The 46,941-nt window shown below is 43.4% G+C and carries 40 protein-coding genes, 2 pseudogenes and 1 riboswitch; of the genes and pseudogenes, 14 read left to right on the top strand and 28 right to left on the bottom strand.

The window, feature by feature from the left end; all coding sequences use genetic code 11:
- Positions 1-357 precede the first annotated feature (357 nt).
- Positions 358-2,994: a type I DNA topoisomerase gene (topA, locus tag ACOCD9_RS06605; RefSeq protein ID WP_419546824.1), complete on the bottom strand. Its 2,637-nt coding sequence runs from the start codon at positions 2,992-2,994 to the stop codon at positions 358-360.
- Between the two features lie 334 nt (positions 2,995-3,328).
- Between topA and ACOCD9_RS06600 the strand changes: the two genes are divergently transcribed.
- Positions 3,329-3,943 carry a DUF938 domain-containing protein gene (locus tag ACOCD9_RS06600; protein WP_419546823.1) on the top strand — a complete coding sequence of 205 codons (615 nt, stop codon included), beginning with the start codon at positions 3,329-3,331 and terminating at the stop codon, positions 3,941-3,943.
- Between the two features lie 148 nt (positions 3,944-4,091).
- Here ACOCD9_RS06600 and ACOCD9_RS06595 read toward each other — a convergent pair whose 3' ends face one another.
- The 3 genes and pseudogenes from ACOCD9_RS06595 to dnaK form a co-directional block, all read right to left on the bottom strand.
- On the bottom strand, positions 4,092-5,147 hold the full coding sequence (locus tag ACOCD9_RS06595; RefSeq protein WP_287700078.1) for a Fe(3+) ABC transporter substrate-binding protein: 1,056 nt from the start codon (positions 5,145-5,147) through the stop codon (positions 4,092-4,094).
- 299 nt (positions 5,148-5,446) lie between these two features.
- A pseudogene (locus ACOCD9_RS06590) lies at positions 5,447-5,662 on the bottom strand (ISKra4 family transposase); the annotation flags it as partial.
- Between the two features lie 323 nt (positions 5,663-5,985).
- A complete protein-coding gene (gene dnaK, locus ACOCD9_RS06585) occupies positions 5,986-7,890 on the bottom strand; it encodes a molecular chaperone DnaK (RefSeq protein WP_104396035.1) in 1,905 nt (634 codons plus the stop codon).
- A 360-nt stretch (positions 7,891-8,250) separates the two neighbouring features.
- Between dnaK and ACOCD9_RS06580 the strand changes: the two genes are divergently transcribed.
- Complete coding sequence (locus ACOCD9_RS06580; RefSeq protein WP_419546821.1) at positions 8,251-9,432, top strand: RtcB family protein; 1,182 nt, start codon at positions 8,251-8,253, stop codon at positions 9,430-9,432.
- A gap of 114 nt (positions 9,433-9,546) precedes the next feature.
- Here ACOCD9_RS06580 and ACOCD9_RS06575 read toward each other — a convergent pair whose 3' ends face one another.
- Positions 9,547-10,311, bottom strand: a complete 765-nt coding sequence (locus ACOCD9_RS06575; protein ID WP_419546819.1) for a YebC/PmpR family DNA-binding transcriptional regulator — start codon at positions 10,309-10,311, stop codon at positions 9,547-9,549.
- A gap of 390 nt (positions 10,312-10,701) precedes the next feature.
- Between ACOCD9_RS06575 and ACOCD9_RS06570 the strand changes: the two genes are divergently transcribed.
- The 7 genes and pseudogenes from ACOCD9_RS06570 to ACOCD9_RS06540 form a co-directional block, all read left to right on the top strand.
- On the top strand, positions 10,702-11,187 hold the full coding sequence (locus ACOCD9_RS06570; RefSeq protein WP_419546818.1) for a pentapeptide repeat-containing protein: 486 nt from the start codon (positions 10,702-10,704) through the stop codon (positions 11,185-11,187).
- A 152-nt stretch (positions 11,188-11,339) separates the two neighbouring features.
- Entirely contained in the window at positions 11,340-13,271 is a 1,932-nt protein-coding gene (locus ACOCD9_RS06565) for a transglycosylase domain-containing protein (RefSeq protein WP_287700074.1), read from the top strand.
- 115 nt (positions 13,272-13,386) lie between these two features.
- Positions 13,387-13,632: a toxin-antitoxin system HicB family antitoxin gene (locus tag ACOCD9_RS06560; RefSeq protein ID WP_287700073.1), complete on the top strand. Its 246-nt coding sequence runs from the start codon at positions 13,387-13,389 to the stop codon at positions 13,630-13,632.
- Between the two features lie 101 nt (positions 13,633-13,733).
- Positions 13,734-14,270 (top strand): hypothetical protein, encoded by a 537-nt coding sequence (locus ACOCD9_RS06555; RefSeq protein ID WP_419546817.1) that lies wholly within the window; start codon positions 13,734-13,736, stop codon positions 14,268-14,270.
- Positions 14,271-14,325: 55 nt separating this feature from the next.
- A complete protein-coding gene (locus tag ACOCD9_RS06550) occupies positions 14,326-14,865 on the top strand; it encodes a hypothetical protein (RefSeq protein WP_419546816.1) in 540 nt (179 codons plus the stop codon).
- Positions 14,866-14,873: 8 nt separating this feature from the next.
- Positions 14,874-15,683, top strand: a complete 810-nt coding sequence (locus tag ACOCD9_RS06545) for a DNA adenine methylase (protein WP_287700071.1) — start codon at positions 14,874-14,876, stop codon at positions 15,681-15,683.
- Positions 15,684-15,886: 203 nt separating this feature from the next.
- A pseudogene (locus ACOCD9_RS06540) lies at positions 15,887-16,015 on the top strand (ISAs1 family transposase); the annotation flags it as partial.
- An 823-nt stretch (positions 16,016-16,838) separates the two neighbouring features.
- Here the strand turns inward: ACOCD9_RS06540 and ACOCD9_RS06535 are convergent.
- The 9 genes from ACOCD9_RS06535 to ACOCD9_RS06495 form a co-directional block, all read right to left on the bottom strand.
- The gene (locus ACOCD9_RS06535) at positions 16,839-21,209 is read right to left on the bottom strand and encodes an ELWxxDGT repeat protein (protein ID WP_419546814.1); all 4,371 of its coding nucleotides are present in this window, start codon (positions 21,207-21,209) and stop codon (positions 16,839-16,841) included.
- Between the two features lie 195 nt (positions 21,210-21,404).
- Complete coding sequence (locus ACOCD9_RS06530) at positions 21,405-21,671, bottom strand: DUF4347 domain-containing protein (protein WP_419546813.1); 267 nt, start codon at positions 21,669-21,671, stop codon at positions 21,405-21,407.
- A 132-nt stretch (positions 21,672-21,803) separates the two neighbouring features.
- Positions 21,804-22,772 (bottom strand): hypothetical protein, encoded by a 969-nt coding sequence (locus tag ACOCD9_RS06525; protein ID WP_419546812.1) that lies wholly within the window; start codon positions 22,770-22,772, stop codon positions 21,804-21,806.
- Entirely contained in the window at positions 22,769-23,116 is a 348-nt protein-coding gene (locus ACOCD9_RS06520; protein ID WP_419546810.1) for a DUF4347 domain-containing protein, read from the bottom strand. Before ACOCD9_RS06520 ends, ACOCD9_RS06525 begins: the two co-directional genes overlap by 4 nt.
- Positions 23,117-23,493: 377 nt before the next feature.
- The gene (locus ACOCD9_RS06515) at positions 23,494-23,850 is read right to left on the bottom strand and encodes a type II toxin-antitoxin system VapC family toxin (RefSeq protein ID WP_103111244.1); all 357 of its coding nucleotides are present in this window, start codon (positions 23,848-23,850) and stop codon (positions 23,494-23,496) included.
- A gap of 5 nt (positions 23,851-23,855) precedes the next feature.
- Entirely contained in the window at positions 23,856-24,116 is a 261-nt protein-coding gene (locus tag ACOCD9_RS06510) for a hypothetical protein (protein WP_002733873.1), read from the bottom strand.
- 432 nt (positions 24,117-24,548) lie between these two features.
- The gene (locus tag ACOCD9_RS06505) at positions 24,549-25,664 is read right to left on the bottom strand and encodes a TIGR03032 family protein (RefSeq protein WP_419546808.1); all 1,116 of its coding nucleotides are present in this window, start codon (positions 25,662-25,664) and stop codon (positions 24,549-24,551) included.
- 371 nt (positions 25,665-26,035) lie between these two features.
- Positions 26,036-26,374 carry a XisI protein gene (locus ACOCD9_RS06500; protein ID WP_002732736.1) on the bottom strand — a complete coding sequence of 113 codons (339 nt, stop codon included), beginning with the start codon at positions 26,372-26,374 and terminating at the stop codon, positions 26,036-26,038.
- Positions 26,359-26,778: an element excision factor XisH family protein gene (locus ACOCD9_RS06495; RefSeq protein WP_002764234.1), complete on the bottom strand. Its 420-nt coding sequence runs from the start codon at positions 26,776-26,778 to the stop codon at positions 26,359-26,361. The genes ACOCD9_RS06500 and ACOCD9_RS06495 overlap by 16 nt, the downstream gene beginning before the upstream one ends.
- 507 nt (positions 26,779-27,285) lie before the next feature.
- Here ACOCD9_RS06495 and chrA point away from each other — a divergent pair.
- The gene (gene chrA, locus ACOCD9_RS06490; protein WP_287700621.1) at positions 27,286-28,443 is read left to right on the top strand and encodes a chromate efflux transporter; all 1,158 of its coding nucleotides are present in this window, start codon (positions 27,286-27,288) and stop codon (positions 28,441-28,443) included.
- A gap of 115 nt (positions 28,444-28,558) precedes the next feature.
- On the opposite strand, the gene hisG is transcribed toward chrA, so the two are convergent.
- The 3 genes from hisG to deoC all read right to left on the bottom strand — a co-directional run bounded on the left by hisG (position 28,559) and on the right by deoC (position 31,124).
- Complete coding sequence (hisG, locus tag ACOCD9_RS06485) at positions 28,559-29,209, bottom strand: ATP phosphoribosyltransferase (protein WP_287700619.1); 651 nt, start codon at positions 29,207-29,209, stop codon at positions 28,559-28,561.
- A 220-nt stretch (positions 29,210-29,429) separates the two neighbouring features.
- Positions 29,430-30,173, bottom strand: coding sequence for an HAD family hydrolase (locus ACOCD9_RS06480; protein ID WP_419546806.1), 744 nt, complete (start codon positions 30,171-30,173; stop codon positions 29,430-29,432).
- Positions 30,174-30,446: 273 nt separating this feature from the next.
- Complete coding sequence (deoC, locus tag ACOCD9_RS06475) at positions 30,447-31,124, bottom strand: deoxyribose-phosphate aldolase (protein WP_419546804.1); 678 nt, start codon at positions 31,122-31,124, stop codon at positions 30,447-30,449.
- A gap of 159 nt (positions 31,125-31,283) precedes the next feature.
- Here deoC and acnB point away from each other — a divergent pair, with 159 nt between their 5' ends.
- The 4 genes from acnB (at position 31,284) to ACOCD9_RS06455 (ending at position 37,100) form a co-directional block, all read left to right on the top strand.
- Complete coding sequence (acnB, locus tag ACOCD9_RS06470; RefSeq protein WP_419546803.1) at positions 31,284-33,893, top strand: bifunctional aconitate hydratase 2/2-methylisocitrate dehydratase; 2,610 nt, start codon at positions 31,284-31,286, stop codon at positions 33,891-33,893.
- Positions 33,894-33,963: 70 nt separating this feature from the next.
- Positions 33,964-35,157: an AAA family ATPase gene (locus ACOCD9_RS06465; protein ID WP_419546802.1), complete on the top strand. Its 1,194-nt coding sequence runs from the start codon at positions 33,964-33,966 to the stop codon at positions 35,155-35,157.
- Positions 35,157-35,870, top strand: a complete 714-nt coding sequence (locus tag ACOCD9_RS06460) for a TOPRIM nucleotidyl transferase/hydrolase domain-containing protein (RefSeq protein ID WP_004158799.1) — start codon at positions 35,157-35,159, stop codon at positions 35,868-35,870. The genes ACOCD9_RS06465 and ACOCD9_RS06460 overlap by 1 nt, the downstream gene beginning before the upstream one ends.
- A gap of 333 nt (positions 35,871-36,203) precedes the next feature.
- Complete coding sequence (locus ACOCD9_RS06455; protein ID WP_149107115.1) at positions 36,204-37,100, top strand: polyphosphate kinase 2 family protein; 897 nt, start codon at positions 36,204-36,206, stop codon at positions 37,098-37,100.
- A gap of 100 nt (positions 37,101-37,200) precedes the next feature.
- On the opposite strand, the gene ACOCD9_RS06450 is transcribed toward ACOCD9_RS06455, so the two are convergent.
- The 11 genes from ACOCD9_RS06450 to ACOCD9_RS06400 form a co-directional block, all read right to left on the bottom strand.
- Positions 37,201-38,115: a DNA adenine methylase gene (locus tag ACOCD9_RS06450; protein ID WP_419546801.1), complete on the bottom strand. Its 915-nt coding sequence runs from the start codon at positions 38,113-38,115 to the stop codon at positions 37,201-37,203.
- A 73-nt stretch (positions 38,116-38,188) separates the two neighbouring features.
- Positions 38,189-38,704, bottom strand: coding sequence for an alpha/beta hydrolase (locus ACOCD9_RS06445; RefSeq protein WP_419546800.1), 516 nt, complete (start codon positions 38,702-38,704; stop codon positions 38,189-38,191).
- Positions 38,705-38,871: 167 nt separating this feature from the next.
- Positions 38,872-39,261, bottom strand: coding sequence for a hypothetical protein (locus ACOCD9_RS06440; protein ID WP_419546799.1), 390 nt, complete (start codon positions 39,259-39,261; stop codon positions 38,872-38,874).
- Positions 39,262-39,427: 166 nt separating this feature from the next.
- Positions 39,428-40,390, bottom strand: coding sequence for an orange carotenoid-binding protein (locus ACOCD9_RS06435; RefSeq protein ID WP_002777584.1), 963 nt, complete (start codon positions 40,388-40,390; stop codon positions 39,428-39,430).
- Between the two features lie 511 nt (positions 40,391-40,901).
- Positions 40,902-41,660 carry an ABC transporter ATP-binding protein gene (locus tag ACOCD9_RS06430; RefSeq protein ID WP_419546798.1) on the bottom strand — a complete coding sequence of 253 codons (759 nt, stop codon included), beginning with the start codon at positions 41,658-41,660 and terminating at the stop codon, positions 40,902-40,904.
- A 70-nt stretch (positions 41,661-41,730) separates the two neighbouring features.
- Complete coding sequence (locus ACOCD9_RS06425) at positions 41,731-42,546, bottom strand: ABC transporter permease (protein ID WP_419546797.1); 816 nt, start codon at positions 42,544-42,546, stop codon at positions 41,731-41,733.
- A gap of 115 nt (positions 42,547-42,661) precedes the next feature.
- Positions 42,662-43,702 carry an ABC transporter substrate-binding protein gene (locus tag ACOCD9_RS06420; RefSeq protein WP_419546796.1) on the bottom strand — a complete coding sequence of 347 codons (1,041 nt, stop codon included), beginning with the start codon at positions 43,700-43,702 and terminating at the stop codon, positions 42,662-42,664.
- A gap of 63 nt (positions 43,703-43,765) precedes the next feature.
- Complete coding sequence (hypB, locus tag ACOCD9_RS06415) at positions 43,766-44,455, bottom strand: hydrogenase nickel incorporation protein HypB (RefSeq protein ID WP_419546795.1); 690 nt, start codon at positions 44,453-44,455, stop codon at positions 43,766-43,768.
- A 58-nt stretch (positions 44,456-44,513) separates the two neighbouring features.
- Positions 44,514-44,870, bottom strand: a complete 357-nt coding sequence (hypA, locus tag ACOCD9_RS06410) for a hydrogenase maturation nickel metallochaperone HypA (RefSeq protein WP_002731704.1) — start codon at positions 44,868-44,870, stop codon at positions 44,514-44,516.
- Between the two features lie 15 nt (positions 44,871-44,885).
- A complete protein-coding gene (locus tag ACOCD9_RS06405) occupies positions 44,886-45,242 on the bottom strand; it encodes a hypothetical protein (protein WP_002791437.1) in 357 nt (118 codons plus the stop codon).
- Positions 45,243-45,293: 51 nt separating this feature from the next.
- A complete protein-coding gene (locus ACOCD9_RS06400; RefSeq protein WP_002791436.1) occupies positions 45,294-46,472 on the bottom strand; it encodes an agmatinase family protein in 1,179 nt (392 codons plus the stop codon).
- Positions 46,473-46,540: 68 nt separating this feature from the next.
- Positions 46,541-46,675: riboswitch (guanidine-I (ykkC/yxkD leader) on the bottom strand.
- Positions 46,676-46,941: the final 266 nt, after the last annotated feature.

The raw sequence follows: 46,941 nt of genomic DNA, 5'->3' as shown, positions 1-46,941 counted from the left end.
TCCCCAAGAAGCGATGGCGATTGCTTTACAGTAGGGGAATTTGGGGTATAAGTAGCTGGTTGTAATTAAATTAAAAATGGATTTTAGGTTTGATCCCCCCTGCCCCCCTTGATAAGGGGGGGTTGATCCCCCCTGCCCCCCTTGATAAGGGGGGTTTGATGCCCCCTGCCCCCCTTGATAAGGGGGGTTTGATGCCCCCTGCCCTCCTTGATAAGGGGGGTGTCTGATAATTTTTAACGCCTACCTACTTAGGATCAGCCTAGTCAAAGTGGTGCCAAGGACAAAAAAGCCAGCCAGATTTGTCCTCGCATCAGGGTGAGGAATTGACCGGGTAGAAAATTGCCTCACCACTAACCGCTAAACCGTCTTACTTTTGCCGGTTTTACTACCTGGGGAAGTAGTTTTTTTGGTGGTGCTAGAAGTAGTTTTCTTGGTGGTGGTTTTCTTGGCAGTGGTTGTCTTGGCTGCTAGGGCGACTAAAGCTTGTTCTAGAGTCAGGGTTTCGGCGGTTTCTCCTTCAGGAATCTTGGCGTTAGTTTTGCCGTGTTTGATATAAACTCCGTAGGGACCCTCGTACAATCCCACCAATTCCCCGTCGTCGGGATGTTTACCCAATTCTTTTAGGGGTGGTTTGGTGGAACCGCGAGTGCCGCGAGTTTTTTTGGGTTCGGCTAATAAAGCCAAAGCTCGATCGAGGGTTATGGTTAAGACATCATCGCCGGCTTTCAGGGAACGATATTCTTTTTCCTTACCCTCTTCCTGAACTACATAGGGACCAAAACGCCCTAAACTGGCTTTAATTTTGCCTCCGGTGAGGGGATGGGTTCCCAGTAGTCGTGGCAGTGCCAATAAACCCACTGCTTGTTCGAGGGTGACATCCTCTGGTTTGACTCCTTTGGGTAGGGAGGCGCGTTTCGGTTTGGGGTTGTCATCGCTGATATCTCCTAACTGGACGTAGGGACCGTAACTACCCACGAGCAGATAAATCGGCTCTCCGGTGTCGGGATGAAGACCGATTTTGTCCGGACCTTCGGTTTTTTGTCGCAGCAGGGTTTCTACCTGTTCGGGGTTCAGATCCGCCGGGGTTAAATCGGCGGGGATGGAAGCGGTGAGGATTTCATCCCCCCGGGAGACTTCTAGATAGGGACCGTATTTGCCGATCTTGATGGTTGCCTGTAAATCCTCTAAAATCACCGATTTAGCGGTGCTAGAGTTAATTTGACTCTCGCGCTCTTTGACTTGGCTTTCTAGCCCCTTTTCGCCGCGATAGAAGCGATCGAGATAGGGCAACCACTGAGCGGAACCGGTGGCGATATCGTCGAGGGTTTCCTCCATTTTCGAGGTGAATTTGGGATCTACGAGGTCGGGGAAATGATTTTCTAATAGACCGACGACGGCGAAGGCGGTGAAGGTGGGAATGAGGGTTTTATTCCGCATTTGGGCATAACCGCGATCGATAATGGTGCCGAGAATGGTGGCGTAGGTGCTGGGTCGCCCGATTCCTTCACTTTCGAGGGTTTTTACGAGAGAGGCTTCGCTATAACGGGCGGGGGGTTGGGTATCGTGGCTAATGGCTTCTAGTTGGCGACAATTGGGGGTATCACCGACGCTGAGGGCGGGTAAGATTATTTCTTGGTCGTCGATGGCGGCTTCGGGATCGTCGGAACCTTCCACATAGGCGCGGAAAAAGCCGGGGAAGTCGATTCTTTTGCCGGAGGAGCGAAATCCGGCATTTTCCACCTGAATATTAACGGCGATCTGGGTAATACGGGCATCGGCCATCTGTGAGGCGACGGTGCGTTTCCAGATTAGGTCGTAGAGGGCGAATTCTAGTCCGCTCAGGCCGGTTTCCCGGGGCAGGCGAAAGCTACTGCCGGCGGGTCGGATGGCTTCGTGGGCCTCCTGTGCGCCTTTGCTTTTGGTGGTGTATTGCCGGGGTTGGGGACTGAGATAGTTTTTTCCGTACATTTGTTCTACACAATGACGGGCGGCGGTAATGGCCTGATCGGAAAGATGGACGGAATCGGTCCGCATATAGGTGATGTAGCCCTGTTCGTAGAGATTTTGGGCGATTCGCATGGTGTCCCTGGCGGATATGCCCAGTTTCCGGTTAGCTTCTTGCTGTAGGGTGGAGGTGGTGAAGGGGGGGGATGGTTTGCGAGTGGTGGGTTTTTCTTCGGTGTGGCTAACGCGCCAGATTTTGTCTTGGATCTGTTCTTTTAAGGCGGTGGCGGTGGCTTGATCTAAGAGTGTCACCTGGCGACCGGGGAGCAGTCTGCCGGTGTCGGCATCGAAATCGCTCCCATTTGCCACTTTTTGACCGTTTAAGGTGACTAATTTCGAGTCGAATTGATTTTTGTCCTTTTCTAAAGTCGCCTTCAGATCCCAATAATTGGCGGTTTTAAAAGCCCGTCGTTCCCGTTCCCGTTGTACGAGCAGACGCACGGCGACGGATTGCACCCGGCCGGCGGATAAACCTTTGGAGATTTTTTTCCAGAGTAGGGGGGAGAGGGTATAACCGTAGAGGCGATCGAGTATGCGGCGGGTTTCTTGGGCGTGAACTAAATTTTCGTCGATGGAGCGACAATTTTTCAGGGCGGTTTGGATCGCTTCTTTGGTGATTTCGTGAAATACCATCCTTTTGGTGGGTATTTTCGGGTTGAGTACCTGTAAGAGATGCCAACTGATGCTTTCTCCTTCCCGATCTTCGTCGGTGGCGAGGATCAGTTCGCTCGCGCCTTTGAGGGCTTCTTTTAATTCTTTGACGACTTTACTTTTGCTTTTGGGGACGACGTAGAGGGGGTCGAAATCGTTCTCCACATCTACGCCTAAATTGGCCCAGGATTTGTCTTTGTGGGCGGGGGGAATTTCTTCGGCAGAGGCGGGCAGATCGCGGATGTGGCCCATGGAGGCTTGGACTCGATAGCCGCTAGGCAGATAATTACTGATCGTCCGAGCTTTGGTGGGGGATTCGACAATAACCAGGGTTGACATAGGAATTGATCATGAGGGCATCGCCACAGCGACTGTTTTAGTTAGACTGACAATCGTTGTTTGATGATGGGCAAAAGTTACTATTTATCTTGACCGGCTTGATTCGGGTCAAAAGCCACTTACTACGATAATAGAGATTAAAGCTGGTCTTTTGTCACTAACTTCTTAATAAAACTTAATATTTTTCTGGAGCGGCGATCGGACTCAAGGCACTGCCAAGGGTAATATAATCTGTTTGAGGATTGGTAATTATGAATTATGAATTGAGGAGAAGGGAGATGGTCCTCGATACTAAATTAGGTTACGCTTCATCTTTATAAGAAACGCTGCAGTTATGTCTGATTTACGTCAATACGCCCCGGCAACGGAACGCAATCGTCAGCCGATTTTGGAAGTTCTCCGCCAATTTTTACCGAAGACTGGCAATATCTTAGAAATATCTAGCGGCACGGGTGAACACGCTGTTTTTTTTGCCCCTCGTCTTGCTCCTCGTCGTTGGATTCCCTCGGATTGTAACCCTCTGGCTCTAGATAGTATTCGCAGTTGGTGTGATTATTATCCTAGTTCTAATCTCGATCGCCCCCTATTTATCGATGTTCATCAGTCAGTTTGGGCGGTAGAGAAGGAAAATATCGTTATTAATGCCATTGTTAATATTAATATGATTCATATCGCCCCCTGGTCCGCTTGTTTAGCTTTAATGGCAGGAGCGAGTCGCATTCTCAGTTCGGGGGAAATTCTCTATCTTTATGGTCCCTATAAACGACAGGGAAAACATACTTCTCCTAGTAATGAAAGCTTTGATTTTTCTCTCCGTTCTCAAAATTCTGCTTGGGGAGTTAGGAATTTAGAAGATGTGGTGCAAGCAGCGAGCGATCGAGGTTTACAATTGTTAGAAGTAATTCCTATGCCCGCTAATAATCTCTCGGTTTTATTTGCCTTAACATAAGTGGTTAGGTGTTAAAAACTGTCAGATGCCCCCCTTATTAAGGGGGGATTAAGGGGGGATCGAAACCAAAATATATCTTCAATTTTCCTAACTTCATAATTCATAATTCATAATTTTCACTGATAACTGATAACTGATAACTGATAACTTATTTCCAACCAGCGCGATTCATTACCTGTACTGCTTTGGCTAAATTAGGACCATAATTAGCCACACTAACTGTATCTTCCTTCCCGCGTCCGAGTTTTGCCAGAACAGGGTCTAAAGCAACGCCTCGAACGACGGGATATTCTTGATTACCCTTAGCAAAAAAGTTCTGTGCTTCATTGCTAGAAAGATACTCTAAAAATTTAATGGCCGATTCTCGATTGGGGGCGGTTTTAATTAAACCACCACCGCTAATATTAACGTGAGCGCCGCGCCCTGTTTGGTCGGGGAAAATTACGCCTACTTGGTCATAAATTGCCCGTTTAGCGGGGTCTTTTTCTTCGGCATACCCAGCTAAGTAATAGGTGTTAGCTAGAGCTAAATCGGCAATTCCTGCGGCGACAGCTTCGATTTGTGCCTTATCATTGCCCTGGGGTGAACGGGCAAAATTAGCCACTAATCCTCGACACCATTTTTCTGCGGCTGCTTCTCCTTGGATGTCGATTAACCAAGCGGTAAAAGATTGACTATAGATGTTACTAGACGACCGAGTGACGACTTTTCCTTTCCATTTCGGATTGGTTAAATCCCCATAGGAATCGATTTCTCTGGGGTTAACTCTGTCTTTGTTATACATGATTACCCGCAAGCGTTTACTAAACCCAAACCAGTGACCTTTGGGGTGACGCAAATTAGCGGGAATTCTTTGGGTGAGAATGCGGGAATTGACGGGGGCAAAAATTCCCTGTTGGTCGGCCCGCCATAATCTCCCGGCATCTACCGTCAGGAGTATATCAGCAGGACTATTGCGGCCTTCGCTTTTGATCCGTTCGATTAATGGGTCTGCTTCCCCTTCGACAAGGTTAATTTTTATTCCCGTTTGTCGGGTGAAGTTGTCATACAATCGTCGGTCGGTGTTGTAGTGACGGGAGGAATAGAGGTTTAATTGTTTAGTTTGGGCGGAAACCTCGTTTATTTTCCCTAATTGCCCCACCGTTAGGGCTAAGGTGGCTGTTCCTGCGCCTAGAAAGACTCTCCGAGTTATTTTATCGTTCATTGCTCGATTCTTGGTAAAGTTGTCTTTTCCTATTGTACAGCTATTGAGAATAATTCTTATCTGTGCGAAAAATTATTTGTCGGGCTAGGGCGGTAGATGGGGGAAAATACTGGTAAAATAAGGGTTTTTTGTTTTAATGAGGCTAATAAACCCTCGAATCTATCGCTAGTTAAGTTCAATAAGCCCAAAATGTTACCCTAAGCTCGATCGAGGGTATTGTGGAATGAGAGCAGCGAGAGTCAAAGGGAGCATCTCACCTTTGCAATAAGTATAAATGCTTAATGAGATCAATAAGAAAGTTAAAAAAGGCAACCATTTAGATAAGCACAGCGATGACGAAGGACTTGCGGTACATTACCAGATTCCCAACTTGCACCAGTAATTTTAAGACGATGAGCAATTTGTTTAATTTTTGATTCAAGGTCGCCAGAGCCAATGGAAATGCCCTCTGCCTGCAAATAATCATAATTGACAATTCGATGTTTATGCTTGTTTAAATAAACGATGAAATTCTGGTTCTTCCGAACTTACCATGTAAAATCAACTAGCAAAATGCCAATTTAATAAACATCTAATACCATTTCTCTAAATGAAAACTACACATCGAATTTAAGTCCCCCTTTTTAAGGGCGATTTAGGGGGATTAAACTTCTGTAGTCAGACTTTGGAGAATTGGTATTAGAAAGGTGTTTCAAGCCCTTAAGCTCCTGATAAACCGCCGAGAAGCATACCAAACTCAGAAGAGCCATTTTCGGTGATAGCCTTATCTTTAAGAAAGCTGCAACAAAAAAAGGACACAAGTTAACTTGTGTCCTTCCCGAAGCTAAGAACTTAATTTTTATTTAGCGTCGGAGAATTCCGCGTCGATGACATCATCGCCACCACCAGCACCACCAGAGGGGCCATTATCATCATTGCCACCGGTGGGATTGCTAGGGGCTCCTTGCTGATACATACTGCTACCGATCGCGTAGAGGGCTTGTTGTAATTCCGGTAGGATGGTTTTGATCTTACCATCATCGTCTTGAGCGATCGCTTCTTCCAGGTCTTTAATCAACCCTTGGGCTTTATTTTTCTCAGATGGAGGAACCTTATCGCCTAACTCTTCCAACTGCTTCTCAGCTTGATAAACCAGGGAATCAGCTTGATTTTTGCGTTCAATGCGTTCGCGACGTTCCTTATCGACCGAGGCGTTCGATTCTGCCTCATTTACCATGCGTTCCACTTCATTTTGGGGCAAGGTAGAAGCGCCAGTGATGCTGATCGATTGTTCTTTTCCTGTACCTTTATCCTTAGCGGTGACATTGAGAATACCGTTAGCATCGATGTCGAAAACCACTTCGATTTGAGGCACACCACGAGGAGCGGGAGGGATGCCATCGAGTCGGAAAGTTCCCAAACTCTTGTTATCTTTGGCCATTTCCCGTTCCCCTTGCAGGACGTGGATTTCCACGTTAGTTTGTCCATCCACTGCTGTGGAGAAAACTTCCGATTTTTTGGTGGGAATAGTGGTGTTGCGGGTAATAATCCGCGTCATCACACCGCCGAGGGTTTCCACACCCAAAGACAGGGGCGAAACATCAAGCAGAAGAATATCTTTGACTTCACCGGCGAGAACACCACCTTGAATGGCAGCACCGACGGCTACCACTTCATCGGGGTTAACGCTTTGGTTGGGATCCTTGCCCAGAACTTTTTTAACTAATTCCTGGACGGCGGGAATCCGGGTTGAACCACCGACGAGAACCACTTCATCGAGGGCAGATTTATCGATTTTGGCATCACGGATGGCGTTTTCGACGGGAATGCGACAGCGATCGATTAAATCGGCGCAAATTTCCTCAAATTTAGCTCTGGTTAACGTGGTATCTAGGTGTTTTGGTCCTTCGGCGGTAGCGGTGATGAAGGGCAGGTTAATTTCCGCTTGGGTAACGCTAGAAAGCTCAATTTTGGCTTTTTCTGCCGCTTCTGTGAGACGTTGCAGGGCCTGTTTATCTTGACGGAGATCTATTCCTTCAACTTTTTTGAATTCTCCGGCTAGATAATCAACGATTTTTTTATCGAAGTCATCACCACCGAGATGAGTATCTCCAGAGGTAGCGAGAACTTCAAAGACACCATCACCCACTTCTAGAACCGATACGTCAAAGGTTCCCCCACCCAAGTCAAAAACGAGAATGGTTTCGTTAGCTTTTTTGTCTAATCCGTAGGCAAGAGAGGCGGCGGTGGGTTCGTTGATAATGCGGAGAACTTCAACCCCAGCAATTCTCCCAGCATCTTTGGTGGCTTGACGTTGGGAGTCATTAAAATAAGCGGGTACGGTGATGACTGCTTGGGTAACGGTTTCGCCGAGGTATTTACTGGCATCTTCCACCAGTTTCCGCAGTACCTGGGCGGAAATTTCTTCGGGGGCGAATTGTTTGCCCTGGGCGGGACAGTCTAATTTAACGTTGCCGTTGCCGTCCTGGAGAGTTTTGTAGGATACTTCTGTGGCTTCGTTGGTAACTTCGTTGAATTTCCTGCCGATGAAGCGTTTGACGGAATAAAAAGTATTTTGCGGGTTCATTACCGCTTGACGTTTGGCGATTTGTCCTACTAGGCGATCGCCACTTTTGGCGTAGGCGACGACTGAGGGCGTGGTTCTAAATCCTTCGGCGTTGGCGATAACGGTGGGTTTACCCCCTTCCATAACCGCGACGCAGGAGTTAGTCGTCCCTAAGTCAATTCCAACTACTTTTCCCATAATCTTTGTGCTGCTCCGATACAAATTATAGTGACTTCTAGAATCGGAACTGTACTCGGTTTTTAGGCGATACCCACCCCTATCAGTTCCTTCGTTATCTCTATAGTGCAAAATAACCCCGCTTTCTCGATAGTGTAGGTATCCGAACCTTTTTGGTAGTATTACAGTAGTCAGTAAACCTCCGGTGAAAGTTAACAATTGTCGTGGGGGCAGTCTGAACGAGTAATTTAGATAGTCAACAGCTTATCCTCTGGCGCTAAAACACGATCGCCGATCACAATTTATCTAATTATCGCAGAATCTCAATTGCCTTATTGTCTTGGTTGTATCCGCTTTTTATCTGATTATTTCATAAAAAATATGACTTACGAAACTCTGGAACTTTCCACACCGACACCGATTTTATCTTGGGCGGGCCATGAATTGGGACCCCAAGAAACCCAAATGGCTAAAAATGTCGCTTCCCTACCTTTTGTTTATAAACACATTTCTTTAATGCCCGATGTTCACTTGGGTAAAGGCGCTTTAGTCGGTTCGGTGATTGCCACCAAAGATGCCGTAATTCCTGCCGCCGTCGGAGTCGATATTGGTTGCGGCATGGCTGCCCTAAAAATGCCTTTTACTGGCGAACAATTGCAGGGAAAACTCAAAAAAATTCGCCTCGATGTGGAGGCGAATATTCCCGTCGGTTTTGCTGAAAATAAAGAAGTGGATCGGGAAGTGACTAAATGGCCAAAATGGGCGGAATTTAAACAGATTCATCGAGGGGTACAAAACCTAGAGAAAAAAGCCCTTAAACAAATGGGTTCCCTGGGAGGTGGCAATCACTTTATCGAAATTTGTTTAGATACAGATAATCAAGTTTGGTTAATGCTCCATTCCGGTTCTAGAGGTATTGGTAATCAACTGGCCCAATGTCATATTGATACTGCCAAAGAGTTAGCCAAACTAGCAGAAGGTAAATTACCCGACCTCGATCTGGCCTACTTTGTCGCCGGTACAGAAGAATTTACCGCCTACTGGCACGATCTACAATGGGCCCAGGAATATGCCCGTTATAATCGGGAAATTATGATGGCTAGATTTAAACGGATTGTTGAAAAACATCTAGGGGGAGGCAAACCAACTAAACCCCTCTTAGTGGTTAATTGTCATCACAATTATGCCGAAAAAGAAATTCATTTTGGGGAGGAGGTTTATGTCACCCGCAAAGGAGCCGTCCGCGCTAGAGAAACCGATTATGGTATTATCCCCGGTTCCATGGGAGCGCAATCTTATATTGTTAAAGGCAAAGGAGAACATAATAGCTTCTGTTCCTGTTCCCACGGGGCTGGGCGCTTGATGTCGAGAAATCTGGCTAAAAAAACCTTTACTCTTGATGATTTAATCGCCCAAACTCAAGGGGTTGAATGCCGCAAGGATGAGGGCGTTATTGATGAGATTCCGGGAGCTTATAAACCGATCCAACAGGTGATGAATCAACAGGCTGATCTAGTGGAAATTGTCGCCACTCTCAAGCAGGTGATGTGTGTCAAAGGTTAACAAATCATGGCCAGAGCGATCGATTTTTACGGAGCCCGAATTTTTACGGGATTTTGGGGACAGCTTATTTCTTGATTGGGCCTAGAATCAGTGAGCGGGTCCGGGAATTTAGGATCACAGATCCAGTAACATCAATTCCTCGACTAAATCAAAATTAGCTGTCACCGATTGCACATCATCGAGGGATTCTAGGGTGTCGATTAACTTCAATAAAAAACGGGCCTGGTCTCGATCGCTCACTTCTAGGGTATTAGTGGGAATCCAGCGTAATTCTGCTTCTTTGACCTTAAATCCCGCTGCTTGCAGAACCTTATTCAATCTCTCCAGGTTAGACACCTCAGTAAAAACTTCTGCTCCTTGACCTTCCTCCTCACTGTCAAAAAACTCGTAGGATTGGGCCTGGCCCTCTAGGGAAGCTTCTAAAAGCTTATCCTCATCAATAGTTCCCTCAAGACGAATTACTCCCTTATGGTCAAACATCCAGCCTACACAGCCCGTTTCACCTAAATTACCGCCATTTTTGCTAAAAGCCGCCCGCAGATCCGCAGCCGTGCGATTGCGATTATCGGTCAGTGCTTCGATCAGGATCGCCACACCCCCGGGACCATAACCCTCGTAGCGAATTTCCTCAAAAGCTGAGTCATTTTCCCAAGTTCCCGCCCCTTTAGCGATCGCTCTTTCGATATTGTCATTAGGAATACCGGCCGCCTTGGCTTTTTCGATCGCCGTGCGTAGCTGAAAATTGCCCGCCGGATCGGGAACACCGTTACGCGTAGCCACGATAATGGCCCGGGATAACTGGGTGAAAGTTTGCCCTTTTTTGGCATCAACTCGGGCTTTTTGTCGTTTAATATTTGCCCATTTACTATGACCAGCCATATCTATCTAAGATATCCAACATCAAAAATCTAGCAGATCGATCGCCCTTGGTAAATCCGGGGATAATTGTCAACGAGTGCCGGGTAATAGACCTCTTGTGAAAACTAAAAATTGTTGTTAGGGTTAGGAGTCAGTAGCCGGTCGTCAGGAGAATTAAGAATGAATAATAATTAACTAAATGGTCTATTTACAGATTTTAGGCTGTTTAATTCTTATTTTTGCCGTTTTTGAACCATCAAAAATTAATTATCCAAGAGGTCTAATGATCATAAATCCTGTTTGGAAGCTATAGGGGGGCGGCTAGTTCGAGCATTTGTACTAAAATTCCCGATATGCGGTTTAAATCCAGTACAGCTTATTATAGAAAAGGTTGATTGATCAGGTGGCAATATGGCGCAATTTTCTCGCAAAACTCTACTAACCTTGGTTGCTAGTATATTAGTATTATTATTCTCTGTGGCTCCGGCCCAAGCGCTAAGTTATAATAACCGCAATTTGACCGATAACGACTTTGCGGGGCAGGATTTGCGCGATTCCACCTTCGATCACTCTAATCTGCGCGGTAGTAACTTCAGTCGTGCCAACCTGGAAGGAGTACGCTTTTTTTCTGCCAACTTGGAGGGGGCCAACTTTAGCGATGCCAATATGAGAAATGTGGATTTAGAATCGGCCCGTTTAACCAGAGCCAACTTTACCAATGCCGTTCTCGAAGGAGCTTTTGCCACTAACATTTTAATCAAAGGTGCAATTATCGACGGGGCCGATTTTACCGATGCAATTATTCGCTCCGATGTGGAAAAATATCTTTGTGAGATAGCCACGGGAACTAACCCAGTAACTGGCAGAAATACTCGCGATACCCTGTTTTGTCCCTAATCGCGCTGTCATGACCGATCGAACTAGAGCCAGATCGGCCATAATTGCTGTAAGCTAGTATTCGATTTTTTAACACAACCTTTAGAATAGACTTTCAAGCCAGTCAGTTCGATCGATCAGTCCCCTCTTGGAAAAAGGAAATTGTAACCATCGTGTCCACCAGTACCCTCGGCAATCAAGACAAAGAGCAGAAACCTAGTAGTGACTCGGATAGCTTTTTCCAAGGAGTCTCCAGAGTCGCGGGGGGGACTGTTCTGGGCCTGTTGATGGTATCCACGGCCGTGGTGACGGGGGCTGTGGTAGGATTGGCGATTAGTTACCGCAATCTACCAGACGTCAGGATTTTACGCGGTTACGTTCCCACGGAAACCAGTTATATCTACGATGTTAAAGGCAGACCCCTGACCAGCTTACACGGGGAAGCGCATCGGGAAGTGGTGGAACTCGATCAAATCTCTCCCAATCTAAAACGCGCAGTGATGGCGATCGAAGATAGCCATTTTTATCACCATCGTGGTATTAATCCTAATAGTATCGGTCGGGCAGTAGTGGCTAACTGGAAAAGTGGCGGTGTGGTAGAAGGTGCATCTACCCTCACCATGCAGTTAGTCAAAAATATCTTTCTTTCCCATCAGCGCACCGTTAGCCGTAAATTAGCCGAGGCGGTCCTGGCAGTACGAGTGGAACAGGTTTTTAGCAAAAATGACATTCTGGAAATGTACCTCAATAATATCTATTGGGGTCATAATAATTACGGAGTGCAAACCGCCGCTAAAAGCTATTTTAATAAACCCGCCTCCGAGTTAAATTTAGCAGAATCGGCGATGATGGCGGGAATAATCCAAGCGCCAGAAGTTTATAGTCCTTTTAATAATTATAAAACCGCCAAGGAAAGACAGGCACTGGTTCTCAGTCGGATGCGTACTTTGGGTTGGATTACCCCCGCACAGGAAGAGGCCGCTTTAAAGGAACCTCTGAAAGTGGGTAAACCCACCGCTTGGCAAGAAAGTAAATTACCCTACGTTACCGATGCAGTGGTGGCAGAATTGCGGCAAAAATTTGGCAAGGAAACCCTAACTAAAGGGGGAATGCGGATTCAAACTACGATCGATCTCGACTTTCAAAACATGGCCGAGTCCACCATTCAAAAGGCCTATAATAGCTTGCGTCGTCGCGGTATTCGCACCAAAGACCTACAAATTTCTCTAGTCGCGGTGGATCCCCGCACCCATTTCGTCAAGGCGCTCGTCGGTGGCGTTGATTACAATAAAAGTCAGTTAAACCGGGCCATTCAATCCCGTCGTCAACCAGGGTCAGCTTTTAAACCCTTCGTCTATTATACTGCCTTCGCTAGTGGTCGTTTTACCCCTGAAACGGTGGTTAATGATGCTCCTGTCCGTTTTCGCGAGGCCGGTGGCTTCTATAGCCCAAAAAACTATGGTGGCGGCTTTTCTGGTCCGGTTTCCCTGCGTAGCGCTCTGATGCAGTCTCTGAATATTCCCGCAGTTATTCTCGGTCGTCGCGTCGGGATCAATAAAGTCATTGAAGTCTGTCGTCTGCTGGGTTTCGAGAGTCCTTTAATTGCCGTCACTTCTTTACCTTTGGGATCCGTGGATGTGACTCCTCTGGAAATGGCGGGGGCCTACGCTACTTTTGCCAGTAATGGCTGGCATTCCGAGCCTACCTTTATCATGCGTGTTACTGATAGTCGGGGTAACGTCATGCTCGATAATACACCCAAACCGAAGCTAGTTTTAGACCCCTGGGCTACCGCTTCCCTCAATTCTGTCCTACAGGGAGTTATTCAAGGGGGAACAGCAACCTCGGCTCAAATCGGTCGTCCGGCAGCGGGAAAAACCGGTACTACCGATAACGAGAAAAATGTCTGGTTTGTCGGTTATGTTCCCCAATTAGCCACCGCAGTGTGGATTGGAGATGACCAAAATCGCACTTTAGGTAAAGGTATCACCGGTGGCGGTTTTGCCGCTCCCATTTGGCGCGATTTCATGGCACAAGCACTCAAAAATGAACGAGTAGAATATTTTCCTTCTCCCTCCAAATTCCGCAAACCAACAGTTAAGTAGATGGTTAATCTAATTGGTTTGATCGTAATTTATCGATCAAGTAAAGGTGGCTATGTTAAAAATGAAACCCACGCTTTGAGCCTTTAGGTTTCCTACGATTAATAGGTAAGTTACCATGAGTACCATCCAAGTTCAAATTCCCGACTCATTACAGAAAAGTTTAGATGATCTAGCGGCTCGTGATGGAATTTCGATCGATCAATTTATCTCTACTGCAATCGCTGAGAAACTTTCAGCGTTGATGACAGAAAATTACCTAATAGAAAAGTCCAAAAAGGGAAGTCGAGAAAAGTATGAGGTAATCTTAACAAAAGTTCCCGATGTCGAGCCAGAAGCCTATGACCGGCTGCCGACTGTCTGACATATCACTGCACCAGACTTTGTGCTAGACTTTGACAAGGCGGGTGAGTTCAACCGTTAGGCTGTCTTTTAATCCAATTAGTTTGATCGTAATTTCATAATATGAGCGAAGTCTTGAATTTGACTGGATTTATTAGAGATGTAAAATATACAGCCTGTCTAACAGAATCTTTAGACAGAGTATGTTTGGAACAATTTGATGTTAATGAATCCAGAGCTTATGGAATTATAGAGGCACAAAATACAGAAGTCGCTTATTCCAAGTGGGTTTCCCCTAAGCGAATCAGAAGTTATCCATTTGCCAGAATTTATAACACATATAATGCATCAAAAATATTGACAATAATACCGATTATTAAAGATGAGGGAAGAGATGGAGACTTAGATAAGCTTCAATATTCTACAGTTTCATGGATGAATTTACTCAATATATATATAGTTCTTGGATACTATGAAAATGCGGAGAAAAGTCAAAAAACGAAACAGGAAAATAAACACAAACTTACCAAACAAAAGTTTAATAATGAATTTATTAAGAATCAAATAAAAGAAATTTTAAATTACAAGCAAAGTGCTTTACATTGGAATAAAAGTTTATTAAAAGATAAAGTTTACTTCGACTTTTCAACAGGCTCTTAATTCTTATAAAAATATCTCTGACAATACTGGTGTTTTTACTCATTCTCAAGCTAGTATGGGACAATATCTAAAAGCAGTTATGCTTGATTTTGAAGAATTCAAAAATATATCTCTAAAAGGCTCTAAAATGGCAAGTGAAAAGGAATCAGTTACAGTACATAAACATGAATATTTAGTCGATGGAAGGAAAGCAAACTTCTGTATTGAAAACTATTTGGGAGGAACTTATTATCTAGCACCAGACGAAATTTTATATACAAAAGATCAATATTACATTCAGGAGTCTAAAAATTCTACAAGGAAGGGGCTGCCAGATTTAACTGATATACAAGATGGTCTTTTTAAATTAATTCTGTATTCCAATATAGACTCCATTAACTTAAACAATCAATCCATAAATTTTGTGTCAAAGTTAAAACTTACAGGTAAAGGTATTAAAGACAAAATTACTTTACCTTGTCAATTGGAAAATCTCGAAAAATTTCTTGTGTTAAACTCGGATAATCTGAAGGAGAGAGAGCAGGAAATAATTAGAAAGCTTTTAGTTGAAGTTCAAACCAATAAAAAGCTCGAAATCGAGATAGGAGCTAATTAGTAAATAAAATGTCAAAAATTAAAAGTCCCTTGCGTTATCCGGGTGGTAAATCCCGGGCAATTAAGCAAATTCTGCCGCAAATTCCTGTCAATATTAGGGAATATCGAGAACCTTTTTTTGGTGGTGGTTCTGTGTTTTTTGCTGTTAAGCAACTCTTTGAACAACAGATAAAAACCTATTGGATTAATGACTTAAATTATGATTTATATTGTTTCTGGCAATGCGCTCAAGAAAATATTGATTTATTGGTAGCAAAAATAACAGAAATTAAACAGAAATATGATAGCGGACGAGAATTATTTCAAGATTTGACAAGGGAAGATTTAAAGTTAACCGACTTTGAGAAAGCGGTGCGTTTTTTTATCTTAAATCGGATTACTTTTTCGGGAACAGTCGATTCTGGTGGCTATTCCCAAGCAGCTTTTACCAGTAGATTTACTGATTCATCGATAGCCAGATTAACTCAAATTGCGCCGTTATTAGCATCGGTAAAAATTACTAACCAAGACTACGAAGAATTATTATTTGCTGAGGGAAAAGAAGTTTTTATCTTTCTCGATCCCCCCTACTATAGTGCCACAAAATCCCGTTTGTACGGTGTAAGAGGGAATTTACATACCAGCTTCGATCATCAACGTTTTGCCGATAATATGCGTCAATGTCAGGCTAAATGGTTAATTACCTACGATGATTGTCCAGAGATACGAAAACTCTTTGATTTTGCCCATATTATCGAGTGGAATCTTCAGTATGGCATGAATAATTATAAACAAGGATCGGCGGCATCCGGCAGAGAATTAATGATCAAAAATTATTAGTGCCAGATTGTAGTTGAGTATTTATCTACCATAATTTAGCCAGCATTATTGATGAAGATTTGGAAAAATCCTCATCGGGTACATCTTATACCATTTTTCAAAAAGTATGTCATACTTGGTAAAGGTATAACTTATGTAGTAAAAAGGCAATGAGTGGAGTCCCTAATATTAATGTTGCTGAGTCAGTAGAAGAATTAAAATCCTTAAGCAATTGGTCAATTCTCACAACCATAGGATTGAATCTTTTCAGAGGTTTGGGTTTTCTCTCAATAACAGAGGGACAGAGGTGGTTAGCTGAACGTTGGGGAAACCTGATAGTTTTATCGACGTAAGAAGCAGAAAAATTAGCTAAATTAACAGGATATAATCTCAGATAATTTCAAGAGAGATAGGCTTTAGTGGCTTGGGAAGAAGCTTTATCAATTTATTCATAATAAATATTGGCAGAGGATTAAATATTAGTTATTGTGACTAACTCTTTTGATTAGAAAAAGATAAACTTGAGAATCTTCGATCAAATTTATTGACTCAAAATCAGCTATACTTAATTTAAATGAATCAACACTAGGGGGCAGGGGGGATCGAACCTAAAATCCATTTTTAATTTAATTATACCAATTCTCCAAAGTCTGACTACAGAATTTTAATCCCCCTAAATCCCCCTTAAAAAGGGTGACTTAAATTCGATGTGTAGTTTTCATTTAGAGAAATGGTATTATAACCAGCTACTTAGTCATTTCAATTAAGATTGAGAATATCAATCCCAGAGTTCATAAGGATTTTGTCGGTTTAGACTGTATCAGACTTATCTGAAATGACTATAGTCTTGAGATAATATTAGGTCGAGGTCTATTGGTCATAAATTAAACGTTACTGATTGCACTAATCCCCCTTGAGTTTACGCCATAGTGACCGCCCCCCACTGCGATCGCCATCTCCTTTCCTGTGATCAACTTTGACGCTTACGTTTGAAACTCGCACCAATGGCGATCGCCTGTCAGAGCCGATGAGTTGATGGCTGGTGAATGGGGGAACTCGATTTAAGAATCCCCCCCATCAATTTATACCAAATCCGTTGAGCATAGGCTACATATCAGGAGAGGCAAAAGGCAAAAGGGAGAATACATAATCAGTTTTTAATAACTGGATTTAGTATTAGACAAAGAAACTATTGACCGCAATAGTGCCGAGCGCCGGTAAAGTACCCGTTAACCCAGTCAGATTAATCACCAAATCATTAGCACTTTGGAAGCCTGCTGTACCGTTGTTGACAATTAGGTAAGTAGAAGAACTATTGTCCCGCACTAAAGCAGCCCGGTTAGTTCCGAGAGCTTGATTTCCGGCTGTTGCCCCATTAGCATCGGTAAAGACGTTAGTAACAATGGTGTTAATGTTGGTCGTGGTGCTATTTGCCGCCCGGGTAAAAGCGACCGGGGCATTAATGGCCCCACCAGCTTGACTAAGCAGGTCAATCTTATCAGTACCAATAGCAAAATCCGTAACTCGGTCTAGGGCTGCCGAGGTGGACTGACTAAACTGGAAGATGAAGATGTCTGTCCCCACCCCACCGGTTAAAGTATCGATTCCAGCAGCACCATTGAGGCTATTATTGCCACTATTCCCTGTAATCTGGTTATTTAAGCCATTACCCGTGCCATTAAGATTACCAGTGCCAGTGAGAAGGAGATTTTCCACGTTGTTAGGAAGGGTATAGGAAATGGCAGCTTGCACGGTATCGGTTCCCTGGTTGAGAGCTTCAATCACCAAATCCCCAGCGTTATTCACCGTATAAGTATCGTTTCCGGCTAACCCAGTCATGGCATCTGCTCCAGAGGTTCCCACAAGGGTGTCTGGACCAGAAGTACCGATAAAGTCATCATTTTGGATAGTGCCAATAGCCGTAGCGGTGGTAATAATAGCGCCGTTGGTGGCATTGGAGAGGGTGACGGTAAAGTTTTCGTTCAGTTCTACTGTTGTATCCCCCTGAACGTTAACAGTAATCACTTTTGAGGTTTCCCCCGTCGCAAAACTTACTACCCCACTGGGTAACACTCCCCCAGCAAAATCCGTGGCATTGGCAGGATTGCTGCCGGTGCCGGTAACTACCCAGTTAACGTTATTGCTTCCCGTGGTATTAACCGCACGAGTGACGGTGAAGGTAAAGGCTTTACTGCCACTGTTGCCCTCGGTTTGATTGGCACTGGTGGCGGCAATGGCGAGGATGGGGATTGCGGGGGTACTCACGGCCCACAACTCCTCACCGTTAACGCCGTTATCGGCAGTGAAGAACAGGGTGCTGCCCACTACTCTCAGATTACGGGGGTTGGAGCCATTGGAACCGGGGCGGATGTCCCCCACCAGAATCGTGCCGGCCGCCGTGCCGTCGCTTTTCCACAATTCAGTACCGTTCACGTCGTCATCGGCAGTGAAGAACAGGGTGTTACCCACTGCCGTTAGATTTTGGGAGTTGGAGCCAGAGTAACCGGAACCGGGGTTGATGTCAGCCACCAGAATCGTACCGGCCTCCGTGCCGTCGCTCTTCCACAATTCCCGACCGTTCACGTTGTCACCGGCAATGAAGTACAGGGTATTGCCTACTGCTGTTAGATATCGGGGGTAGGAGCGATCGGAACCGGGGCGGATATCTTTGACCAGAACTGTACCAGCCGCCGTGCCGTCGCTCTTCCATAATTCCCGACCGTTAACGTCGTTATCGGCAGTGAAGAACAGGGTATTGCCCACTGCCGTCAGATTGCGGGGGAGGGAGGTATAGGAACCGAGTCCGATATCTTTGACCAGAACCGTACCGGCCGCCGTGCCGTCGCTTTTCCATAATTCCCGACCGTTCGCGCCGTTATCGGCAGTGAAAAAGAGGGTATTGCCCACTGCTGTTAGATAGCGGGGGTCGGAGCTAGAGGAACCGGGGCGGATATTCTTGACCAGAACCGTACCGGCCGCCGTGCCGTCGCTTTTCCATAATTCAGTACCGCTAACGCCTCTGGCACTGAAAAAGAGGGTATTGCCTACTGCCGTTAGATTGCGGGGGTCGGGGTCGGGGCCGATGTTCTTGACCAAAACCGTACCGGCTGCCGTGCCGTCGCTTTTCCACAATTCCTCTGTACGGCCGATATCGACAGTGAAGAACAGGGTATTGCCCAGTGCCGTCAGATTGTAGAAGTAGGAGCTAGAGTCACCGGGGTTGATATCTTTGACCAGAACCGTGCCGGCCGCCGTGCCGTCGCTTTTCCATAATTCAGTACCGTTCACGCTGTCATAGGCCTGGAAGAACAGGGTACTGCCCACCACCGTCAGATTGCTGGGGTAGGAGCCATAGTCACCGGGGCTGATGTCGGCGACCCGAACTGTACCGGCCGCTGTGCCGTCGCTCCTCCACAATTCCTCACCGTTAACGCTGTCATAGGCAGTGAAGAACAGAGTATTGCCCCGGGCTGTCAGATTGCCGGGGTAGGGACCAAAGGAACCGGGGTTGATATCCTTAACTAAAAAAGGAACGGAGTCCTCGTCAACAATGGTCGCGGTTGCCGTAGATGGAGTGCCGAGAGTAGCTCCGTTGGTGGGATTGGAGAGGGTGACGGTAAAGTTTTCGTTCGGTTCTATCGTTGTATCTCCCCGGACGTTAACAGTAATCACCTTACTGCTTTCTCCCGGGGCAAAACTCACTACCCCACTGGGTAACACTCCTCCGACAAAATCGGCAGCGTTAGCGGGAAAAGTGCCAGTGCCGGTAACTGCCCAGTTGACGTTATTGCTTCCGGTGGTGTTATCCGCACGAGTGACGGTGAAGGTAAAGGCCTTGCTGCCACTGTTGCCCTCGGTTTGATTGGCATTGGTGGCGGCAATGGTGAGGATGGGGATTGCTACATCATCATTATTGATGGTTCCCGTGGCAGTAGCGGTGGTAATGTTAGCGCCGTTGGTGGGATTGGAGAGGATGACGGTAAAGTTTTCGTTCGGTTCAAATGTGGTATCTCCCAGAACGTTAACGGTAATCACTTTACTGGTTTCTCCCGGGGCAAAACTCACGGTTCCTGACGGTAAGACTCCTCCGACAAAATCAGTGGCATTGGCAGGATTGCTGCCGCTGCTGATAACTGCCCAGTTAACGTTATTGCTTCCCGTGGTGATAACCGAACGAGTGACGGTGAAGGTGAAAGCTTTACTGCCACTGTTGCCCTCGGTTTGATTGGCATTGGTGGCGGCAATAGCGAGGGTGGGAATTGCGGGCGTACTCACAGCCCACAATTCAGCACCGTTAACGCCGTTATCGGCGCTGAAGAACAGGGTACTGCCCACTGCCCTTAGATTGCTGGGGTCGGAGCTAGAGGCACCGGGGCGGGTGTCGGCCACCAAAACTGTACCGGCCGCCGTGCCGTCGCTCCTCCATAATTCCTCACCGTTTACGCCGTCAAAAGCAGTGAAAAAGAGGGTATTACCCACTGCCGTCAGATTGCCGGGGTTGGAGCTAGAGGAACCAGCGCGGATATCTTTGACCAGAACCGTACCGGCCGCCGTGCCGTCGCTTTTCCATAATTCCTTACCGTTCACGCCGTCATCGACAGTGAAGAACAGGGTGCTGCCCACTGCCGTCAGATTTTCCAGGCTGGAGCCAGAGGAACCGGCGCGGATATCTCTGACCAGAATCGTACCAGCGGCCGTGCCGTCGCTTTTCCATAATTCAGTACCGTTCACGCCGTCATCGGCAGTGAAGTACAGGGTAAGGGTGTTGCCCACCACCGTTAGATTGAAGGGGTTGGAGCTAGTATAGGAACCGGGGCGGATATCTTTGACCAAAACCGTACCGGCCGCCGTGCCGTCGCTTTTCCACAATTCAGTACCGTTCACATCAAAAGCAGTGAAGAACAGGGTATTGCCCAGCGCCGTTAGATTTTGCAGGCTGGAGCTAAAGGAACCGGGGCGGATATCTTTGACCAGAACCGTACCGGCCGCCGTGCCGTCGCTTTTCCATAATTCCTCACCGTTCACGCTGTCAAAGGCCCGGAAGAACAGGGTACTGCCCACTGCCGTTAGATTGCTGGTGGGGCTGATATCCTTGACCAGAACCGTACCGGCCGCCGTGCCGTCGCTCTTCCATAACTTTTGACCGTCATTGTTGTCATCGGCAGTGAAGAAGAGGGTGTTACCCACCGCCGTTAGATTGCGGGGGTAGGGACCAGATGAGCCGGGAAAAATATCTTTGACCAGAACCGTGCCGGCCGCCGTGCCGTCGCTTTTCCATAATTCAGTACCGTTCACGCGGTCATCAGCAGTGAAGAACAGGGTACTGCCCACTGCTGTTAGATTGCGGAGGAAGGAACCAGAGAAACTGGGAACAATATCTCTGACCAAAACCGTACCGGCCGCCGTGCCGTCGCTTTTCCACAATTCATCACCGTTCACGCCGTCAAAGGCCCGGAAGTACAGGGTATTGCCCACCGCCGTCAGATAGCGGGGGTCAGAACCAGATAAACCGGGGAAGATATCTTTAACTAAAAAAGGAATTGACATGATTTTTTCCTGAATAAAGGGTGAAAATTAAACAATTAAGTAGTGGTGCAAAATAAATTTCCTAGTGAAGAAAGGCACTCATGCAAGGGGCAAGGGGGGGTTAGATTTGTGTAATTAATTTTGCTTAGGTACTTAAGCGGGCAAAGAAGGGTATATCTGGCTGAAAAACCCCAGATGTCTGCAACTCCGACAAATCTAAGGTTTCAACAGTGGTAAAAAAGCGGATATTTGTTCGATTCCGTCTTCGTTGGGAGAGAGAATAACGGTGGCGACTTCTGGAATTACCCCAGCTTGGAGACTTTGATAATCGGTAACACCAGCATCGAGGAAAACTACGGTAGCGGTTAAACGCTGATTTCTCACACTATTCACCTGATTAGCTTGACTCAAGCCATCAGATTGAGCAAAATTGAACAAAACATCGTCAACAGCAGAAAGGCTCGGCAAAAGGGTAGAAGTCATGACATTGACCGCAAAAGATTAATGCGACTATTTTGTGCAAACAATCCCGAATTTTTCAAGGGGGATATAACAAAAATTTACAGAAAACGGGTTTCTCCTTTAAGAAACCCGTTTTCTAGATATTGGATAAGATTATTGGATTTTTGCCAAAGACTGCTTAAATTCTGCGAGAGAATTAGCGGTAGCTGCTAATTTTAGTAGCTCTTCTAAGATAGTAGGGTTAGTCATTTTGCCGATTATCTCTTCAATTTCTGAAGAAATCGCTCCAAACCGCACAGTTAAAACTGTTTTTATTGCATCGCGGCTTTTTTGTAACGCTCCAATTTCCTTACCTATTTCTTTACCGCGTTCCATTCCTCGTAACTCCATATTACTTACTAAAGGCATGGTTCTTTCCTCCTCAAATTGTTTGATTTTACTTTCTAAACTTGACTGCAATTCAGTGGATAAAGTCATCATATTGTCGATGATTTCAAACAGTTTAATTATCTGTTCTCTCTCGAACTCCTTTTCATACAATCCCCTGATTAACCTCCACTTCCACTGTTCCCGTTCTGGCAGCTTCCCAGTAGTCGCTTTTGTTTTCAGGTGTGCCATGACTATTATAGCAAAAGGATTGCTACTTGTTTCTAGTTCTGTCCATCTTTCCTCATAGTCCAGTAATTTAACCGTTGGGAATTTGAGGCTGACTTCACAACCAGCGATAGTATAATTATAGGAATCTGGTCGCCAATTTACTCGTTCATCCCCTAAAATTGCCAGACTGATAACTGGTTTCTGATACAAATCAAAGGCCCGATAGTTATAAACATACATCCTCTGAGGGAAATTTTCTTCGTATTGGCTTTGAATTTCAATATGAATCAAAATCCAGACTTCTTCACCCCTGAGTAACCAAACTTTATAGAGTTTGTCAGCGAAACGTTTTTTTGTCTTTGCTGAAGCGGTAATCCGTTTGAGTTCTTTTTCCAGGGATTCGGGAATTTTTGTCCAATCAATCAATTGGTGAACTTCGGGAAAAAAGAAATGTAAAAACGCTTCAAAATACTCGGTTAATGCTTCTTTCCAGGGTTCATCATAATTGGCGGTTGTTGGGTTCATTTGAGTTGTTTGCTTACTCGTAGGCTGTGAAGCGCGATAGCGTAACGCACTGATTTAATAATAGAGGTGGTGGTGGTAATCTGGGGATTTTGTTGTAAAAAAGTGGATATTTGTTCGATTCCGTCTTGATTGGGAGAGAGAATAACGGTGGCGACTTCTGGAATTACCCCAGCTTGGAGACTTTGATAATCGCTAACACCAGCATCGAGGAAAACTACGGTAGCGGTTAAACGCTGATTTCTCACACTATCCACCCGATTAGCTTGACTCAAGCCATCAGATTGAGCAAAATTGAACAAAACATCGTCAATAGCAGGAAAGCTCGGCAACAGGGTAGAAGTCATGACATTGACCGCAAAGGTTTATTGCTAACAGTTTTAGCCCAACAATCCCCAATTTTTCAAGACTTCCATAACATAAATTAACATTATACAGAAAACGGGTTTCTCAAAGAAACCCGTTTTCTTCTTGAAAAAAACCATTTTCTCAGTTTCGTGGGTTGTTGCAAGATATGCAATCTGAACGACGTTCATAAATTGTATTTTTATTAGTTTATGGGACACAAACAATTCCTAATCCTGCCATTTGACGAATATGATCATCAAAAGCGAATAAGTAGCTGGTTATAATTAAATTAAAAATGGATTTTAGGTTCGATCCCCCCTGCCCCCCTTGATAAGGGGGGTGCCGATAGGCGGGGGGATCTGACAACTTTTAACGCCTACCTACTTACCTTAAATATTTGTAAACGATGAGCCATAACTAAAATAGAACAATCTGTGTAACTCCATTTTTTATCATTGTACTTACAGAAAGCTTCCCATATTGCCAGATCATCGCTATCTGACACATTGATATAACGATGATCTTCTCTTAGTATTTGACCCACTTGGATTGAGGATCGACTAGATACCTTGCTCCGAATCCAAGTAACAGTTTCATCGAATACCGATTCGAGAATAATCCAATTATTATGAGGATTTTCTAAGTAATATTTTTGAGCGCTTTCGTGATGAGTTTCAGATTTGACAAAAAAGGCAATTAAAGCAGACGTATCAACAATAATTTCTTTGTCCACAATTTTTAATAAATAATTTCATCGATGTTTTCAGCGTAGTTAGTTACAACTTGACCCCGATTATCTTGTCCGATAATATATTTAGGCTCAGGTTGGACAATTTCTAAACTTCCACAAAGTTCCCAAGTACGAGTCTTGGTAATATCTGGTAATTCAGCTTGAACATAATTTTCCAAAGCTTTGATAACAATCTCTTGAACCGAGGATTTTTGTTCTTGCAAACGAGATATTAATTCGTCGGGAATTTCGATCAATATTTGAGTCATTGATAAACCTTAGAGATTAACGTTGTTTTACTAACATTATAGCCTGTTTGTGAATTATAACCAAGAGACGCAAATGCAATTACCTGAATCAGTTACCAAAAGGCTAACAACTGTTCACTGATTCAGGTGATTCGCCATAAGTCCAGAAAACGGGTTTCTGAAGATTGTCTCTCAATTACTCCCTCACAATGACAATTGTAGCGGGTCATGGCGAGAAGGCGATGGCCACAAGTCCAGAAAACGGGTTTCTTGAAGAAACCCGTTTTCTAGATATTAGGATAAGATTATTGGATTTTTGCCAAAGACTGCTTAAATTCTGCGAGAGAATTAGCAGTAGCTGCTAATTTTAGTAGCTCTTCTAAGATAGTAGGGTTAGTCATTTTAAGAAGTTGACATGATTTTTTCCTGAATAATAGGGTGAAAAGTAAACAATTAAGTCCCTAAAGAAGGCACCATCCAGACGGATTGAGTGCCGTCGAGGTCGTTATCTGGTCCAATCAGTGCCGGGTTGCGGTAGCCCGGGAGGACGGAGACAGCGAAAACCTCCTCCACGCCGCTATTGAACCAAAAAGTTGCCACCAGTTGACCGGTAGCCAGGTTGACAATAGCCAACCCGCACCGCAATTGATTACGTCGCTCATCCAGGGGTAAACCGCCAAAAATCGCAGTTTCCCGGATTTGGGACAACCCGACAAAGGCGTGACCTTCCCAACAGTCTAAACCCCGGGTAAAACCGGGCAATTCCGCCACGATTTCCGTGCTGCCAGTTTGGGGATGCCAACGGTTCAAGGTTCCATAACCGGAATTGAGAAAATAGAGATTACCCTGGTAAAGACGGGGAGAATGGGGCATAGCTAAACCCCGCAGAATCACCTCTCCCCTCGGCACATCAATTAAGCATCCCCCTTGAGCTTTATTCTCTCGCCAGAGGCTTTCCTCGTTGGTTTCCCCCAATGCCGTTACATAGGCGGGAGTGCCGCTATTTTCAGCCATAGCCAAGCCATTGAGGTGGCAGCGGTCTCCGGGGACTAACTCGGTGATAAAGGACGGTTTCCACTGGGGGAGAAAACTCCAATTTCCTTCGATGGTTGCCAGACAGTTAAATAGGGTATTGACCACCCAAAGGCGATTACTGCCAAAGGCCAAATCATGACCCATAATCGGGCCGGTGAGGTGAGAGGAGCGAGCTAAAAAGGCGATATCCTGTTCCCCTTCCGGTTTAATCTGGGGGGCAATCTCTCGATTAGCGGGTAAATGCCAAATTGCCTGACGAGCGCCCACAGCAATTCCGGTAGCGGTTCGGGTTAAACCCATTGCTTGGTCAAAATGGGCGAAACTCACCCGCATTTGTCCTTGATAAGTGCCAATGCTGGCCACTCGTCCCGCTTGGTAGGTGGAAATCAACACCGACAAGTCAAGCTGGTTGAGTAATTCCGGCAGATTGAGGCTGTACTCATAATTGACCGGCACTGCTTGGCGCTGAGATGGACTCGCTGCTGGCTCTTGAGTATCTGAAAACTGGTTAGTCTTGGGCGGCAAGCTGTCCATAGAGTTTTTTGGGCATAGATTAGAGTCGATTGTGATAATTGATTATTGTTTATGGTTTGTTGACTAAGGGGTTCTAATTAATCCCCCCTTGCCCCCCTTAATAAGGTTTGATCCCCCCTTGCCCCCCTTAATAAGGTTTGATCCCCCCTTGCCCCCCTTAATAAGGGGGGTGGTGATGGGTTTCAGTTGGTATTAATGGGGTTCATTATAGACAAATTAATCAATATTATTTATAAAGTTTTCTTAACTTTTTTTGTATCAAATTTACTTGAACGGTAGTATTAAATACTTATGATTAAGTTTGTATAAAACACTTTTGCAATTTCAGCTTGTGTATAAAGTTTTATGCACAGATTCAACATTTCTGGTCACTAAGCCACAGCAAATCCCGTATATTTGCGTATTTTAGGATAACGAAAACCCAGGACTATATCTTCTTTGGGAATACCTGCCTCCATCAAATCAGTAGCTATGCCTTCCTCCGTTTCATCACATTGAATCCAGACTTTATCGACAACCAAGCTAAGGTGAATTGGTGTTGCATGGAGATACTTATTACCACTCCAACCGAAATCTAAAACTAGATAATGTCCTCGTTCATCATCAAATATAACCTGAGAAGTGTAGCCATCAGGTAAAGTAGCACGATAGTTAGCATGATTCTGGAGAACAGTCTTAATAATACCTTGATATTTTAATCGGGTATCCATTGCACGATTACCTCACTTTCATCATCAAAGACAATTAATTTCACAATCTGATTCTTTAGCAATACCTGCCCTAATTCTATACTAAAAACACTGTTAAAAGTTGGCTGAGATATGGCCAGATAAAGAACTCGCTCAACTTTCATCTCGTTAAGGATTTGACGATACAAGACGTACTGCCCCAAAGCTTGCTGTAAATCCTTTACGTCAGACTGTCCTACAAAGCTTTTCACTTCAACGACAATTTTCCGCAATTCTTTCTCCGCACTGATTAAGCGTTCTGCTCCCAAATCAGCGGATAAACGCTTCTTGCCAATTTGAAGTGGAAAAGGATCGTGAGTGATTGCCCACCCGTCCTTCTCTAAAGCAAGTTTTACAGTGTCGTGGTAAATATCTCTTGCAGACACAAAAATTCAGAGGATAAATACTCTAACCAGCAGTATAGCAAATTTTTCTGTTCTCAAGACCTCTTGTAAAAATCAAAAGACGAGTGCCTACAGCAATTCCGGTAGCAGTTCAGGATAATTGACCGGCACCGCTTGGCGCGGAGTTGGACTCGCTGCTGGCTCTTGAGTATCTGAAAACTGGTTAGTGTTAGGCGGCAAGCTGTCCATAGAGTTTTTTTTGCATGGATTAGAATCGATTGTGATAATTGATTATTGTCTATGGTTTATTATGGTTTCAGTTGGTATTAATGGGGTTCATTATAAATAAACTAATCAATATTATTTATAAAGTTTTCTTAACTTTTTTTGTATCAAATTTACTTGAACGGGAGCATTAAATATTTATGATTGAGTTTGTGTAAAACACTTTTGCAATTATGGAATTGACCAGATCTAGCCAAGAATTTAGCTTAAGCTTATTCTTTTGGATATAAACTTGATTCTAGAAAAACTATTGGTAATTAGAAAATGCTGACTTCATCGCCTCCCAATCTCTCGCAACTTGCCCTTTTATTTCTCAAAATCGGCATTATCGGTTTTGGTGGTCCGGCTGCCCATATCGCTTTAATGGAGGAAGAAGTGGTTAAGCGTCGCGGTTGGATGACTAAGGAGCGATTTCTCGATTTGGTGGGGGCCACTAATCTGATTCCTGGTCCTAATTCCACGGAAATGGCTATTCATATCGGTTATATTTTTGGTGGTTTAGCGGGTTTAATAATCACGGGGGTTTGTTTTATCACTCCTGCGGTGTTAATTACGGGTTTTCTAGCTTGGATTTATACTACCTACGGGACTTTACCCGATGTGGCTCCGATTTTTGCGGGGATTAAACCGGTAGTAATTGCGGTGATTTTTCAGGCCCTCTGGCGCTTAGGTAAAAAGGCACTGAAAACCCGTCAATTACTGTTCATCGGATTGGGAGTTATCGGATTATTAATCTTAGGTTTAAATGAAGTTATCGCTTTACTGTTAGGCGGAATTATCGGGATGTTTATCCTAAAAAAATTCGCTACTTTCCCCCTGATTGTGGCAGGAATAGGCGGTGCGACGGCGGTTGCTATTCCTAGCAACATCCCACCGACATTAACAGGATTAGGGCTATTTTTTCTCAAGGTGGGTAGTGTTTTATTTGGTAGTGGTTATGTGTTAGTTGCTTTTTTAGAAGGGGATTTAGTGCAGGGGAAAAGATGGTTAACCCAGCAACAATTATTAGATGCTATTGCTGTGGGTCAATTTACCCCCGGACCGGTGTTATCCACAGCCACTTTTATCGGTTATCAAATATTAGGAGTATCGGGGGCAATTGTGGCGACTCTAGCGATTTTCTTTCCTTCTTTTATCTTTGTTTTATTACTTAATCCCCTCATTCCTAAGCTGAGACAATCGGCTTGGGCTGGTGCTTTTTTAGACTCAATTAATGCTAGTGCTGTGGCTTTAATGGCAGCGGTAATTTTTAATTTAGCTCTAGCTACTTGGTTACAACCCTACGGGAATTTACCTTTTAATTTATTGGCTATCATTCTATCTCTTATCTCCGCTATTCTTTTACTACGGTTTCAGGTTAATTCTACTTGGTTAATTCTGGCTGGTGCGCTTATTGGTTTACTATTGAAACAATTAGGTTAGGGGGAAATAAGTAAATGGTTCTAATTAAATATTAAGATATATTTTGCCTTTGATTCCCCCTTGATCCCCCCTTAATAAGGGTTGATCCCCCCTTAATAAGGGGGGCGCTGATTCGTTAAACTTTTGCCATTGATGTAGTTGGTTTTCTGAGCTTTTCTACCCAGTTATAAATCTGATCGCGATTTAGTCGATAGCTGAGGGGATGGGCGATTAATCGAGCGCTACTAGCAAATAATTCGTCAATTTCTACTAAACCATTTTCGCGTAAAGTTCGACCGGTGGAAACTAGGTCAACTATTGCTTCTGACATCCCCGTAATCGGGCCTAATTCTACGGAACCATAGAGAGGTATAATCTCGACGGGAATATCTAAACGACGAAAATAGTCCTTAGCACAATTGACAAATTTTGAGGCAACTTTACCGTGATGGGGAATATCTAAGGGACTTTGATAGGGACTATCAGCAGGGACAGCTACCGACATCCGACAATAACCAAATTTTAGGTCAATTAAATTAGCCACATCGGGAGATTTTTCCAATAAAATATCATAACCGGCGATGCCTAATTGTGCCTGACCGTATTCTACATAAACTGGTACATCTGTGGCTCTGACTAATAACGCTTTCGCTTGGTTAGTGGGGTCGGTAATCTGTAATTGGCGATTTTTTGAGTCAAGAAAGGCACTAAAATCTAAGCCAATCTTTTGAAATATTTGGATACTTTCGTTTAGTAAAGCACCCTTCGGTAAGGCAATTGTTAGCATAGAGGGAATTATGAATTGGGAAGTGGGGGAGTGGGGTGTGGGGTGTGGGCTTCGGCCGTGAGCTCAGCGTTCGACTGAGCTCACGCCGAAGTCCGAACGGGTGTAGGGTGTGGGGTGTAGGGTGTAGGGTGTGGGGTGTGGGGAGAATAAATAAAAAATAATCTCCTGACTCCTGAATCCTGAATCCTGAATCCTGAATCCTGTCTCCTAACAGCTAAAATCATAACTGATAACTGATAACCGAGATGGCAGTAAGTTCTCTAATGACCACATCAGCTAATTGTAAATCTTGATGGTTTTCTGGTTGCCAACTAATTGCGATTGCAGCTGCTGATTTTGCCTGTTTAGCCATTTCCCAATCGGCCCTAGTATCCCCTATCATCAGGGTTTTGTCCACTGGGGTCCCCAAAGCTTGACAGGTTTCTTGCAATAATAGGGGATCGGGTTTACTTAAACCTCGATCGCATCCCCGAACAATTTTAATATAATTTAATAGGTGATTTTCCTTGACAAATTGCTCAACTCGTGCTGTGGTATCGGAGGAAAGAATCGCTAATTGTAAACCGGCCGCGTGCAGATAACGAATTACTTCTAAACATTGGGGACAGAGGGGATTGAAGCGGGGGGGAACCTTTTCATCGGCCGCTTGGAAGGCTGCTTTTGCGATCGCCATGGCCGTTAACCAATCCCGACCGGTGGAAGCAATACAACCGGCAGCGGCGATATGATTATCTCTGCGGCTGCCCACTGCCATTAAACCGGCAGGATTGAGACTATTTGCCCCAATACCGAAAGTTTTAGTTAATAAAGACTCTAAACCAGGGATTTGTGATTCAATGGCTTGTATCCGGGCTATAGCTCGATCGTACCAGAAAGCCCGCGAATCCTCTAGCGTACCGTCCTTATCAAAAACAATCCCTTGAATATCTCTAAATTCTCGATTACCACAGCGAATTATCGGCAAATAAACCCCCTTATTTTTATTGAATGTCAGTCATCATTTTAGCTCTCAGGAGGCAAAAGGCAAAAGGCAAAAGGCAAAAGGCAAAAGGCAAAAGGCAAAAGGCAGCTTTGTTCTCCCCACACCCCACACCCTACACCCGTTCGGACTTCGGCGTGAGCTCAGTCGAACGCTGAGCTCACGGCCGAAGCCCACACCCCACACCCCACACCCCACTACCCCACTACCCCACACCCCACACCCCACTTTCCTATACCTTTTAAACAGGATTTAGTATTAGTCCTCAAAAGCGGCTTTTTGCTGACGGACTAAATCGACACCGCGGGAAGTTCCCAGACGGGTGGCCCCGGCCTGGATAAGAGCGAGCGCTTGTTCTAGGGTGCGAATTCCGCCGGATGCTTTAATTCCTACCCGGCCTTTGCTAATTTCCTTGAGAAACTTGACATCGCTAACCGTTGCACCTCCAAACCAGCCGGTACTGGTTTTTAGATAACTCACTCCTGCATCCATGCAAATTTCTGCCGCTAAACGTTTCTCGGTGTCCGTCAGTTGCGAGGTTTCCAGAATCGCTTTTACCGTCTGGCCGGTTTCCTGACAAATACTAGCAATTTCTTGGAATAATTGCTCAGATTTCCCATCTTTTAGCCAACCGAGATTAATAACCACATCTAACTCCTTAGCGCCATTATCTACGGCTTCTAAAGCCTCATAACGTTTAACTGCGGAGGTAGTGGCCCCTGCGGGAAAACCAATCACGGTAGAAACTAAAGTTTTTTTGCCGTGGAGTAACTGCACAGCTTGCTTAACGGCGGCGGGATAAACGCAGACGGTGGGAAAATGATATTGATCAGCCTGTTGACAGTAAGCCTCTAATTGTTCACTGGTGGCGGTGGGGATGAGGAGAGAATGGTCGATATATTGTGCTAAATCTAGATCAGAATCGGTGATAGCCATTATCTACGCCTCAATATAGTCAATCGATCGCTATTTTCTCATTTTATGGAAGTCACACAGCAAAGTCATCTCTCGCTAACCTAGAAATTCCGAGACTAGCAAAAATCCAGTAACCTAGGAAGAAACCGTCACAAGTGAAGACTAGGAGACAATAGACCTATGTTAGAAGCGTATCATCAGCACGTTGCCGACCGAGCGAAATTAGGTATCCCTCCCCTTCCCCTCAATGCTCAACAAACGGCGGAATTATGCGAAATACTCAAAAATCCGTCCGAAGAACTCAAAGGAGAATTGCTGACCCTGCTGCGTGACCGTGTTCCCCCCGGAGTTGATGAAGCGGCCTACGTTAAAGCAGGATTTTTAACAGGAATTGCCAAAGGTGAAATAAAATCTAGCGTTATCTCCGCTCAGGGTGCGGTTAGCTTACTGGGAACCATGGTCGGCGGTTATAACGTTCATTCTCTGATTGAACTGCTGAAATCCAGAGATATTAATATCGCCGCTGCCGCTGCCAGTGCTTTAAGTAAAACCCTGCTGGTATTCGACGCATTTAACGAGGTTTTGGAATTATCCGACACCAATCCCTATGCTAAACAGGTTATCGATGCTTGGGCCAATGGCGCTTGGTTTATCGCTAAACCGAAACTTGCTAAAGAAATTACCGTCACCGTTTTCAAAGTCCCCGGAGAAACCAATACAGATGACCTATCTCCTGCCCCCCATGCCACCACCCGGCCCGATATTCCCCTTCATGCTTTGGTAATGTTAGAAACCCGTCAACCCGGGTCCTTAGAAACCATTGCCGAATTGAAAAAATTAGGCCATCCGGTCGCCTATGTGGGGGATGTGGTTGGGACTGGTTCCAGCCGAAAATCGGCGATTAACTCGGTTCTCTGGCATATCGGCGATGATATTCCCTTTGTGCCTAATAAACGTGCTGGTGGCTATATTTTAGGCAGTAAAATCGCCCCTATCTTCTTTAATACTGCCGAGGATTCCGGCGCTTTACCGATTGAATGCGATGTTAGCCAAATGAACACGGGGGATGTCATTAAAATTTATCCCTACGAAGGCAAAATCACCAACGAAGCGGGCGCAACTATTAGCACCTTTAGCCTCAAACCTGAGACAATTCTGGATGAAGTGCGGGCCGGCGGTCGTATTCCCCTATTAATCGGTCGCAGTCTCACCGATAAAACCCGTCACGCCTTGGGACTTGAGGCTAGTACCCTATTTACCCGTCCCACTATGCCTAATGACACCGGTAAAGGTTACACCCTAGCGCAAAAAATGGTCGGCAAAGCTTGCGGTTTACCCGGGGTGCGGCCGGGTACTTCCTGTGACCCAATTATGACTACGGTAGGGTCTCAGGATACCACCGGCCCGATGACCAGGGACGAGTTAAAAGAGTTAGCCTGTTTAGGTTTCAGTGCCGATTTAGTCATGCAGAGTTTCTGTCACACGGCAGCCTATCCCAAACCGGTTGATATTCAAACTCATCACCAATTACCGGACTTTTTCTCTACCCGGGGTGGGGTGGCTTTACGTCCGGGAGATGGCATTATTCACTCCTGGTTAAATCGGATGTTATTGCCGGATACGGTGGGGACTGGAGGCGATTCTCATACTCGTTTTCCCCTGGGAATTTCCTTTCCTGCGGGGTCGGGTTTAGTGGCATTTGCCGCCGCTTTGGGAGTAATGCCTTTGGATATGCCGGAATCGGTTTTAGTGCGTTTTACGGGGGAATTACAACCCGGTGTAACTCTGCGCGATATTGTTAATGCTATTCCCTACGTCGCCATGCAAGAAGGCAAATTAACCGTGGAAAAACAGAACAAAAAAAATGTTTTTAACGGTCGCATTATGGAGATGGAAGGGCTGCCGGATTTGAAATTAGAACAGGCTTTTGAGTTAACCGATGCCACGGCGGAACGTTCCTGTGCCGGTTGTACGATTAAGTTAAGTACCGAGACAGTGGCGGAATATTTACGCTCTAATGTGGCCCTGTTAAAAAATATGGCAGCCCGGGGTTATAGTGATGCCAAAACTATCCTACGTCGGGTAGCAAAAATGGAACAATGGTTAGCTAATCCCGTCCTGATGGAGGCGGATAAGGATGCCGAATATGCGGATATTATCACCGTCAATTTAAGCGAGATTAAAGAACCCATTGTCGCCGCACCCAATGACCCCGATAATATCAAGTTAATGTCGGAATGCGCCGGGGATAAAATCGATGAGGTGTTCATCGGTTCTTGTATGACTAATATCGGTCATTATCGCGCCGCCGCTAAGATATTAGAAGGAGCAGGAGTTGCTAAGGCTAAACTGTGGATTTGTCCCCCCACCCGCATGGATGAAAAACAATTGCGCGATGAGGGAATGTACGGCATTTTTGCCGCTTCTGGGGCGCGTACCGAGATGCCTGGATGTTCCCTTTGTATGGGTAATCAAGCGCGGGTTGAAGACAGAGCGACGGTATTTTCTACCTCGACTCGTAACTTCAATAATCGCATGGGAAAAGATGCGCGAGTCTATCTCGGTTCCGCCGAATTAGCAGCGGTTTGTGCGCTGCTAGGACGCATTCCCACCGTTGAGGAATACCTGGCAATTGTCACCGAGAAAATTAATCCTTTTGCTGGCGATTTATACCGCTATTTGAACTTTAATGAAATCGCTGGTTTTGAGGATGAAGGCCGGGTAATTCCCCTAGAAGATTTACCTAAGATTGAGGATATTTTAGGGATTCCTTCCGGTGTTTTGAGTTAGTATGAAGTTTAGGGTGAGCTATGAAAAGCTCACCTTACTGACGATTTTTGCGACCAAGGAGATTAAAATCATGAAATTAGACCAATTTGAATATATTTCTAATCGAGGCGAACCTAATGAATGGCGAATTGATGGATGTCAGTTAGGCAATATTAATTTAATCGTTGGTAAAAATGCCAGTGGAAAATCAAGAATTGTCAAAAGTATATATAAGCTATCAGAACTATTATCTGGAAGTGAAAAATTTGATCCATCTTTTAGAAAGGATACATGGCATTTATTTTTTGATTGCACCACAAATTGTAAAACAGAATATTTTCTAGAATCAGAAAATGGAGAAGTTCTCCAAGAAAAGCTAATTATTGGTAGCAAGCAACTTTTAGAAAGAAATGAGTCGGCAGAATGTAGAATTTTTGCCCAAGAACTTAATCAGTATATGCGCTTTCAAACACCTAAAACAGAATTAGCAGTAGTTAAGCGTCGAGATACTATCCAACACCCTTTCTTGGAAGATATTTATAAATGGTCTAGCTCTCTAAGATTCTATGAATTTGGAACACAACTGGGAAAATATACCCTAGCTAAATTGCCGCCAACAACAGAATTATTAAAAGCTAAAACAGATACTAAAGATTCTGATTATGTTGTTGAAATATTTGTGCTGGGAAAACGAGAACATAGTGAATTCACTCAAAGAATTATTGACGATATGAATAGAATCGGTTATCAAATTACAAAGATAGAAACTAAAGTACCGAGTTTTTTCAAGTCTAATATTTCGCCTCTTGAAAATTCAGACGAGGATTCAGACAATTTACCAAAGTTTTTGTATGTGCAAGAAGATGGGTTAAAGTCTGTCACGGAACAATCGGAAATATCTCAAGGAATGTTCAGAGCTTTATCATTATTTATTCAGATTAATTACGCTATTTTGTCAGATCAGCCTAGTTGTATTATTATTGATGATATCGGGGAGGGTTTGGATTTTCAACGATCTTCAGCTATAATTAAACTTTTAATTGAGAAGGCGAAAACAGGCTTAGTGCAACTTATCATGACCACTAACGATGAGAATATCATGAATGGTGTTCCTCTTGAATATTGGTCTGTTATCGAACGACAACCCGGAGTCGCTAAATTACATAATTACTCTAATTCTCCCGAACAATTTGAACAGTTTAAACATATTGGACTGAATAACTTTGATTTTTTTGCTAGTGAATTTTACTTGCAGGAACCTAATTCAGAGGAAGTGATAGATTGATGTCAAAGAAAAAACTAGCGATTTTTGTGGAAGGACAGACCGAAAGAATATTGATAACCAGGTTACTTCAAGAAATTGCAGGATACAAAAAAGTTTCTGTGGAAGTTTATCAAGTGCGCGGGGATAAAGCTAATCGCAAAATTGAACCGCTAAAATCAAATTCTATCGAAGTTGCTCCTTTCTTTATTCTTTTGTACGATTGCGGATGTGATTTTCATGTACTTTCCGATATAAAAAAACAACATGATAGTTTAACTAATAATGGTTATGAAAAAATTTTAGGTTTACGAGATTTATATCCCGAAACTCTAGAAAATAGAACTAAGGTAGAAAATGGCATTAAAGGATTTTTAAAACCTTTACTTCAGAACAAGGGAATTCCCATTTCGATGATTTTAGTGATTATGGAAATCGAAGCTTGGTTTTTAGGTGAATACAGTTTTCTGACTAAAATAGATAGTTGTTTAACATCTAAGTTTATTCTAGACAATTTAGGTTTCGATCTAAATGCCCTAGATGTAGAACAAATACCACATCCTAGTCAAGTGCTGGACAGTATTTATCAATTAATACAACGAAGCTATGATAAAAGCGAAACGACTGTGGAAGAAATAGCTAGTCTCCTAAATTATGAGTTTATATATTTGCATCTAGTTGAAAAGATTAAACAACTCAAGCAGCTTATTGATGCAATTAACCTTTTTTTACAGTAAAAATACATCTACAGCGTTTCTCATCAAGATAAAGTGTAACCTACTTTGACATCGACCACCTACTCCCCAAAACGAAAACTTCGCACCTCACCATTAAGATAACTGCTGTAATACTGCTCACTTAATATTCTATTTTCCTACCGATAACTGATAACTGATAACTGATAGACGGTTGACAGCTTAGATGTGTAATTAATTTTGCTTAGGGACTGACAGCTATTTAAATATACTTTTGCCAGTTCATCCCTGGCTTGCTGGTTCAAGGGTTAGATATTTTCCGAGCAAAAGTGCTACAATGTAATCTTAAGGGTCAAAACAATCAAGGAGAAGAGCATGGTCAGCAAAATTGATCGCCAAGCATTTTTACAATCCTTAATCGTGCCACCGGGTAAAGAAATTTCTCTGCACAAAGACTACGATCCTGGGTTTAAGCCAGACTACATTACCAAAGAAGATGCCACACTGCTGCTGCAACAGGGGATCGAAAAAATGGCCGAGTTTCAAGATAAACTCTATGCCCAGGATACCTATGCCCTGTTAATTAATCTACAAGCCATGGATGCGGCGGGTAAAGATGGTACGATCAGACACGTTATGTCGGGTTTAAATCCCCAAGGCTGTCAGGTATTTAGCTTTAAAGTTCCCTCGGCCGAAGAACTAGATCACGATTATCTCTGGCGATATTATAAAGCTTTACCGGAGCGGGGTCGTATCGGTATTTTTAATCGTTCCTACTACGAAGAATTATTAGTCGTGCGCGTCCATCAAAATTTATTGGAACGGCAAAAACTCCCCCCGGAAGATAGAACCAAGAAAGTTTGGCAGCGACGTTTTGAGGAGATTAATAATTTTGAAAAATATCTGGTTAACAATGGGGTTATTGTCCTGAAATTCTTTCTCAATGTTTCTAAAGGGGAACAGAAAAAACGCTTTTTAGAAAGAATTGATCGCCCCGAAAAAAACTGGAAGTTTTCCGAAAATGATGTCAAAGAAAGAGCTTTTTGGGGTGATTACATGAAAGCCTACGAGGAGGTATTCAATCATACCAGTACCGAATGGGCCCCTTGGTATATTATCCCGGCTGATCGCAAATGGTTTACCCGTTTAGCTGTGGGGGCGGTTATTTATCACACCCTCGAATCCCTCGGTTTACGATATCCCACCGTCACCGAAGAACATCGCCAAGCTTTACTGAAAGCCAAAGAAATCCTGGAAAATGAGCAGGATTAAAAATAGAAGAAAATCCCCAAAAAGCGATAATTGCCAGAAAATCGATCTCTTGAAGAAATATTTTTGTTCATGTCGTCTTTTCTGTTAGGCTTAATTTTTGTCAATTATTGATCAGTAATTCCCAGATTTCTCCCCTATTATTGCCCTGGGAATTAATATTTCGTCGGGCTTTTACCCTTTGAATATTATAATCTTTATATAAATCATCAAAAAAATTGTTGTCAGAGTCAAAGTTTTTAACGTCGGAATTACTTAAAATAAATTTATAACCGGCGTGATCCACTTGATCGATAAATTGTTTTAATCTTATTTGCTCCTCATCGTTAAAATCTTCTTTAGTATAAGAGGTAAAAGCTGATGTTTTTTTAATCGGTTTATAGGGAGGATCAAAATAAAATAAAGTCTTGTTATTGGCATAATTTAGAGTTTGGACAAAATCTCCTTGTAGGATCGTCACTTTCTGTAAATGATGATTGACAGCTAATAAGTTTTCTTCATTGCAGATCAATGGTTTGACATATTTTCCAAAAGGGACATTAAAAAGTCCTTTGCTATTGACTCTATAAAGTCCATTAAAACAAGTTTTATTGAGAAATAATAACAAAACTGTTTTTTCTATATCTTCATCACAGCCACGAGAATTAAATTCTATTCTTTTATCTAAAAAAAACTTTTGTTGTTCCTCTAGATTTTTAAGTTCATAAAAATCCTGCTGGATTTTTTTAAGTTTGACTATTAATTCTTTGACATTATTTTTAATAACATTATAAGCCATGATTAAATCAGGATTAATGTCATTAATAATAACTTTTTGGACAGGAGAAAAATTATTTAAGACTGAGAATAAAACTGCCCCACCTCCGACAAAAGGTTCAATGTAGTTAAACTGACAATCTTGAGAAATCTGGGAATTAATCAAAGATAGAATATTAGGAACCAGTTGAGTTTTGCCTCCCGCCCACTTTAAAAAAGGTTTGGCGCTAACTGTTTTCCTTTCAGACAAAGAAGTGGTCATTATTCCTAGCAGATTATCCTAATTTATTCAATTTACAGCGCAATTCATGAAAACCTGAAAGGCGGATTTGGTATCAGAAAGGTAAACGGGGCATTTTTTTCAATACTGATTCAATTTGGTTGATTAAATCCAGCAGACGATTGCCATCCACATGAACCTCGCTGGTGGGATAATTGTCGAGGACTTCGATGATTTGAATCTCGTTATCGTTGAGGGCAGAAGTGACTAAGGAACCGCGTAAAGCTTGCCGACTAGCAGCCCGATTGGGGGTGTGGACAATTTCGGCGGCATAGTCTAGCAAACTTTCGCCAAAAAAACTATTAAGAAATTTGGAAAGAAAGATGGCATCCACCGCTACGCGACGATTAAGGATTTTGCGGAATTCTTCGGGTTTTTGGTTAGCCATCTTTAATTGTGACGCTAAAGCGGGAGCTAATTCGCCTGTTTCGCTCAATTGCTTTAATTCTGATACCGATACAGACCCTTGGAAGATGTGGTATTTGATGATAGCTGATTCGGCGGCTGACAAAGACTGACAAACACCGAGAAAGATAGATATTCCTAGGGGAAGTAAAAGATTTTTGAACATAAACCAAAGGTACAAAACAAGCGAAAAGCGATCGGGATGATTGACTCATTCTAGCGGAATTGGTTGCCGCTTAGGAAAAACTGAAGACGGTGTTGGTTATCTAGAGATGAATTTTCTAGTCACCCAACTAGAAGCAAAAAGCTGATAGCTTAATGCTAATCATTAATTTACATTCGCGAGAGAGCAGCGATTTTCGCTAGTTTATCTTTTTCCAAACCGTTGAGATCCTCTAGCTTCAACCATCCTTCCTTTAATAGTTGAGCAAAGACAAAAATTAGGGAAGTATAGCGATAGTCATATTTACCATCAATCTGATGTCGTCGGGCGCTTAGATAATCGTGCATTTGCCAGATATCATCTAAAACCGTGATCTGACCAGACTGTTCTTTAATATGTTCTATTAAAGTGCTAGTTTCTCGCTGATAGGCTTTTTGGAAAGCAGTTTGAGCAATTTCTTGTTCGGTATCTGACCAAATTATTTCACTCATAGGCATGATTTTAGTTTTGGGGGTGATAATTTTGAATTTTTGAACTACCTCGACTTTTTTCGCCCACATCTGTAAGAATAATTGTTTAGTTATTCTTACCTAGATCGGAGAAGAAACCGGTGTATTTACCAATTTTTTTAAGTCAGCCTTTTAATTGTATAAAAAAAAGAGTTCACTTGACAAGGAACTCTAATAAGTTTCATCAGAATTTTTAATGATTTCTCTCAGTAGCTATTTAGCCACGGGCAAAGTTTAATAATTCTTTCGGAGAAGCTAATAAATCGATCGCTACGAAGAAAATTTTATTATCAGGAGTTAGGAGGAAGCGCCATGCCATATTCATACCCACACCTGCACCAAACCAAGGAGTTTGTACTTTTCCCGTCACTTTAATCTGAGTAAAACCGTCATCGGCGGGTTCTACTACACCGCGTTCGGGGATTAATTTCAAATTTTGGCATTCTTCCCGGAAAAAGCGATATACTGCCTCTTTACCGACGACGGGACGTTGGAAAGGTGGTTGCAGAGCGCCGTCAGGGGTGAATAATTCAATTAATACATCAAAGTCATTCGCGTTGAGGTTGTCCATATAGTTGAGGACGGTGGCATTGGTAACGCCTTCAATGCTAACTTTAGTCCGTTCGGCAATATTTTGGGGAGGAACCACGGGTTCGGAAATACGGTTATAATCGCCCAGTTTCTTGGGATCGTAGCCCATATCCACCACACAATTCCGCAGAACGGTGATTTGTTGTCCCGACTCTAATTTTTTAATCCCGTCTAAAACGGCGCTGGCATTAGCAGATAGTTCATAACCCTTGGGAATTGGGGCAACACTGCCATCTTCCATCCATTGTCCTAATTGATACCAGAATCCCAGCTTGATATTAGCAGACCAAGTGCCGTAGGTACGACAAATCGGGGTGTCAGCATGGTTGGCTAAGTCGCACATCACCTGCGATTGTTGCAAGGGTGACATCTGCCGAATTTCATTCATGGTTTTTTCGGCAAACACCATACTAGCAGCGCCGGGGGCGGCAACGGTGATGGTTTTGCCCATTTCTAGGTAGGCAAACCAAATCAAGGCTAGTTGATCTTCGGTATTCAGCTGATTGAAACGCGCAATCGTGGCAGGAACCACATCCGCTGATAGCGTGTTGGGGAAAATGCTCCGCGCTGATTCGATCGTAAACGGCATAGATTCACCTTGAAGTAAAGTTTTGTATCAATTTACCCCCATTCTATCATATTTGCGCCCCAAGGCAGCACCACTAGAGAAACTTTCCCAAAAAAAGCTGTACTTTAGATCACACTTACCCGGGATTATCACAAAATCTTAATGGTTGAACAACTGTTCCATCACTTATTTAGGGTTGGCGGCAAAAAGTTTTTCGTGGGGCAGGGTGTGGGGTGTGGGGTGTGGGGTGTAGGGTTTTTTAGGGGGTCAATACCTAATTTTCAGGGAAAAAGTGCCTAAATTTCCCCCCCGATCACTGCAAGGGCTGGCACTTTTTGATTGACAAAAAGTCTAAAAGTCTTACCCAACAAGGTTTTTAGATTTATTCAGCAAACCTTATCTAGGTTTTGCGGCAGCAGCGAGCGATCGCTGTTTGGCGATGCTAGATAACCGAAAGTATCTCTAAAGGATGATTTTTGCTGCTCTAACTCGTTTTCAACCCGGGACTACTCTTGATGCTCCCTAGTTTTTTCTAGTATTTCTCACCCCGTAGCAGGCCGTAAATTTGATCCGTATAGTCATAAAACTGAGCTTGTCGTTTAATTTTATAATTACGATCTAGGGGTAAATTAATTGTTAATTCCCGTTGTATAGTCCCCGGCCTAGCACTCAAAACATAAATACGTTGAGCCAAAAAAACCGCTTCATCCACATCATGGGTAATCATTAAAATACTACACCTGATTTTTTGCCAAATTTCAATTAAATATTCGTGCATTCTTTCTTTGGTTTGTACATCTAAAGCTGCAAAGGGTTCGTCCATTAATAAAACTTTGGGATGACAAGCAAGAGAACGGGCGATCGCAACCCGTTGTTTCATCCCACCCGATAGTTCTCTGGGGTAAGCATTAGCAAATTGGATTAAACCGACAATATCCAGATAATAACAGGCCACTTCCCAGCATTCTTTTGTCGATAATCCCTGTAGTTTTAAGCCAAATTCAACATTTTTTTGGATCGTCATCCAGGGATAGAGTGTATAATTTTGAAAAACCATGCCGCGATCGGCTCCTGGCCCTGTCACTTCAACACCATCAACGGTAATTTTGCCAGAAGTGGGCAGTTCTAAACCCGCAATCATTCGCAACAAAGTCGATTTTCCCGAACCAGAGGCCCCGACTGCACAGACAAATTCAGCACTGTCAACGTGTAAATTAATATCTTTCAGAGCGACCACAGCACCTCGTTTAGTGGTGAAAATTTTATTGAGTTGAGTAATTTCTAAGTGCATTAAGGTTCTTCTCTTATCATTAAAATAACTTTACTGGTGACATAATAAACTCTGTGCTTGAGTTTTTAGGTTAACGAGTAATTGACCATTTACAAGTCCACTGCAAAAACAAACGAAAACTTAAATCTAGAGCAAAGCCAATAATTCCCAGAACAATTAAACAGGCAAAAATTTCATCGGTTCTCAGAAATTTCTGAGCCAATAAAATGCGTTTGCCTAATCCATTATCCGCCGCCACCAATTCCGCTACCACTACCAAATTCCACGCCGCCGCCATATTAACACGAAAAGTATCAATAATATTAGGAATAATATAGGGAGTAATCACTTTAAATAAAACCTGTTTTCGATTTCCGCCAAGGGTATAAGTTACTTCGATTAATTCCCGGGGAATAAACTTAACTGCATCCATAATCATCAGAGTATTAAAGAAAATTGTCCCGATAAAAATCAGCATTATCTTTGACGTTTCTCCAATACCAAAATAAATAACCAATAGGGGAATAAAAGCAGGAGCGGGCATATAACGGACAACGCCAATAATCGGTTCCATTAAACTACGAATACTCGGAAAAGTTCCCATTAAAATCCCCAGGGGAATAGCAAACAATCCTCCCAAAAAAAAGCCCCCAACTACTCGTAAAAAACTGGTAATAGTATCTTGAATTAAAAAGCCCTGTTCTGCTAATTTTCCTAAGGCCTGGATAACGGCTAAAGGAGAGGGCAAAAATACGGATTCAATGCCTGCAAAACTAGAGATTAGTAACCATAAAATAAGCGGGAAAATAATAGAAGAAACCATTAAAGTCCATTTTAGGGATTCGGGAATATCCTCGGTAATCCGCCAAAAAGTGCTTTGAGGAAGCGTTTTAGGTGTTGTGGTCATGGGATTTACCAAAGAAAAGAATAATTTTGATAGCCAATATCACCCAGTTATCAAAAACTTCTTGAAGTCAACTTATCTCCCTAATCAATCTTGTAGATAATGATCGAGGGGCTAATTAGGCTTTTTTGTCTTGATTTGCCAACGCCTTGACAAATTGGGGATCTAAAATGGTTGTTAGATCGGGGACTTTTTTAATAAAGCCAACTTCCCTCATAAAATCAGCCATTTTTTGAGCGGCAAAGGGCATATTTTTCATGGTTTTCCCCGGACTAAAGGCTTCTAAGTTTTCTTCTAAGGTGAAAAACTTCGTTCCCTCTTTATATAAGGCCAATTCTTCTGTGCTAATGCCCGCACGCTTGGCCATAATCTCATCGGCTTTTTGGGGATTTTTAGTCATAAACTCTCGAACCTCAAACCAGGTTTTGACAAGAGCCTGAACCTGTTCTGGTTTTTCTTTTATTAATTTGGCACTGACAACTAACAAATCAGGAATAGCACCTGAAAAAGCTTTAGAACTAATTAATTCTTTAGAACCTTTTCGTTTAAGGGCTGTTGACCAAAAAGGTGGAAAAGCACCAACTGCATCTACTTTTCCCGATGCAAAAGCGGCAGCAGCAGCCCCTGTTTCCATGGGGACAATTTGCACATCTTTACGGCTCATTCCTTCTTTTTCTAGGGCTAAACTGAGGAGAAAGTCATCCACAACGCCTTCTTCAACAGCAACTTTTTTGCCTTTTAAATCTTGAATCGTTTTAATCTCTTCTGTGACAATAATTTTATCATTTCCTGACGAATTATCATTGACTAAAACAGCAACTTGACCATTCACTGCATCTCCTGCAAAAGCGATTGTATCGTTGAGAGTTTGACTATTTCCATCTAATTGTCCGGCGGCTAAAGCTTGCAAGGATTCAAGATAACCATCAAACCATTTCATTTGAACATTAGCGCCATTTTTAGCAAATAATCCCTCCTCTTCAGCGATCGCCCAAGGCCACCAACCGGCCCAGTTACTATAACCGATGACAATGGGGGCAGTATTACTCAGAGAACTACTTGCATTGGGGGTTTGCTGAGGAGCTTGATTGCAACTAACGGTCAGGAGTAAGCTACTAAAAAAAACGAGAAGTAAGGAGAAAAAATTGCGCCGTTTCATAGGTAATAGCCTTTAGAGATGACAGCTAGTAAAACAGAAATAAACCTCAAAAACTGTTACTGATTAACAATTCAAAAAACTCGGTCTATTGACTTGGCTTTTTAGCCAATTTAACCACTCTTCTAAACCTTCTCCTGTTTGAGCAGAAAGAGCGATAATCTTTACATCGGGATTCATAGAACGAACATTTGCTTCTAAACGTTGTAAATCAATCTCTAAATAAGGAGCCAGATCTAATTTGGTAATAATCAGACAATCCGCTTCTTGAAACATAATTGGATATTTAAGGGGTTTATCTTCTCCTTCAGTAATACTTAATAGAGCAACTTTAGCGTGTTCCCCTACCTCAAATTCGGCGGGACAAACTAAATTTCCCACATTTTCCACCAACAATAAATCAAACTCTTTGGGGTTATAATCTTCTTTGAAACGATGAATTCCCCCAGCTACCATTTTGGAATCTAAGTGACAGGAGCGACCTGTATTAATGGCAATTACCGGAACTCCATATTGTCTCAGGCGCTCTGCATCTAGTTCTGTAGTCATATCGCCTTCAATAACAGCCATTTTTAATTGATCTTTTAAGGCTGCGAGGGTTTTTTCCAATAACACAGTTTTACCGGCACCAGGACTACTCATCAAGTTTAAACAGGTAATGCCCCACTCGTCAAAATGTTCCCGGTTGTGATCGGCTCCTGCTTGATTGGCATGAAGTAGATTAATTTCTAGGGCTGCGTCAAAAGTTTGGTGCATTTTAGTTGAGAATGAATAATTGATCATCGAACTTTTATAATTGATCGCTCAACATTGTTTAAGAATCTAAAGAATATTCAATGTGGTCAATTTTTAACTCTCGACCTGAACGAATATCCTCCATCGGCGATCGACAAGTTGGGCAGGAATATTGCTGGCCAATTTGGGGTTTATAATCCTTTTGGCAGCAATGACAATAAGCAATTAGGGGAATATTTTTAATTGCTAATTCCACACCAGCAAGAAAAGTATTAGCAGTTTGAACTTCAAAGGCAAATTGTAAACTGACCGGTTCGACACAGGTAAATTCACCAACCATGAGATGAATTTTTTCAATTTTGAGCTTTTCAGGTTGGCTATCATACCAATCTCGAACTGTCATAATTAACGCCTTGGTCATATCAGTTTCGTGCATAATATGCTGAAGTGGCTACTCCTTTTCTACTCTCTCTAGCTGCATTTTTTGGGCAATTTCGGTCGTTAACTCTCCTTTGTTGTTAGCGTTTAAAGAACAAATTAAAATAGTTAATCTGTCTAAATTTTCATTAGTCATCCAATCCATTAAAAATCCAAGATAATTCTGAACACTTTTTTCTGCTTGTTTGCGACTTTTCCAGACACGCGCCATTGACAAGTCATTAGTAATACCAGCAAAAGGTTCATCTGATTCATCTTGATCAAGATAGGGCAAAGCATTTTCAGCAGCAGCATAAATTTTAGGATCAGATACTAGAGTTAAAACGTAACCTAACCTTTTGTTAATAGGAATTCCAAATCCTTTGGCCATCGGTGTTTCTTCGCGAATGTGTTACCTCTCTAATTATTGCTGCTTTTGTCCTTAAATCCAAGGTTCATCAACCTCCATATTGGCATCAGAATGAATATAATAGGGCTTTTCTTTACGGGGTAATTGACCTGAAATAACCAGATGGGCCATGGCATCACAAATAACACGGGTAGCCATCAAAGAGGTCATATCACTAATATCGTAGGGAGGGGAAACTTCCACCACTTCCATACCACAAATGGGAGCTTTTTGGATAATTTTACCCAATAAAGCTAAGGCTTCACGGGGTAATAAACCGCCAGGTTCCGGCCAACCTGTACCGGGGACAAAACCGGCATCAATGCAATCAATATCGAAACTAATCCAAACGCAATCCGTGCCATCTAAAGCTCGTTCTAAGGCAAATTCGGCGGCGGCATCAATGCCTCGTTCCACAATGTCGGTGACGGTCAAAATATTAGTGGCCCGCTCGCGGCAAACTTTAACACCTTGACGGGGAACTTGCCAACCACCAATCCCTAATTGGACGAGATTTTTAGCAGGAGCATTTTTCATATTGGTGGCATGAAACCAGGGGCAAGTGTGCATCCGTTCATCTAAATCCGTTTCCTGGGTATCCACATGGCGATCAAAGTGAATAATACCGACTTTTTTATCCCCTAAATGCCGACAAATACCCCGCACTGTCGGAAAACCAATGGAATGATCACCCCCTAAAATAATCGGCAAGGCACCGGAACTAAAGACATGGGCAACCCCCTTCGAGATTTGATCGAAGGACTTTTCATTATTAGCAGGAATGGTGAAAATATCTCCCAGATCACAGAGAGTAATTTGTTCGCGCAGATCTACTCCTAATTCAAAATTGTAGGGCGTATAAAGGGCCGAAATCCGCCGAATTCCTTGGGGACCAAAACGAGTTCCGGGTCGGTAAGTTGTCCCCGAATCATGGGGAACACCGACGATTGCCACGTCATAATTGCCCACATTCCGCACATCTTCCAAATAGGGGGCCTTCATAAAGGTGTTAATTCCCGCATAGTGGGGTAACTCACCCCTGGAAAAGGTGGGAATACTGCGATCGCGAATACTATCGGCCGCCTCTAAACCGTAGGTTAACCCCTGGGAAACTTCCTGTTGCCAACCGGTTAGGGGCAAATGGCGTTCTTTTTCTAGGGCCTGTTCAGCTTCGGTTAAATGCGGGGGTTGAAAAGTAGATTCCTCGGACATCATTTCACCTCAAAATACAATAACCCGGGAGTCTTCAAAGACACTGCCTCAAAACAGTTATCCTTAAAGTCTCCCGGGCTTTTATCCCGCCGTGTAGCCAGCTTAGACGGAAAAAATTTTTGATTCGATCATTTAAGACTAGCTTGCTCCTCTCGGACCTGACACTTAAAGAAGTTTAAATCGGAACCCTAGAAGCAATTTCTTTGACCTTAGACGATCTCAATCCCAAAAACAGTATCACAGACTACATAAAAGGGATTTTTCCCGCTTAAATAGGGTTTGCTGAATAATTAGGTGGGTATTAAAAACTTTCAGATGCCCCCCTTATTAAGCTATCCATTAGTCACATCTTTCTTAACATAAAATTTGACAAAAAGAGAAAAGTGTGCAAGATGGCTCAAGGAGGTTCTATGGGGGAACTAATTTGATGAGATAGTTTCCAAGTCTGGCTGATATCATGTAACCTTCG

It is taken from the genome of Microcystis sp. (genome assembly GCF_048564745.1).
GTDB lineage: Bacteria > Cyanobacteriota > Cyanobacteriia > Cyanobacteriales > Microcystaceae > Microcystis > Microcystis ichthyoblabe_A.
This window is presented reverse-complemented; position numbering and strand designations above follow the sequence as displayed.

Excerpts from the sequence above, each read along its gene's own strand:
- ACOCD9_RS06555 (WP_419546817.1), top strand. The coding sequence starts at position 13,734 with ATGAGCGAAGTCTTGAATTTGACTGGATTTATTAGAGATGTAAAATAT.
- hisG (WP_287700619.1), bottom strand. The coding sequence starts at position 29,209 with ATGCTAACAATTGCCTTACCGAAGGGTGCTTTACTAAACGAAAGTATC.
- ACOCD9_RS06560 (WP_287700073.1), top strand. The coding sequence starts at position 13,387 with ATGAGTACCATCCAAGTTCAAATTCCCGACTCATTACAGAAAAGTTTA.
- ACOCD9_RS06455 (WP_149107115.1), top strand. The coding sequence starts at position 36,204 with ATGGTCAGCAAAATTGATCGCCAAGCATTTTTACAATCCTTAATCGTG.
- hypB (WP_419546795.1), bottom strand. The coding sequence starts at position 44,455 with ATGCACCAAACTTTTGACGCAGCCCTAGAAATTAATCTACTTCATGCC.
- ACOCD9_RS06420 (WP_419546796.1), bottom strand. The coding sequence starts at position 43,702 with ATGAAACGGCGCAATTTTTTCTCCTTACTTCTCGTTTTTTTTAGTAGC.
- ACOCD9_RS06535 (WP_419546814.1), bottom strand. The coding sequence starts at position 21,209 with ATGTCAATTCCTTTTTTAGTTAAAGATATCTTCCCCGGTTTATCTGGT.
- ACOCD9_RS06580 (WP_419546821.1), top strand. The coding sequence starts at position 8,251 with ATGACTTACGAAACTCTGGAACTTTCCACACCGACACCGATTTTATCT.
- ACOCD9_RS06525 (WP_419546812.1), bottom strand. The coding sequence starts at position 22,772 with ATGAACCCAACAACCGCCAATTATGATGAACCCTGGAAAGAAGCATTA.
- ACOCD9_RS06550 (WP_419546816.1), top strand. The coding sequence starts at position 14,326 with ATGGGACAATATCTAAAAGCAGTTATGCTTGATTTTGAAGAATTCAAA.
- ACOCD9_RS06575 (WP_419546819.1), bottom strand. The coding sequence starts at position 10,311 with ATGGCTGGTCATAGTAAATGGGCAAATATTAAACGACAAAAAGCCCGA.
- ACOCD9_RS06505 (WP_419546808.1), bottom strand. The coding sequence starts at position 25,664 with ATGGACAGCTTGCCGCCCAAGACTAACCAGTTTTCAGATACTCAAGAG.
- dnaK (WP_104396035.1), bottom strand. The coding sequence starts at position 7,890 with ATGGGAAAAGTAGTTGGAATTGACTTAGGGACGACTAACTCCTGCGTC.
- ACOCD9_RS06400 (WP_002791436.1), bottom strand. The coding sequence starts at position 46,472 with ATGTCCGAGGAATCTACTTTTCAACCCCCGCATTTAACCGAAGCTGAA.
- ACOCD9_RS06600 (WP_419546823.1), top strand. The coding sequence starts at position 3,329 with ATGTCTGATTTACGTCAATACGCCCCGGCAACGGAACGCAATCGTCAG.
- ACOCD9_RS06445 (WP_419546800.1), bottom strand. The coding sequence starts at position 38,704 with ATGTTCAAAAATCTTTTACTTCCCCTAGGAATATCTATCTTTCTCGGT.
- ACOCD9_RS06425 (WP_419546797.1), bottom strand. The coding sequence starts at position 42,546 with ATGACCACAACACCTAAAACGCTTCCTCAAAGCACTTTTTGGCGGATT.
- hypA (WP_002731704.1), bottom strand. The coding sequence starts at position 44,870 with ATGCACGAAACTGATATGACCAAGGCGTTAATTATGACAGTTCGAGAT.
- ACOCD9_RS06465 (WP_419546802.1), top strand. The coding sequence starts at position 33,964 with ATGAAATTAGACCAATTTGAATATATTTCTAATCGAGGCGAACCTAAT.
- ACOCD9_RS06520 (WP_419546810.1), bottom strand. The coding sequence starts at position 23,116 with ATGACTTCTACCCTGTTGCCGAGCTTTCCTGCTATTGACGATGTTTTG.
- ACOCD9_RS06440 (WP_419546799.1), bottom strand. The coding sequence starts at position 39,261 with ATGTGGGCGAAAAAAGTCGAGGTAGTTCAAAAATTCAAAATTATCACC.
- ACOCD9_RS06460 (WP_004158799.1), top strand. The coding sequence starts at position 35,157 with ATGTCAAAGAAAAAACTAGCGATTTTTGTGGAAGGACAGACCGAAAGA.
- ACOCD9_RS06405 (WP_002791437.1), bottom strand. The coding sequence starts at position 45,242 with ATGGCCAAAGGATTTGGAATTCCTATTAACAAAAGGTTAGGTTACGTT.
- ACOCD9_RS06510 (WP_002733873.1), bottom strand. The coding sequence starts at position 24,116 with ATGACTCAAATATTGATCGAAATTCCCGACGAATTAATATCTCGTTTG.
- ACOCD9_RS06435 (WP_002777584.1), bottom strand. The coding sequence starts at position 40,390 with ATGCCGTTTACGATCGAATCAGCGCGGAGCATTTTCCCCAACACGCTA.
- ACOCD9_RS06500 (WP_002732736.1), bottom strand. The coding sequence starts at position 26,374 with ATGGATACCCGATTAAAATATCAAGGTATTATTAAGACTGTTCTCCAG.
- ACOCD9_RS06570 (WP_419546818.1), top strand. The coding sequence starts at position 10,702 with ATGGCGCAATTTTCTCGCAAAACTCTACTAACCTTGGTTGCTAGTATA.
- deoC (WP_419546804.1), bottom strand. The coding sequence starts at position 31,124 with ATGGCTATCACCGATTCTGATCTAGATTTAGCACAATATATCGACCAT.
- ACOCD9_RS06545 (WP_287700071.1), top strand. The coding sequence starts at position 14,874 with ATGTCAAAAATTAAAAGTCCCTTGCGTTATCCGGGTGGTAAATCCCGG.
- ACOCD9_RS06595 (WP_287700078.1), bottom strand. The coding sequence starts at position 5,147 with ATGAACGATAAAATAACTCGGAGAGTCTTTCTAGGCGCAGGAACAGCC.
- ACOCD9_RS06450 (WP_419546801.1), bottom strand. The coding sequence starts at position 38,115 with ATGACCACTTCTTTGTCTGAAAGGAAAACAGTTAGCGCCAAACCTTTT.
- ACOCD9_RS06530 (WP_419546813.1), bottom strand. The coding sequence starts at position 21,671 with ATGACTTCTACCCTTTTGCCGAGCCTTTCTGCTGTTGACGATGTTTTG.
- acnB (WP_419546803.1), top strand. The coding sequence starts at position 31,284 with ATGTTAGAAGCGTATCATCAGCACGTTGCCGACCGAGCGAAATTAGGT.
- chrA (WP_287700621.1), top strand. The coding sequence starts at position 27,286 with ATGCTGACTTCATCGCCTCCCAATCTCTCGCAACTTGCCCTTTTATTT.
- ACOCD9_RS06430 (WP_419546798.1), bottom strand. The coding sequence starts at position 41,660 with ATGCACTTAGAAATTACTCAACTCAATAAAATTTTCACCACTAAACGA.
- topA (WP_419546824.1), bottom strand. The coding sequence starts at position 2,994 with ATGTCAACCCTGGTTATTGTCGAATCCCCCACCAAAGCTCGGACGATC.